This window comes from Sphingopyxis sp. GW821-FHT12C06, from assembly GCF_058807415.1.
This window is the reverse complement of the sequence record NZ_JBXAQR010000008.1, coordinates 57,672-115,342: the sequence shown is the minus strand read 5'-3', so window position 1 is coordinate 115,342 and position 57,671 is coordinate 57,672. Positions and strand designations below refer to the sequence as shown.

Sequence of the window (57,671 nt, the reverse complement as noted above, 5' to 3'; positions counted from 1 at the left end):
TATCCGCGACCGCGACGGTCACCCCGCGATCGTGACGCAGGACCGTTTCCAGAATAATTGCTACCTGGGGTCGGCGCGCCAATATTATTGCGGCGTCGTCAAGCGCTACGACGAAACGACGCTCGACCTGGAATCGCTGGGCGATACGGTCGGCCTGCGCCGCGACAGCTACCGTGCCTTCCTCAGCATGGTCTATGAAGCGGGTGATTTCACGATCACGTCGAACAGTGGCTATTTCAACACCAAGACCGAATTCGGCCATGACTCGACCTATCAGGGCGCGACGGCTTTCGGACGGACGACGGTTCCGAATGCTCCGGGCTTTGTGCGTCCGGTCGCCGACGGTGTGCGTTCGGGCAATGTGCTGCGCAACGAAGTCGGTACGCGTGAGGAATGGTCGTCGGAACTGCGCGTTCAGTCGCCGAAGTTCCTCGACACCTTCGACGTGATGGTTGGTGGTTTCTATTATCAGCGCCGCCGCGGGCTGGAAGAACGGCATTTCGACGTCACCGCACCGACGATCGATTCGGGGATCGACCGGACCGACAATATTGCATTCTTTGGTGCCTTGAATGCGTCGATCACCGATCGCTTGAGCGCGTCGTTCGAAGTGCGTTATGCTGAAGATCGCATCGGCAACTACAAGAGCGCTACCGGTGTGCTGGCTGAACGCAAGTTCAAGTCGACAACGCCGCGTTTCACGATGGACTATAAGCTGTCGGACAATTCGATGGTCTATGCGACGCTCGCCAAGGGCAACAAGCCGGGTGCGTTCAACTCCGATCCGCGTTTCCCCGTCGAGGTGCAGTTCGCCGAAGAAGAGACCAGCTGGAACTATGAAATCGGTTCGAAGAACCGTTTCCTTGACGGCGCGTTGCTGCTCAATGTCGCGGCCTTCTATGTCGACTGGAGCAAGCAGCAGCTGAGTTCTGCCTATATCTTCCCCGACGGCAGCAGCCGTTCGTACATCATCAATGCCGGTGAAACCGAAGTCAAAGGCGTCGAGATTGAAATGCAGGCGAAGCTGTCGCCGGAATTCAGCGCCGGCATCAGCTATTCGTTAAACGACGCGAAGTTTGTGAAGTTCGACGATGCGGAAGCCGGAAACCTGTTCGGCGATCCGTCGGTCGCGGGCAATCTGGTCCCGAACGTGTCGCGTAACCAGGTTTCGGCCTTTGCCGAATATGTGCGCCCGGTATCGAAAACGGTGGATTTCTCGCTGCGTGCTGACCTGTCTTTCAATGAAAGCAAGTTTGACCAGATCTACAATCTGGCGGAAACCGGCGACAAGATTCTGCTGAATCTGCGCGCCGGCCTTCAGGCCCGGAATTGGAAGTTCTCGGTGTTCGTCGACAATCTGACCAACAACCGGGCGCCCTCGACGGTCATCCGCTGGGTCGATCAGCTCAACCTGAACGTGCCGCAAGTTGTGAACCCCAATCCGGCACAGAACAATGTCCCCGGCACGACGAATCAGGAGCGCGGCTTCCAGTTCCCGCTCGCGCGCAAGCGTCAGGTCGGCATTACGCTCGGCTATAACTTCTGATCGAAGGGGCAATCGCATGAACGGTTCCGATGCTTTGAGGAATGCGCTTCGGGCGCTGGCGGTCGCAGGGGCTGTCACGCTGGGAGCTGGTGTTGGAACAGCGATGGAGGCCGTCCCGCAAGGGGCGGCCGCCGTTGCGGCGTGCGACGCCGTCGCCGCGCATCCCGACGATCCCGACAAGATCGGACCCGGCCATGTGAAGGCCCAGATCGACCTTCCGGCCGCGATCGGCCTGTGCCGCACCGCAGTTGCGGCCGATCCGGGCAATCTGCGCATTCGTTACCAGCTGGCGCGCATGCTGTTCTACAGCGGTGAGCGCGAGGAAAGCATCCGGGGCATGAAGAGCGCGGCCGATGACGGATATCGGCAGGCGCAATTCGTCTATGGCGTCTTCATCAACTATCAGCGCGACGGCGCGCCCAAAGATTTGTGTCTGGCCGAAGGCTATTGGCAGAAGTCCGCGCTGGCAGGCCGTCAGGCCGCGCGCATCAATTATGTACGCGAGCGGTTGAATGGGCGTTTCAGGGGCTGCCCGAACATGGCGTCGATCCCGCAGATGCAGCAGATTTTGACGGCCGCGGCTAGCGATGCCACCAACTATTATGAATCGCTCTTCATCAAGGATCTGACGGGGCGGCTGGAAGCGGGCGCATCGACCGATGCCGCCGCGAAGAAGCCGGGTAGCGAGCCCGTCTGGTAGTAGGATCGTGAAGGAAAGCGTGACATGATCGCGCTTTCCTTCCTTCGAGCTGGAACGGGCGATCGGCGCGCTCCCTGCTCCGCGAGGCGGGGCCAAAGAGGTGAATGGCATGAGCAAGGTTGAAGATCCAAAGGACGTCAAACTCCCCCGGGTCAGCAAGGGAAAGCGTCCGCAATTTTTCGACGACCCCGCGGTCGACCAGATGATGACCTTCTTCCTCGAACTGATGACCGAAGTGTCGGTGCTGCGCGAGCGGATGGATACGGTCGAACGTCTGCTCGACGCCAAGGGCACAGTGTCGCGCGCCGAGATCGAAGCATATCGCGCCGATGCAGCGGTCGAAGCCGAGCGGACGGAATGGCGTGACGCCTATTTCCAGCGCGTCATGCGCATGCACAATCCTGGCTGAGATGACGGCCTATCCCCATCTTTTTTCCCCCATCCGTATCGGACAGCGCGACCTTCGGAACCGGATCGTCCATGCGTCGATGTCGACGCACTATGCCGATAAGGGGCGCGTTACCGAGCGGCTGATCGATTATTATGTGAACCGCGCCATCGGCGGCGCGGCGATGCTGGTGACCGAGCCGATGGCGATGCTGCGCCGACAGAATGCGCCGACGCGCCCGGCGGTGCACAGCGATATCAACGCTGATGCGCTCGCGCGCTGGGCCGACGCCGTCGCGGCGGCGGGCGGGCTGATGCTCGGGCAGATTCAGGACAATGGCCGCGGCTTTCGCGCCGGTTTTCGTAACGATGCCGCCGTCGGCCCCTCGGCGCTTCCCGACGATCTGAGCTGGACGGTGCCGCATGCACTGTCGACCGATGATGTGCGGCGGATGATTGACGAATTCGCCGCCTCGGCGGCGCGGATCGCGACTGCGGGCTTCGCGGGCGTCGAGATTTCGGCCGGGCACGGCCATTTGTTCCATCAATTCCTCTCGCGCCGTTCGAACCGGCGCGAGGATGTCTATGGCGGCGACCTCGCCGGGCGGGCGCGGTTGCTGGTCGACTTGATCGCTGCGCTACGTGCGGAATGCGGCGCCGATTTCATCATCGGGCTGAAGCTGCCGGCCGAAGACGGGATGGCGGACGGCATCGATCTCGCCGAGGCCGAAGAGATTACGCGCCATCTCCATGCTGCGGGCGGCTTTGATTATCTCACCTATTGCTGGGGCTCGCACGGGACGACGCTGCACGAGCATCTGCCCGACCTGCACGGACCGCGCACGCCCTATCTCGACCGGATTGCGGCCCTCGGAAAGGCTGCGCCGGGAGTTCCGCTCGGCGCGCTTGGCCTGATCACCGATCCGAATGAGGGCGAGCGGATCGTGCGTGACGGGCTGGCCGATCTGGTGATGCTCGGCCGGCCGCTCGTCACCGATGCGGCTTGGGGTGTGAAGGCGCAGGAAGGGCGCGAGGCGCAGATCCGTTACTGCGTTTCGTGCAACACCTGCTGGCACATGATCACCACCGGTCGCGGGCTGCGCTGCGACAATAATCCACGCGTCGGCGAAAGCGACGAGGCCGACTGGCGTCCGGCGCCCGCCGCAACGTCCAGGCATGTCGTCGTGGTCGGTGCGGGCGTTGCGGGAATGGAGGCGGCGTGGGTCGCCGCCGCGCGCGGGCACCGCGTCACCCTGTTCGGCGCGTCGGACGAACCCGGCGGGAAGGCGCGGCTGCACGCGCTGTTGCCCGGCGGCGAAAATCTCAGCAGCATCTACGATTATCAGCGGCTCAGCGCCGAGCGCGCAGGCGTCGATTTCCGCTGGGGGCAGCACGCGGCGCTGGATGATATCGTGGCGCTCGCGCCCGATCATGTGGTGCTGGCGACCGGAGCGACCCCGGCCTGGCCCGACTATCTGCCCGAGGAATATCGCGGCGAGGGCTTCTTCCCCGATTTGCGCGAGGCGATGGGGCAGATGACCCGCCTGTCGGCGCGCCAGCCCGGCACCGCGGTGATCCACGATGCCGACGGCGGTGCTTTCACTTATGCCGCCGCCGAATTATTGTGCGACCGTTTCGAGCGCGTCGTCATATTGACCGAGCGCGAACGCATCGCGAGCGACGAGGCGGTGGTGACGCGGCAGGGCATTTACGCCCGACTCTATCGCAAGGGCATCGAGATCATCACATCGGTGCGGCCGCTGTCCTCGTCGCGGTTCGAGGAGGCCGAGGTTGCCTGCGCCAACATCTACAATGGTGCGGAGCAGGTCATCACCGACGTGGCCCTTTTTACCTATGCGACCGCGCGTATTCCCAATGATGCGCTCGCCGGGCCGCTGATGGCGGCGGGCATCGACGTCCACGCGATCGGCGACGCTTGGGCCCCGCGTAGCGTGCTGACCGCGACCGCCGAGGGCCATCGCACCGCCATGACATTCTGACAGGAGAAATTACGCATGTATCCCGATCTTGAAGGCAAGGTGGCCGTCGTCACCGGCGCCGGGCGTCATGGCGGACTGGGTGCGGGCATCGCGCGGAAGCTGGCCGAGGATGGCGTGCGCGTCGTGCTGCACGATCTGGGCGACGCTGCGGATGCGATGGCGCCCGATCATGGCGTCGGTCGAACCGCCGAACTGGAAGAAGTGGCCGAGGAGTTGCGGGCGATCCACCCCGATATTGCCACTTGCACCGCCGACATGCGCGTCGAAAGCGAGGTCGAAGCCCTGATCGGCAGCGCAGTCCAGCGCTTCGGAAAGCTCGACATATTGGTCAATAATGCGGGCGTCGGTTTCCTCTTCGGTCCCTTTGTCGATCAGACGCAGGAGATGTGGGACACCGTGCTCGACGTGAATCTGCGCGGCGCCTTCTTCGCGATGAAGCATGCGGTGCGGCAGATGCAGCGTCAGGACGAACAGCCGAAATGGGGGCGCGGACGGATCGTGTCGGTGGGCAGCCGCGGATCGAAATCGGGTTCGGCGCTGACCTCATCCTATATCGCGTCGAAACATGGTCTCGTCGGGCTGACGCGGTCGGTGGCGATCGAGATGGGGCCGCAGCAGATCACCGTCAACATGGTCTGCCCCAATCATGTCACCACGGGGCTGGGCGCGTGGCAGAACGATTATATGGCGAAGATGCGCGGGCAGAACGTCGAGGAATATCTGGACGCGATGCGCGGCCGGATTCCACTCGGCCGCGTTGGCGATGTCGAGGACACCGCCAACGCCTGCGCCTTCCTCTGTTCGGGGCAGGCGCGCTATATCACCGGTGAAGCGATGAACGTCTCGGGCGGCGAGGAAATGCACTAAGGCAGGGACACCCGCCCCTTTCCGATACGAAAAGGGGCGGGGACCATTCACGTGTCAGGCGGCAGTCAGGACGGCACGCCCTGCTTCGGCGACGGCCTCATCCTGCGCGGCGGACCCGCCCGAAATGCCGATCCCCCCGATGCACTGGCCACCGTGGACAATTGGCAAGCCGCCGGGCATCGGCAGATACTCGGTCAGCCGCAAAAGCTCGGGCTCATCCTTCAGGCGCGCAGTCAGCGCTCCGCTGGGTGCGCGCATCAGCGCTGCGGTGCGGGCCTTCGCCGCGGCAACGACCGGGGTCATCGCGCCGGTTCCGTCCATGCGGTAGAGCCGGAGCGCATGGCCGCCATCGTCGCAGAGCGACACCGTGGCGGCGAGGCCGAGTTCGGCGGCTTTTGCGAGCGCGGCCTCGACCATCGCGTCAAGCTCGATTGCGGTGAGGACAGCTTTGCTTTTCATGAAGAGTTTTCCTTCTTTGCTTTGAATATTTGTGGGATGATGGTCTAGCGCGGCCGTTACGCGTTCAAGACGATGTGAACGGGCGTGAAACAGGGGAGAAGTTTTTGAGCATGTCGGGTGACGACATTACGGCAGTGGATCGGCTGCAGGCGGTTCCGCTCTATCATCAGATATTCCTTCAGCTTCGTGAGGAAATCTCGAGCGGGGAACGCGCCTTCGGGTCGCGGATGCCGACCGAACAGGAGCTGGCCGAAAATTTTGGCGTGTCGCGCATCACCGCGCGCCGTGCGCTCGACGAACTCGCGCATACCGGGCTGGTCGAGCGTAAGCGGCGCGTCGGGACCCATGTCATTTTCAAATCGCCCGCGCGGCCGATCGAGGGCAGCATCGAACAGGCGCTGGAATCGCTGATCGCCTTTGGCCGCGATACGCAGGTGAAGATCCTCGAACTGGAAACCGTGCCGGCCCGGGCGCCGCTGACTGAAGCGCTGGAGATTGAGGCGGGTACCAAGGTGGTGCGCGTCGCTCGTGTCCGCTGGCTCGACGACCAGCCGCTGTCCTATGTGATCAGCTATATCCCGGTCGATCTGGGAGTCGAGCTGTCGCGCTCGTCGCTGCGCACGACCCCGATGCTGAGCCTGATCGAAAAGGCGGGCGTACGGATCGGTGCCGCGACGCAGACGATTTCCGCCTCGCTGGCCGATGCCACGCTGGCCAATGTTCTGGCCGTCGATATCGGGTCGCCGATCCTGCGGGTGAGCCGCACGGTGCTGGATGTCAACAAGCGCCCCGTGCAGCATGTGCTCGCCCAGTTCCGGCCCGATCGCTACCAGATTCGCCTCGATCTTCATTCCGCCAAACCCTGATTTTCCCGCTTTGGCGGGCCGGGGCTCGCGCTGCTTCGATTTGATATAGAATTATGAGTAATTAATGCTAGTCTCCGATCATGACGGAGGCGGCGCGATGAATGACTGGACCACGGAAAGCGACCCGCGCCTCACGCGGTTTCGCTTCGCGACGATCGGGGCGCCCGACCTTGGCGCGATTGAAGATCAATATGGCGAATGGCTGGGGTATCGCGTCCGCGAACGGGGCGAAATATCTGCGGATCTGGCGGCGAGCTGGGCTGCGGCGGCGATGGCGGGGCGGCCCTATATCGTCATGAGCACCGATGGCGCGCCCGACGATTATGTCCGGGCGGTGCAGATTACTGCGGTGCCTAGCTACAAGCCGCTGACGACTTTTGGCTGGGCGGCATTCGAGATCATCGTCGACGATGTCCACGCCGTCGATGCGCGACTGCGCCAGTCGGGCTTTCAGATCATTGCCGGCCCGACCCCGCTGCAATTCATGCCGTCGATCATCGCGATGCAGGCGGTCGGGCCGGCGGGCGAGTGCCTTTATTTCACGATGGAAAGCGGGGACCGCGCGGCGTCGATCCTGCCGCAGCCGCGCTCCTTCGTCGACCGGCCGTTCATTTTCGTGATCGCCGGACCCGATTTCGACGCGCTGCGCCTCTGGTATTGCGACCGCTTCGACCTGAGGCGGCGGCCGCTGCGGCAAAGCAGGATCCGGATCATTCAGGAGGCGCAGGGGCTGGGCCCCGATACCATCATGGATATGACGACCGCCGGGCTGCGCGAGCCGGGCTATCTGCTTGAGTTCGACGCCTATCCGACGGGACCGGGGCGTATCGCGGGGCCGCGCCCTTGTACCGCGGGGGAGTTGCCGCCGGGCTGTGCGATGGCGAGCTTTGGCATCCGCGATATTGACCTTGTCGCCGACGTCGCGATCATGCCCGCGATGGTGCGCGAGGGTACGGGTTATAACGGGCGCCGGACGGCGACGGCGATCGGGCCGGCTGGCGAACGTGTGGAATTTATCGAAGATTGAGTTGAAAGGAACCGGGTCATGAAGGTTCGTGATGTCCAGCATCCGATGTTGCCGGAAACGACAGCAGAAGAACAAAGCCGCCAGCGCGCCGTGGTGTCGCTGCGCAAGATATTGAACGCGCGCGTGCGGTCGGCGAATGTCCGCCGTTTCGAGGAAGAGGGCGCCCCCGCCTTCGCCGCGCGTCACGGGCGCCAGCCGCAATCGCCTGAAGATATCGAGCGCGCCCTTTTTGAATCGCCCGGATACCGGATGTGGAGCGCGGTGAACCGGTCGGTCCAGGAAATGATCTGGCTGTCGGTCGGCGAGCCGATTTTTCGCGACCGCGCACGGATGCAGGCCGCAGCAAGCGCATTGGCGGAATCTCCGGCCAGGCTCGGCGCGCTGAAGCTTGATCCCGCTTATGACCCGTCGCCTGAAATTGCCGACGTCGATGTCCATCTCCAGCCCGGCGGATATGCGCGCAACGACGGCCCACAGGATATCGTCGCGGGCGCCTTTTATGAAACCGGCGGCAATATCTATTCCTTCGGGCAGGGCGCCGGAAAGAGCGACAGCAAGGCGGGAGTGATCTTCAATCTGTTGCGGTCAGAATTTGCGGACTTCACGCCGACCCGCATCCTCGACCTTGGTTGTTCGGCTGGCGCGGCCTCGGCCGCCTATGCAGCGGAATTTCCCGAAGCCGACGTCCATGCGCTCGACATCGGCGCCGGGATGCTGCGCTACGCCCACGCGCGGGCCGAAGCGCTTGGAGTTCCGGTGACTTTTCATCAGATGGACGCTGCGGAGCTGAAATTCGCCGACGACAGCTTCGACCTGATCGTGTCGCACAATATGTTGCACGAGATCAGCGCCGAAAAGCGCCGGCAGGCGATGGCAGAGGCGCTGCGCGTCGTGCGTCCCGGCGGGCTGGTCATCTTTCAGGATGTCGACACGCGCTTCGCGCCGTCCGACGTCCATCGCGTCGAGAAAAATTGGGACACCGCCTTCAACGGCGAGATTTTCTGGAAAACCTATGGGGAGGCCGACCTGGTCGCGGATATGACCGCTGCGGGCTTTGCCTCTGCCGATATTGCGGAACATAATATGGAAGCCGTCAGCAACATCAATCGCTGGTACGTCATCAGCGGCCGCAAGCCCGTCGCTGGAGGCGCTGCATGACCGGTTCGGCCGATGCCATTGCCGCCGTCATCGAAAGCGGGCGCGGAACGCGGCCGTTCAGCCTGCGCAATCAGGAGGCCGAGCAGGTCCTCAACATCGCGCTGGCGCTGATGGTCGAACTCGCGGCGTCGAACGACCGTATCGACCGGCTTGAACGATTGCTCGCCGAAACGCGCGGCGAGCCGCTCGATGACTTGCGCAATGCGCTGCCCGATGGTGATGTCGCGGCCGAACGGCAGGCGGCACTCGAGGCCATGCAAATGCGCGTGATGCGCGTGCTCATCGACCCGCGCGAAGCCGTTGACGGGCATCCCGACGCGCGCTGAGCGCGCGCCGGGTTTGCCGCGTCAGGCGGCGGCGAAGCCGTCGACGATCTCGCCGGTCGTGGCAAACCACGTCTGCGGCTGATCGCCCAGCCATGCGAGCAGGCGCTCAAGCGCCTCGATACGAAAGGGCAGGCCCATCACATAGGGGGTCAGCTGGATCGTGAGCATTCGCCCGCCTTGCGTCGATTCCTCCGCGAACAGCGCAAAGGCATCCTGCATCTGCTCGGCGAAGCTGTCGGCCGACTGCTGCTGGACGGTGATGATCTGGCGGTCCGACAGCTCGTGATTGACCGGCACGTTGACGATGCCGCCCGCCGGGGTGATCATCCGGTAGGGCAGGTCGTCATTGACCCAGTCGCACATATAATCGACCCCGGCTTCGACCAGCAGACGCGGCGTGTTCCAGCTTTGCGAGCGGGCGATCGACTGCCAGCCGCGCGGACGCGTCCCCGACACTTTCTCAAGCATGTCGAACGACGCGCGGATCAGCGCGCGCTCGTCGGCCTCGTCCATCCCCGATGCGATCGTCCCGTTCATGTCGGTCGAATGGGCGACAATCTCATGCCCGCCGGCCACAATATCGGCGATGATTGAGGGGTAGCGTTCGGCAATCGCGGCATTGACCGCGATCGTCGCCTTCGCCCCGGCCTTCGCAAAGGCGTCGAGCATGCGGTAGAAACCGATGCGCGTGCCATATTCGCGGGCAGTATAATGGCGATAGTCGGGATAGGCCGTCTGCATATGGCCCGGCGCGCGAAACGGCGCGTCGCTTGGTGTGATCGGAAACCATTCGAGGTTGACGAACAACGCCACCGCCACGCCCTTGCCCGAAGGCCAGGCGATCGGCGCGCGGTCGCCCAGCTTCGACCAGGGATAGAGATCATGGTCCATGCCGCGGGCGCGGCGGGGATATCCGAGATAAGCGGGATCGAGGCTCATGCGCCCACCTCCGTCGGGGTCAGATAGTGATCGGCGATGTCGCCCGACCGGGTGATCCACGCACGGTCATCGGCGGCGATATGTTTCAGCACCTCCTCAAAGGCGCGGATGCGGTGCGGCTGCGCGATCAGATAGCTGTGAAGCGGAATGCACATCACCGTGCCCGATTCGGCGCCCTCGGCGGCGAGCCGCTCATATTGGCGGATCAGCGTGTCGGCATATTCGCGCGGGCTCATATTATAGACGAAGAAGCCATAATGGTCGTTCACCTCGATGCTGTAGGGCATCGAAATCAGCGTGCCTGACTGGACATGCACCGGCTGCGGCTGGTCGTCATGATAGAGATCGCAGGTATAGGTCAGCCCATATTCGGCGATCAGGTCGAGCGTGCGCGGGGTGTGGGTGAGGGCGGGGGCGAGCCAGCCCTTGATCGTCTGGCCGGTCGCATCGCGCACGGTGCGGATCGAATCCTCGATGATCGCGCGCTCCTGCGCCTCGTCCATCCCGTAGCTGTAGCGGGTGTTGTAAATGCCGTGGCTGAAGAATTCCCAGCCGAGCGCGTTGGCATTTTCGACGACGTCGGGAATATGATCGCACAGCGCCACCGACAGCGACACCGATCCTTTGAACCCGTGCTTCTCCATCGCCTCCGCCATGCGCCAGTGGCCGACTCGATTGGCATAGTCGCGGTGGCTGTATCCGACGACATCGGGGTGCGGCTTGGGCCAGCTTTTCCGGTGCGGATTGGTGGCGGGGTCGATCTCGTAATATTCGAGGTTGGGCGACACCCAAACCGCGACTGACTTGCCATCAGGCCATTCGATTTTCGGCCGGCACCGCCACGGGTTGAAATCATAGAGGCCGGGATCGGCGGCGCCTTCGTTCATGCGCGCGCCTCCAGCCAGTCGATCACCGCCTGAACCGGTTCGACATCGGCATATTTGAGCTGAAGGTCGGTCAGGTTCGCGAAGTGATAGCTTTCATGCTTGTCGGCGCAGGTCTCGATCGGAACGATGGTGCGATAGCCATGCGACAGCGCATCGACCGCGGTCGCGCGCACGCAGCCTGATGTCGATCCGCCGGTCACGATCACCGTGTCGACCTTGTGCCAGACGAGATAGCTGGCGAGCGGTGTTTCGAAAAATGCCGACGGCATGCGCTTGGCGTAAATGGCGTCGACGGCATGATCGATCTCGCAACGCGCGTCGAAATCATGGCGGGGACTCGGGATTTTGATGTTCTGCAAGCTGTCGGGGGTGTTGGTACGCGTGCCCCAAACCCCGGCGTCGGCACCATTGTCCATATAGCCGACATGCGTCCAGATGACGGGCATGCCGGCCTGACGCGCGAGGCGCGAGATGATGTTGGTATAGTCGATCTGGCGCGGATCGGTCTCGTAAGCGGTCTTGTAATCGTCGATGCAGGTGTAAGCATTCTGGAAATCGACGTTCACGATCGCCAGTTTCTCGCCGAACCCGAACTTCGCGCGCGCCGGATTGGCCATCACATCTTCGAATATCTGCTTCGCGGTCCGGCCGTCCGAGACCATCTTCGTTCCGAGGCTCATGCAAACTCCTTATTGGCAGCTTCGGGCACAAAGCCGAGCGGCAAGCCCGCGTCCGGCGTGAACCCGTATAATGTTTCGTCCGGCAGCGCGGCGTGGACGATGTCGCGGACCGCGAGCAGGGCATTGAGGTCGATGCCGGTGCGCAGTCCCATCGCCTGCAGCATGAAGGCGAGATCCTCGGTGACGATATTGCCGCTCGCGCCAGGTGCGAAGGGACAGCCGCCGATGCCGCCGAGCGAGCTGTCGATCGTGGTCAATCCCGCGTCGATCGCCGCCAGCACATTGGCGAGGCCGAGCCCGCGCGTGTTATGAAGGTGAATGCCGGTCAGCGCCGCGTCGCCGACGACGCCGCGCACCAGTGCGATCAGTCGTTTGACAGCAGCGGGGTCGGCATAGCCCGTGGTGTCGGACAGGCCTACCTCGTCGCAGCCCGCGTCCATCAGCGCGCCGGCAAGGCGTTCGATCTGGGCGTCGGGAATTGCGCCTTCCAGCGTGCAGCCGAAGACGGTCGACAGGCTGCCTTCGAAATGCGGGCGTTGGTCGGCGGGCAGGGCGCCGATCATCTCGGCGATACTACGCGCCTCGGCGATCACCTGATCATGGGTGCGCCGCAGGTTTGCAAGGCTGTGGGTTTCCGAAACCGACAGCGGCAGCGTTAATTTATGCGCGCCCGCCGCGATCGCGGCTTCGGCGCCGCGCGCGTTCGGAACCAGCACCGCGACCGCCAGTCCCGGGATGGTTCGGGCATGGGCGACGACCTCGGCGGTGTCGGCGAGCTGCGGTAGCAGCTTGGCGGGAACGAAGCTGCCGACCTCGATTTCGCGGACCCCGGCGGCGGCTTCCGCATCGATCCACGCTTTTTTTGCTTCCAGCGGCATAATGGCGGAAATGCTCTGCAATCCGTCCCTTGGGCCGACTTCACTGATCAAAATATCCACGTCCAAAGATCTGCTCCTGACGTTGTGGCGTTGCATTATTGTATTATTTCTATATCAAATGAGCCGAGCTTGTCGAGCATGGTTTGAGAATCAAAAATAAAGAGGAATGATGGATCAGGACGCATATCCGCTAGCCGGACTGAAGGTGATCGAATTCACGCATATGGTGATGGGGCCGTCGGTCGGAGTCATCCTGGGTGATCTTGGCGCCGATGTCGTGCGAATCGAGCCCGAGGGCGGCGATCCGACGCGCAAGCTGCTCGGGTCGGGCGCGGGCTATTTCCCGATGTTCAATCGCAACAAGCGTAGCCTGTGTCTGAATCTGAAGGACGCGAAGGATCTTGCCCGCGCGCGGGCGCTGGTCGACGGCGCCGACATATTGGTGGAAAATTTCCGCCCCGGCGCTCTCGAGCGGCTTGGCCTCGATTATGCGTCTTTTGCCGAGAGCAATCCCGGGCTGATCTATTGTTCGGCGAAGGGGTTCCTCAGCGGACCCTATCAGCATCGCACCGCGCTCGATGAAGTGACCCAGATGATGGGCGGGCTCGCCTATATGACCGGCCCGCCGGGGCGGCCTTTGCGCGCCGGCGCGTCGGTGATCGACGTGACGGGAGGGATGTTCGGGGTGATTGGCATTCTCGCCGCGCTCGAACGACGCCATCGCACCGGCCGCGGTGCTGAAGTGAAATGCTCGCTCTATGAAACGACGGCTTTTCTCGTCGGGCAGCATATGGCGCAGCAGGCAGTGACCGGACAGGCGGCGCAGCCGATGCCGGTGCGACTGTCGGCGTGGGCGATCTATGACGTGTTCGATACGCGCAATGCCGATGAGCAATTGTTCGTCGGCGTCGTCAGCGACAGCCAGTGGGCAGGATTCTGCAAGGCGTTCGAGCTGGCCGATCTGGCCGCCGACACCGCGCTGGCGCTTAACAATGAACGTGTTCTGGCGCGCGATCGCATCGTGCCGCGCATTCGCGAACTGTTCGCGGGCATGACGCGCGATGAACTGGTGGCGAAGCTCGACGGGATCGGCCTGCCGTTCGCACCGATCACGCGCCCCGACGAATTGTTCGACGACCCGCATCTCAATGCACAGGGCGGGCTTGTCGATATCCGGATCCCGGGCGGTAGCGCGACGCGCCTGCCAGCGCTTCCGCTCGAAATCGACGGCGAACGCATGGATGTGCGGCGCGATGTGCCCGCGGTCGATGCCGATCGCGCGTCGGTCTTTCGCGATTTCGGCCTGAGCTGAGCGCGCGTAGGGTAGGGACCGTGGGTAACAGCATTTTCGAAAAAATCTGGCGGGCGCATCGCATCGATGCGATCGACGCCGACACCGACCTGATTCTGGTCGACCGCGTACTGTTGCACGAACGGACGGGCGGGGTCGCATTGAAGAGTCTTGCCGAGGCGGGGCGCAGCATCCTTGCACCGCGTCAGACCTTCGTGACGATGGACCATGTCGTCGACACGCGTCCCGGCCGAACCGACGATACGATCATGCCGACGGGCAAGGCGTTTATCACGGCGACGCGTGAAGCGGCGCAGGCCGCGGGCCTGACCCTGTTCGATCTGGGTGATCCGGCGCAGGGGATCGTGCATGTGATCTCGCCCGAAATGGCGATCGTCCTCCCGGGCGCGACTTTGGTGTGCCCGGACAGTCATACCTGTTCGCAAGGCGCGCTCGGCGCGCTCGCGTGGGGGATCGGGTCGACGGCGGCCGAACATGCGCTCGCCAGCTCGACGCTGCGCGTGAAGCGGCCGAAGACGATGCGCATCATGATCAATGGCACGCTCGCCCCCGGGGTGACCGCCAAGGATCTGGCGCTTCACCTGATCGCCCGTTTCGGATCGTCCGGCGGGGCAGGGCATATCGTCGAATATGCAGGCGAAGCGGTGTCGGCGCTCGACGTCGAGGCGCGGTTGACGCTCTGCAACATGGCGACTGAATTTGCGGCCTTCACCGCGATCATCGCGCCTGACGATAAGGTTTTTGCCTATCTGAAGGGGCGGCGTTTCGCGCCCGCCGGTTCGGATTGGGAGCGCGCCGTTGCGGCCTGGGGCGATCTTTGCAGCGATGATGATGCGGTTTTCGATACAGAACATCAAGTCGATGCGGCGGGCGTCGCGCCAATGGTGACATGGGGCATCAGCCCACAGCAAGCGGTGTCGCTCGATGGCAGCGTGCCAACGTTCGACGCGGTCGCGGGGCGCGATCCGCGCGAGCTCTATGATCGCGCGCTCGCCTATATGGATCTTGTCCCCGGCATCTCGCTGGTCGGCCTGCCGATCGGTGCGGCCTTTATCGGATCCTGCACGAACAGCCGTCTTTCGGACCTGCGCCGCGCAGCGGCTATCCTGAAGGGGCGCAAGGTCGCGGCCAGCGTCAAGGCAATCTGCGTTCCGGGCTCGACGCGGGTCAAGGCGGCGGCCGAAGCCGAGGGGCTCGACAAAATCTTCACCGACGCCGGTTTCGAATGGCGTGAATCGGGCTGTTCGATGTGCTTTTTTTCGGGCGGCGAAAGCTTTGGCTATCGCCAGCGCGTGATCAGCTCGACCAACCGGAATTTCGAAAGCCGCCAGGGGCCCGAGACCCGCTCGCACCTCGCGTCGCCGGAGACGGTCGCCGCATCGGCGATCGCGGGCATGATTGCCGACCCAAGGACGTTTGCGTGATGGAAAAATTCGACCGTTTGACCGCCGTTGCGGCGCCGCTCCTCCGCGACAATATCGATACCGACGCGATCATTCCGTCGCGCGAGATGAAGTCGGTGTCGAAGCGCGGCCTTGCCGATGGCCTGTTCGCCGGATGGCGCTACCAGGCGATCGGCGGACGCGATCCCGCCGCTGATTTCATCCTGAACGATCCCGCTTATGCGCGGGCGCAAATATTGCTGACCGGTACCAATTTCGGTTGCGGGTCGAGCCGCGAGCATGCGGCGTGGGCGCTGGTCGAATATGGCTTCCGCGCGATTATCGCGCCGTCGTTCAACCCGATTTTTCGTAGCAATTGCGTCAACAACGGTATCGTCCCTGTCGAACTGGAGGCCGCCGCCATCGCCGCGCTGGCGGAAGAGGCCGGCAATGCGCCGGTGACGGTCGATCTCGAACAATGTCTCGTGACGTCGCCCGCCGGTTCGTGGTCGTTCATGATTGACGGCGAGGCGCGGCAGATGTTGCTGAACGGCATGGACGCGATCGAGCTGACGCTGTCGCGCAAGGGTGCGATCGAGGCGTTCCGCACGGCGGACGCCAGCGCGCGCCCCTGGATTTATCTGTAAAGCTGGTTCAGCCGTTGCCGGTCTGTGACGGCGAAGCGCCCAACGCGCGCGATGCTTCGGCCGCCGCAGCACGAACATGCGACACCAACGTCGCGCAATATTCGTCATTATAGCGGCTGAGCGGCACGGTCAGGCCCATCGACGCGATGATCTGGTCGTCGGGGCCCCACACCGGTGCCGCAACGCCGCCGACGCTGGTTTCCCATTCGCCGCGATTGATCGCGACGCCGGTGATGCGCACTTCGTCGACCTCGGCCGCCAGGGCGTCGGGCTGGATGATCGTCAGCGGCGTATAATGGCGTAGCGGACCGGCCAGTGTGTCGCGCATCGCGGTAGGGTGAAACGCCAGGAATATCTTGCCGGCCGCCGAGCAATGCGCCGGCGCGCGTTCGCCGATTTCGGAGAAGGCGCGCACCGAATGGGCGCCCTCGGCCTTGTCGATATAGATGACTTCGGGTCCCTCGGAAATCGCGAGATGGACCGTCTCGCGCGTTTCGCGGGCGAGCTGGTCCATGATCGGGCGGATCGTTCGGCGCAAGTCGAGCCGTTCGATCACCCGCATACCCTGCTGCCAGATCTTCAGTGTCGGGGCGTAGCGGCCGTTGTTCGCGCTGATATAGCCCAGCGCGGCAAAGGTCTGGAGATAGCGGTGGACGTTGCTCTTGGTGAGGTCGAGCTGGCGCGCGAGCTCCGATACGCCGACCGGTTCGCGCGCTATGATCACCGCCTCCAGCAACCCCATTCCCTTGACGATGGTCTTGTCCATGAACCTTGTCCTATCAGCCCTTTAGGGCCTGTTCCAGATCATCGACCGCCGCGCGGTAATGGCGCAGGCCAAGGCACAGCAGGATGATCGCCGGAATGCCGACGATGAGCACATAGGCCGACAGTACGACACCGATCGACTTGGGGTCGCCCGATGCGTCGATCGCCCGGCCAATCAGCGGCAGGCCGAGCAAGGGGCCGACCAGCGCAATGACCGTGCTAAAGATCGCCATCGACTGGCTGCGGATCTCGCCTGGCGTGATCTGCATCATCGAGGACGGGCCGCCCGCGGTCGCGACCGACTTGCCGATAAAGGTGATGAACATCAGAACCATCGCGAGTTCCGCCGTCGGCATGATCGGGTAGAGCGCACTCGTTGGAATGACGATGAGGAGGCCCAGCAGCAGCAGCCGCATCGAGGCGTCCTTATACTTCGTCTCAAACCGCTTTTGCGCCCACACGGCAAGCGCGGTTCCCAGCGGGCCGGCGGTGAAATAGAAGAGCCCGGTCACGGCGCCGACCTCGGCGATGTTCCAGCCATAGACGCGCTGGAACAGCGGGACCGTCCATAGGGTCGTCGCGATCATCGCGAAGTTGCAGCTCGAACCTACGAACAGCGCGCCGAACCCGCGCCAGCGTTTCAGGATATATTTGAACGCGACGCTTATGCCCTGGGCCGAGCCCGTTCGCTCCTGGCGTTCGGGTTCGCGTACCGTCAACATCATCAGCGCGAACAGGAAACCTGGAATGCCGACAAAGATGAAAGCGGCCTGCCATGGCGCGCGCTCGCCGATCAGCGGCCAGTCGACATGGCCGAGCGATTCGAGGTGGCTGACGATAAAACCGCCGACGAGAAAGGCTAGGCCTGCTCCCAGATAGGGGCCCGCCATATAGATGCTGATCGCGCGGCCCCGCTCGGTGCGGTTGAAATAGTCGCTGATGATCGAGATTGACGCCGGGGTGACGACCGCTTCGCCAAGGCCAAGGCCGAGGCGCAGCAGGAACAGCGCGAGGAACGTGGTGACGAAGCCGTTACCGGTCGTCATTGCGCACCAGATGAGGATGCCGCCGATCAACAGATATTTGCGGTTGGTTCGGTCGGCATACCAGCCGAGCGGAATGCCGACGATCACATGGAACAGCGAAAAAGCCGGACCGAGCAACAGGCCGACCTGAAAGTCGGTGAGGTCGATCGACTTCTTCAACGGTTCGATCAGCAGGCTGAGGATATACCTGTCGAAATAGGACAGGATGAAGATAGCCAGCAGCAGTACGACGACATACCAGCGATAGCCGTTGCCATTCCTGTCCAGGATCACATGTTCGCTCCCACGAAGACTCCGACGGGAGCCAATTGCAAAAAAATCAAAGGGGTTTCCGGCTGCCGAAGACGTACCAGCCGCCGCGTCCGTGCCGCGGACGGCCTGGTTCATCCCAGTCAAAGGCCCTGGCGCGGTCGGGATAGGCGCCGATGTCGGGCAGGATATGCGCAAAGCTCGCATCGCGATCGAAACCGGCGTTCACGCACAGCGCGATCGGGTCCTGATCGCGAAAGGCGGTATAGGACGGCTCGTTGTTGTTGCGCGTGTCCCAGTTCCAGAAATAATTTTCCCACGCATCGACTAGGTCGTGCGCGGGCAGCTCCTGATGCACCATCAGGCCGCCGGGTTTCAGCAGGCGGTGGCATTCGGCCAGTACCTTCTTCGTCGCCCAGACCGGAATCTCGTGAAAGAAAAAGCTCGAGACGATGAGATCGAAGCTGCTGTCGGCGAAATCGGTTTTTTCGGCATTTTGCTGGCTGAAATGGACGGGAATGCCCTCATGCCCCGCGATCGCGTGGCCATAGCGCAGCAACGGCGCGCCGACGTCGATGCCATGCGCTTCGACGCCCGGAAACGCTTCGACATAGGGAAGAAGATTCTTGCCCGACGAGGTTCCGATGTCGAGCATGCGCGCCGGTTCCAAATCGGGGTAGGCGGCCTTGATCCAGCGGCTGACGACCCGCGCGACGCCGCCCCATGACCGGTGGCTCTGCTGCGCGGTGAAGACGCGGGCGCCGAGGCTGACCACCGCGCCCTGCGCGACATCGTCCTCGGTATATTCGCTATGAAAACAGCCCGGCGTCAGGTGGACGTCGATGGCACTGACATAGGGCGGGACTTCGAAGTCGGGGTCGGTCCGCAGCGATCCATTCGCCGGATTGCGCTCGACCGCGTCCCGCGCGACGGCGATGAGTTCGGGCAGGGCGCGCTCGACCGGTTCCTGCACCGACAGAAAGCACATCTCCTGCGCATTGTAACGCAGCGTGCTGTAGAAACGATAGGCGCTCTCCCCACGCATCGCGGTGTCGATGTCGCGCCACGTCTCGGGCCGGTTGCCCGCAGCGGTCAGGCGCGGTTCGACGCGGGTGCGGTAATCATCCTCCAGCGACGCAGCAAAGTCCTGGATCGCGTGGCGGCGCAACGTGCTGCAGAAACGCTGCCGGGCATATTCGTCATGCGTGGCATGCGGAATCGTCTCGATATTCTCGATGGACGAATTCGCTCGCTCGGTCGCTACCATTTTGCCTGGCTCCCTATCATTCCAAAATACAGAACGATGTTCCGAATCAAACCCTAGCATTGAACGGATAGCGCTGACAACGGGCTATCCGGCTGGGCTTTTCATCATTCCTGTCTTGCCACAGATCCCCTGCTGTCGCTACATAACTATTAAAAGTAGTACAATTAAAATGCGCATCATGCGGGGGCTTTGGAAGGACGTTATGGCGGTTATGGAGCATCGGATTATCATCGTTGGCGCCGGACCAGTCGGGCTGACGGCCGCCTTTTTGCTGGGCGAACGCGGCATTCCCTTTCTGTTGATCGCGTCCGAAGCGGTCCTCGAAACCGACCTGCGCGCGTCGACCTTTCACCCGCCGACGCTCGACTTTCTGGACGAATATGGCCTTGCCGAATCGCTGATCGAACAGGGTCTGCGTACCCCGACGTGGCAAATTCGCATGCACGGCACCGGCGAACGGGCTGAGTTCGATCTTGCGGCGATCGCGGGCGATACGCGACACCCCTTCCGCTTGCAGTGCGAGCAGTCGAAGCTCTGCCGCCTGTTGCTCGACCGTTTGCAGCGCGAGGGCAAAGGGGAAATCCGCCTTGGCCTGCGCGTCGATGCGGTCGCGCAGGATGATGACGGCGTGACCGTCACCGCGCGCCCGCTCGGCAGTCCCGACGATGCCGAACCCGAATATTTCGCCGGGCGTTTCGTGATCGGGGCCGATGGCGCGCGCAGCGCCGTGCGGCGGTCGCTCGACATGAAGTTCGAGGGCAAGACCTATCCCGAAACGACCATCCTCGTGACGACCCATTTTCCCTTCCACGATCATCTGGAGGGGCTGTCGAACGTCAATTATGTCTGGAAGGCTGGCGGTACCTTCAGCCTGCTGCGCCTGCCGAACCTGTGGCGGTGCAGCCTTTATCCCGACGAAGGCGAAACGATCGAGGATGCGCTGCTTCCTGAAAGCATAGCGCGCAAACTCGAAGTCATCGCGCCGGGCGCATCGGAGCAGGGCTTTCTCGAAGTGCGCCCCTATCGCATCCATATGCGCCTCGTTGACGAGTACCGGGTCGGCCGCGTCGCGCTCGCGGGCGATGCCGCGCATATCAATTCGCCGTCGGGCGGGATGGGGATGAACGGCGGGGTCCATGACGCCTTCGAACTGGTCGCGACGCTGAACGAGATCTGGCACGGCGCCCCGCTGACGCTGCTCGATCGCTACACGCGCCGCCGCCGGCCGATCGCCGAGCGCGAAGTGCTGGCGCAGTCGGATCGTAACCGCGCGCGGATGCAGGAACGCGACGATGCGCGGCGCTGCGAAATGCTCGCCGAGTTGCAGGCGCTCGCCGCCGATCCGGTGCGGGCGCGCGAACATCTGTTGCGGACATCGATGATCGCCGGCCTGCGCGCCGCCGCGGAGGTCGCATGACGGCGCGCTATGATTATGGCCGCGCCGGCCGGGTTGGTATCGGGACGCCGCAAGCGAATCCGACCGTCGAAACCGAATTCTCGATTCTGATCCCGCCGCGCGCGGCGCTGTCGGTCACGCGGCTGACCAGTTCGGCCGCGGCGCCTGTCGATCGTCTGCGCGACTATTTGCTGCGGTTAGAGGATTCGCTGGCGGCCTTCGATACGCTCAAAATGGATGTCTTCGGTTTCGGCTGCACCGCATCTTCCTATCTGGTCGATCGCGATCAGGAAGCGGCGGTTTATGCCGCGTGCGAAGCGCGCTTTGGCTATCCTGTGCTGGGTGCAGCCGATGCCATCGCCTGGGCGCTCGACCGGCTGGGCGCGCGCCGTATCGCGCTGCTCTCGCCCTATCCCGCCGACCTCGCCGGGCCTGCCCACGCCTATTGGCAGGCGCGTGGTTATGTGCTGGCCGAAACCGGCCGCGCGGGGGCGCTCGCGCCCGGCGCCGATACGCGGGGCATTTATGACCTCGGCAGTATCGATGCCGCGGAGGCACTGGCTGCGGTTGATGTCTCGGGCGTCGATGCGGTGGTGTTCAGCGGGACGGGCATGCCGTCGCTGCCGGTGATCGCCGAAACCAGCACCGGCGTACCGCTTCTTTCCTCCAACCTGTGCCTCGCAGCGCGGATCGCTGACCGGCTCGGGCTTGGCGACCTGCTCGATCCGGCGTCCGCGGCGGCACTCGGCTGGCGCACCCGCTGCCATGCCGCCATTTCCTGACCTTCATGGGAGAGTTTCAATGACCATCATTACCGCTATCGTCGACGGCGAAATCGTCGAAACCGGCACCGCGCCGATCGCCATCATCAACCCCGCCGACGACGAACTGGTCGTCGAACTGCCGGAGGCCGACGATGACACCGTCGACCGTGCCGTGGCCGCGGCGCGGCGCAGCTTTGACGAAGGCGTCTGGCGCAACAAGCCGGTCGAGGAGCGGCAGGCTGTGCTGCGCCGCTGCGGCGATGCGATCGAGGCGGCGGCGGATCAGCTCGCCGACATCGAATGCAGCAATACCGGCATTCCGCTGTCGCAGATCCGCAGCCGGCAGGTGCTGCGCGCGGCCGATAATTTCCGCTTCTTCGCCGATTATATCGGGCAGAGCGTCGGCCAGCTGTACGAACAAAATCCCGATTATCTGACCCTCGTTCGCCGCGAGCCCGTGGGCGTCGCGGCGCTGATCTCGCCGTGGAACTCGCCGCTCGCGCTGGGATCGATGAAGATCGCTTCGTCGATCGCTTTCGGCAATTCCTGCGTCCTCAAGCCGTCGGAACAGGCGCCGCTCGGGATCAGCCTGCTCGCGTCGCTTCTGCGCAACGCAGGGCTGCCTGACGGGGTCGTCAATCTGGTCAATGGCCGGGGCGCCACCACCGGCGACCGGTTGATCCGGCATCCCGATGTCAATGTCGTCACCTTCACCGGCGGCACCGAAACCGGACGCATCATCATGCGGACGGCGGGCGAGCATCTGAAGCCCGCGACGGTGGAACTGGGCGGCAAGTCGGCCAACATCATTTTCGAAGACGCCGATTTTGAACAGGCGCTCGACGGCGCGCTGCTCGGCATCTTCACCAACAATGGCCAGCAATGCCTCGCCGGTTCGCGCATCCTCGTCCAGCGCAGCATCGCGAAGCGCTTCGTCGAGGCCTTTGTCGCGCGCGCCGAGGCGATCCGCGTCGGGGATCCGCGCGATCCCGCGACCGAACTCGGCCCGCTCGTTTCGCGTCGGCATATGCAGCATGTGCTCAGCTTCGTTCCGGAAGCAGGCAGCTCTGACCGGATCCTGACCGGCGGTGGCCGTGTCGCGGGGCTCGACAAGGGCTGTTATGTCGCGCCGACGCTGGTCGAAACGACCAACGACAGCCGCATCGCGCAGGAAGAAATCTTCGGCCCGTTCGGCGCCTTCATCGTCTTCGACACTGACGAGGAGGCCTATCAGATCGCCAACCGCAGCCGCTTCGGTCTGGTGTCCTATGTCTGGTCGCAGAATATCGCCCGGATCATGGAAGCGCAGGAACGCATCCAGGCGGGTATCGTCTGGTGCAACACGCCGATGATGCGCGAACTGCGCGCGCCCTTTGGCGGGTACAAGGAATCGGGGGTCGGTGCCGACGGAGGCAGCGCCTGCGAGGCTTTCTACACCCGTCAGAAGACGGTGAGCATTCCGCGCCGCCCGCTGACGTTGCGGCAGCTGGGAAACAGCTGAGTATCGACAAAAGGTAACAGGACGGGATCGCGACGTCGCGGGTCGGGTTTCCCTCGGGGCAAAAGAACAGGTCGGGCATTCAGTGGGTCATATTCCTCCGCGGCGGGGACCCGCGCTTGCTCCGGCATCGAGCCTGGGCGGTGCTTCGACCGGAAAAGCGCGAAAGCATCTCCCGCCGCATTTGCATGGCGTTGTTTAAGGGAGCCGGTTTGTACGGTCGCGGCGGCGATCGGACCGGAGGGGGAGGACGCAGCGCCGGGCCTGAAAACGATCGCTCCGGATACGTCGGTGTATCCGCTGGATTGAGCATGATGCTAACTCGGCGACGGCAGGGCAGCTCCCGCTATCTCGATCGGAAGCCGCAAGGCGAAGATGGTGCCTTGTGGTCCCGATGTCAGTTCGATCGCACCGCCGATTGCGTCGGCGCGCCGCGCTTGGTTGCCGAGGCCGCGGCCCTGTGTCGTGCCCGCCGCATCGAAACCACTGCCGTTGTCGATGATTTCGACGCGGGCATGCGCATTGCTCATCCCGGTCTTCAAGATGATCTCGGTGGCGCCGGCGTGTTTGATCACATTGGTGAAGGCCTCTTGCAGGATGCGCAGGATATGGAGCGAATGACGCTGGTCGAGCCAGACCAGCGGGGGCAGGTCGACGACCTCCCAGCGCAACCGGATGCCGGTCGCTTCGAGCCGCGGCTGGAGGCGGAAGCGGAGCGTGCCGAGCAGCAGCAGGAGGTCGGTTTCCACTGGCTCCATCGAATCGATGGTGAGTTTCAGATCGTCGATGCAGCTCTTCAGCAACTGCGCGATCCCGGCTTCGTCGATACGGCCATGTTCTACGACGCGCAGGGCACTGACCAGTGACGAGCCGAGGCCGTCGTGCATGTCCTGCATCAGCCGCTGACGCTCCTGAAACAGTACCTCGCGCCGCTCGATCTCGCGCAGCCGGCGATGGCTGGCGGTGAGTTCCGCCTCGCGCGCTGCAAGGCGGTCGGCCAGCACGACATTGGCCTGTTCGATATCGCCCATCGCCTTGGTGTAGCGGCTGAGCATGATCTGGCAGAAGGCGACGATCATTCCAACCTGCGCATAGAAGGTGAGGAACAGTCCCTCGATGTCCACCAGATTGGCCTGCAGCAGCATATCATAACCGCCGAGCAGAACGGCGAGGATGCCGCAGCCGGCGAGTATGGAGCCCTCGGTCGAGCCCGCTCTACCGCTCCGGATCAGGGCGAAACCAAAGGCGACGCCGCCCAATATCGCCACGGTAAGATAGATCAGCGGAGCGGCGATGGTGGCATCGAACGTCCCCGCGAAAACCGGTAGCGTCATCAGCGCGAACAGCGCGCAAACGAGACTCAGTGCCGCGGTGAGAAGCGGCATGCGATGATGCAGAAGGCGGGTCAGGAACAGATGGACGATCAAGACCATCCAGCCCATCGAATTGACCGTGATCCAACCGAACCAGGCGTCCGAAACGGGGAGCCGGTCAAGGCCCATATAGGCATGCATCAACCGCAGGAAGGTCGCGACGGTCATCGCCGCGAACAACAGGTACAGCGTTTCGCGCCGCCGCCGCAGCCAGACGAGGAACGCGAAGACGCCCGTCGCCAGAAACATCCCCGAGCTGATATAGGGCAGCTCGGTCTGGAAAAAGCTGCGCACCAGATAGCTTGCGCCGAGCTGGTCATAAGTGCCGACCCACATGGTCGACAGCGCGCCGCCGATGCCGCGGACATGGCGCATGCGGATCAGGATTTCGCGCGGTGGTTTGGTCTCCGCGGTGTTTTCAAGCGCAAGCCAGAGCGGGCGGTTCGATCCGTTCCACTGCAAATTGGCGTGCGACTGGTAGAAGAGGCGGCCATCGACATAGATCGCAATTTCGCCATCGGTCTTCCAGCGCGGGATATAGAGATAGGCGCCGCGCCGCACCGGGTGTGCGGGATCGAGGCGGACATGATACCAGGTGGTCTGGGTCGGGAGGCGGGCGGCATCGCCGGCCCCCGGCAGGACGTCGGGCCGCGGGGCATAGGGGAGCGTCACGGCCCGCCACGGGCCCGGGAGCGCACGCCTGTCGACGGCGCGCGAGGGGGGCGGATAGCCTTCGCTGGCCTGCATGAGAACCTCTGCCCGGGTGAGATGCAGTCCGGCGGGCCGGCTGATCCAGTAGAGCCCGGCCAGAACCAGCGCGGCCGCGCCCAGATAGAGCAGGAAGGCGTGCAGTCGGCGGTCCAGCTGCATCCCTACAGGATGCCGTGGTTACGGGCCTCGTAGATGGCCTCGGCCTTCGAGCGCACCTCGAGCTTTTGATAGATGCGCCGCATGAAGGTCATCACGGTGTTGCGCGACACCTGCATCAGTTCGGCAATCTCGTCATAGCTGAACCCCTTGGTGGTCAGTTCGAGCGCTTCGCGTTCGCGCGGCGACAAGGGCGAGGCGAGCGGCGGCAGTTCGGGCTGTTGCGGTTCGGGCGGGCGAAAGCGCAGCAAGATCTGGCGCGCGATTCGCGGGCTGATCGGGCTGCCGCCGCCGTGCAGCGTCCGGATTTCGTCGGCCATCCGTTCCGGCGAGCTGTCCTTGAGCAGATAGCCCGCCGCGCCCGCCTCGATCGAGGCGATGACATGCTTCTCGTCGGCGAAGGTGGTGCTGACCATGATTCCGCATTCGGGCCAGGCTGCGCGCGCAGCGCGGATCACCTCGATCCCCGATCCGTCTGGCAGGCCCAGATCGACAACCAGTATGTCGAGTGGGGGACCTTCGAGCAGGTGTGCCGCCTGCGCGACGCTGTATGCCATGCCGATGAGCATCATGTCGTCGGCACTGCCCACAGCTGCGGCGAAGCTGTTCTGAAAGGCGACGTCATCCTCTACCAGCGCGACCTTGAGAAGCGATGGTGAAAAATCGGGCATCGCAATATCCTGGCGCAGCCGGCGCTTCGCGGCGCGGCGGTCGGTTGAGCGTCCGGCGACGCTGGCATCTCGCACCTTTACCATATGGCTTTGCGGGACGCTGTCGCTACTTATAGCGACATATACAGGATTTACTTTGCGTTACAATTTCGTGCGGTCGCTGTTAAACTTGCGGCGCCGACCCGGCAGACGATGAGTGGCATCATGGCATTTCCCGAACCGATCTCGCCGATGCTGGTCGCCGAACTGGTGGGCGACATTTATGAAGCCGCGGTCGACGCGTCGCTGTGGCGACCGTTCGTCGAGAAGATCAATGCCATCTATCCTGACGCGCGCATCACTCTCTTTGGTCATGACAGGGCGGCAGGGCCGGTGACCGATCTCAACATCCGGACCAACTTCCCCGACGCAGCGTATCGCGATTATGCCGCGCATCATGTGTCCAGCAGTCCCTATGTGCATTTCGTTCAGCACAACCAGATCGGCCTGCCAACGCGATCGGAGACGATCATCGGCGATCATGCGCTGTTCCGGACCGAACATTATAACGACTATCTGCGGCCGCACGGGCTGGGCCATTATGGCGTGGGCATGGTGCTGGAGCGCGAGGCCCACGGCTGGACCGCGTTGACGCTGGCCGATCGCTGCGACGACGAAGTGCGGCGCGACCACCAGATGGCATTGCTCGGCCTGCTCGCGCCGCATCTGCGCCGCGCGCTGGGGCTCAGGCGGACGCTGTCCGAGGCGCGATCGGCCGCGCAGGTGCCGCAGGCGCTGTTCGACGGATGGACGCATGCCGCCTTTGTGCTCGATCGGACGGGGCGGGTGGTAACGATGAACCGCCGCGCCGAGGCGCTGGTCGCGTGCGACAGCGGCGTCGCGCTCGGCCGGTTGGGCCGGCCCTATAGCTTCGACGCCAGAAGCAGCCGCGCGCTTGACGCCGCGATCGCTGCATGCGGCATGCTTTCGGGCGGGGGTGCACGGGAGGGCGAGGGCCCCGGAGGCCTCTTGCTGCCGCGCCGGGGCGGCGGCTCGCCGTTCCACGCGGCGCTGTGGCCAGTCGCTTCGCTCGCCGGGTTCGGGCTGACCACCGTGTCCGGGCGGATATTGCTCGTGGTGTCCGACCCCGACAGTACGCCGCCCGATGCCGTCCGATGGATCGCGCGGCGCTTTGGCCTTTCTCCGGCGGAAGCGCGTTTGGCTGGCACGGTGATAGACGGGATGCCGCTCGCCGACGCGGCTGAGCAACTGGGTATCCGCCTGTCCACGGCGCGGACGCGGCTGAAGACCATTCAGGCCAAGACCGGATGCCGTCGCCAGCTCGATCTCGTCCGGCTGGCCATGTCGGTGCCTTCGATCCGGCGCGACTGAATTCCGCACAAGCCGACGCGCCGCCCCTCCCATATGGGAGCTATTTGTCGCGTCCCCCACTGCTTACCCATCCCGCCGCAAGCTGGACGCCGGGTCCGGCGTCGCGGGGGACGGGAGCGATGAAAGCGCGGATTGTCGGCAGAAACATGCTGTCCATACTCTTGGATTTGCGCATTAAGATATTGGGAATAAATGATTTTCCTGATGTTGGAGCCTTGGTGTCGCTATTAGTAGCGACAGACGTCCCACCCCGTTTCCGGTACGATTTGCACATGAGGGCGCCAGTCGGCGTTTTGGAGGCGGGGGCCTGCCTGACATGATTTCTCTCGAAGCAAACCAGCCGATGACCTGTGCTGCGCGGCCCGGTGATGTAGTCCGGGGCAAGCCCATAGTCATGGCCGCGGCGCTACTGTTGGCGGGCACGGTGCTTGCTCTGCCGGCGCAGGCGCAGCAACAAACCCTGCCGTCGCGGCAGGAGCTCAATCCTGCGCGCCAGTCGCCAATCCCCGCCGCGCCGCGCGGCGAGCTGTTCCGCGATATGGAAGCCGGGCCATGCCCCTTCGCCGAAAGCAACCTCAAATTCACGCTGGCTGGCGTCGATTTTCGCGGCGCCAGCGGCGCGCTTGCGCTCGATGGCGAGCGGCTGGCGCTGGCCTATGACGATCTGGTCGGTCGCGAGCTGCCACTGACGGCGATCTGTGCGATCCGGGATCGTGTTGCGGCGCTCTATCTGCGCCGCGGTGTGCTGGCGGCGGTCACGATTCCCGAACAGCGCATCGCTGACGGGCGCGTGGTGATCGAGGTCACCGAAGCGCATGTGGCGTCGGTCAGTTATCATGGCGATGTCGGTCCCGCGCAGCGGCAGGTCGCGCGCTATCTCGACAAGCTCAAGGGCCTGACCCCCTTCGATCTCAACACCGCACAGCGCTATCTGCTGCTCGCCTCGGATATTCCGGGTGTCGAGGTGCAGGCGTCGCTCAAACAGGCGGCGGGCGGCAATGGCGCGGTCGATCTCGACATCGCGGTCAGTCGCGCCGCGATGACGGGCAGCGTCAGCGTCAACGACTATGGTTCGAACTCGATCGGGCGCGGCCTTGCAACCTTGCGCGCCGATTTCAACAGCTTCACCTCGCTTGGCGAGCGTACGTCAATCGTCGGTTATGGCACGATCGACAGCGACGAGCAGCGCGTGTTCCAGATCACCGAAAGCATCAAGCTCGGTGGCGAGGGGCTGTCGCTCGACCTCTCGGGCTCTCTTGCGCGGACGAAGCCGGGCGGGGCGGTCTCCGCACTCGATCTGGTCGGGAACAGTTTCGCCGGCAATGCGCGGATCAGCTATCCTGTGCTGCGCCACCGCCGCCACAATCTCAACCTTTCGGCCGGTTTTGAATGGATCGATCAGAAGGTCGAGTTCGGCGGCGGGATTGCGACGCTGACCGACGACAAGCTGCGCGTCTTCTCTGCCCGGCTGGACGGCCATCTGGCGCCGCGCGAACTGGCCGATCATTCGGTGGCGGCGACGGGATCGCTCGAAATCCGTCGCGGGGTGAGCGGTCTGGGGGCGAGCCGTTTCGGCAACCGGAACGCGTCGCGATTCGGCGGGCGTCCCGATGCGACGGTGGTGCGCGCCGAGCTTTCTGTTGGCGGCCGCGTCGCTGGCCCGCTGGTGGCGACGGCCTCGACCAGCTGGCAATATACCGACACGCCGCTGCTCTCTTATGAGGAATTTTCCGCCGGTAATATGTCGGTCGGCCGCGGCTATGACCCGTCGGCCGCCTCGGGCGACAGGGCGCTCACCTATGGCGTCGAACTGTCGAGCGTGCCGATCGCGCTTGGCAAGAACATGGCCTTCCGCCCCTATGCTTTCGTCGACGCGGTCCGGCTGACCAATATCGGACCGGGAGCGGGGAAAGACCGGTTGCGCTCGGCCGGCGTGGGTGTTCGCGCGCGGCTTGGGCCCTTGCTTGCGCTCGACGCCGCATGGGCGCGCCCGCTCGATCGCCTCGCACCGGGGACACCCAGACCCACCGACCGTTTTCTCGTCAGCCTTACCGCTTCGATCTTCTGAGGAAGACCATCATGCCCGTCCGCTCTTCGCTATCCGGTCTTCGTCGCAGCCGCCTCTTCACGACATCGGCCTTCGGCGCGCTCGCGCTGGCCGCGGTGCTGTCCGCTCCCGCGTACGCGCAGCTCAATCAGGGCGTTACGCCTGCACAGAGCAACGGTTCGGCGCCGACGATCGACCAGTCGGTTCCCAACACCACGACGGTGACGCTGGGCGGATCGCGCACGGTGATCGACTGGGACAAGTTCGACATCAACAGCGGCGAGCGCGCGGACTTCATCTTCGCCGATCGCAGCGATATCGTACTCAACCGCGTCGGCGGCGCGGGCAGCACGATCAACGGCGATCTCAACGGCCTGATCGGGGCGGGCGGTCCGGCGGGCGGCAACATCTGGATCTATAACGCCAATGGCGTCGTGATCGGCGCCAATGCGCGGATCAACACCGGCGGCCTGCTCGTCACGACCGCCGCGATCGACCGCGCCGACGATGCCACGCCCGGCGGCTTCCTCGACGGCAGTTCGACCGGTTTCGGTTTCACCGGTGCGGCGGCGGGCAGCGGTATCACCGTCCGGAACGGAGCGCAGGTCAACAGCCATGGCGGCGCGATCGCGCTGGTCTCCACCACCGTGACGGCCGAGGCGGGATCCAGCATCTCGGCGCAGGACGGCGGCAATGTGCTGATCGGCTCGGCGGCGAAGTACAAGATCCGTTTCCGGCCGACGAGCACCGACGATCTCGACCTGCTCAGCTTCGAAGTGGCGAGCGCCGCCGACGGCACGAATTCGAACAACGGCACCGAGCTGGCGGGCTCGATCAGCGGCAACCGCGTCTTCGTCGCGACCATCGCCAAGACCGGACTGACCAACCAGATCATCAACACCGGCGCGATCACCGCGACCGACGCGGCGCTCGACGAGACCGGCGCGATCGTGCTCAGCACCGGCCACAACATCGTGAACGGTGCGGCGAGTAGCGCGACCTTCATCACCGATGCGGGCTATGGCGACCTGGTGACCGGCACGGGCGCCAGCGGCTCGCTCACCGGGTCCAAGATCTCGCTGCTCGCGTCGAACACGCTCTACGCCAACGGCACGATCAACGCAGGCGCCGGCACGGTCGATCTCGTCTCGCACTATGGGGGGATCAGCAACGGCTTTGGCGCCAACAACGGCATTACCGCCGGCATGCTCACCGCCGACGCCAATTATGGCATCACGCTTCAGGCCACCAATCACATCGCCAAGCTGGGCGATCTCACCGTCCACGATACCGGCAGCCTGTTCATTGACGAGATCTACGTCCAGAATCAGGGCAATCTGGAGATATCCGGCGACATCCGCACCGCCGCCGGGGTCACGCTCTATTCGCCCACCGGCGCGTTCAGCGGCACCGGCCGCGTTTATGCCGGCAAGGTCAGCGTCATGGGGCGCGGCCTGGTCAATGTGGATTCGGCAACGCGGCTTGCCTATGCCGACTCCTATGGCGATCTTGAGGTCCGCAGCAATGGCGACCTGACCGTCGGGCTCGATGGTTCGAGCAGCCAGAACAACATCGTGCGGCTGACTGCGAACAGCGGCGCGATCACCCAGACAGGCGGCGCCGGGCTGACCGGCACCGTGATCGCCAATGCGCTGGGCGATATCAAGCTGAATGCCAGCAACAGCTTCAGCAACGTCAACGCGACCTCTGCCAATGCCGGCGCGATTACCCTCAACGCGACGGGCAATCTCGATTTCAAGGTGGACACCGGCATGGCGGTGCAGGTCACCACCGGCGGCGACGCTACCGCGTCGGGCACGAACGCGATCAGTGCCGGCCAGTTGAGCATCGCCGCGGGTGGCCGGATCGCCATCGACACCAACGGCGACGCGGGCGCCGTGCTCGGTGGCCTCGGCGCGGGCGGCTCGATCACGATTGCGATGGACCGCAACCTGAGTCTTGCCGACGACGTCAACGTGGGCCCGGGCGAAGTCATATCCCTCACCTCGCGGAACGGCTCGATCAGCCAGGCCGCGGGCACGATCAATGCCGACTGGATCAAGCTGAATGCCGGCACCACGATCAGCCAAGGCACCGGCACCACGCTCCATAGCACGGCGCTCTCGCTGACCAGCGGCGGCAACGTCACGCTCGCCGGTGCCAACGATTTCGGTTCGCTCTACGATCTCTCGGTCGGGGGCGACCTGACGCTGCGCAACTCCGGCAGCATCAATCTCGATCCGACGAACAGCGGCGGCTATACTTCCGACGGCGCGCTGACGCTGACCTCGGACACCGGCAACATCACAGCCGGCAACATCGTTACCACCTCGAAGCTCACCGCATCGGCGGTGAACGGCGACATCCTGCTCGGCGGCAGCCTCCAGCAGATCGCCTCGCTCGGCGCAATGACCGCGGGTGGCGATATCCAGATCGGCACCTCGCGCACCGGCTTCAGCCTGACCGGCGACATCACCGCCACGAATCTGACTCTGCTCGCGCAGAATGGCGGGATCACCCAGAACGCCGGCACCACGATCTCGGCCGGCACGCTCAACGCCACCGCCAATGGCGACATCATGCTCGACCAAGCGAATGCAGTCACCACGGTGAGCGGCCTCAACGCCAGTCTGTTCACCACTGGCCACAACATCAGCTTCCGCAACGCCGGCGACGTCACGCTCGGCGGCGTCGTCGATGCCACGGGCGGCACGCTCCGGCTGACCTCGAACACCGGCGGCATCAGCCAGAACAGCGGCGCCAGCGTCTATATCCGCGCGGACCAGCTCTTCCTGAGCGGCGCCAGCGACTTGCTGCTCAACAGCGCCAACAACAACATCGCCACGCTTGGCGGCGCATCCAGCACCAATGGCGGCATCCTCTATCGCGACGCCAATGGCTTCGACATCGCGGGCAATATCACTTCGACCAGCGGCGGGGCTTCGCTGCGCACGGCCAGCGCGGGTTCGATCACCCAGAGCGGCGGCATCATCGACGTCGACTATCTTGGTGTGATCACCGCCGGCAGCGGCAACTCGGTCACGCTCAATCAGGCGAACCGCATCCGCAGGCTCATCGCCACCTCGGGCAACGGCACGCTTTCGATCAACAGCACCACCGGTCTCCTGATCGACCAGTCCGTCTATTTCGACACGATCTCGCTGCGTTCGGGCGGGGCGATCACCCAGAGCAATACGGGGTCGTTCGCGGCGGGCACCGCCAATCTGAGCGCCGTCACCGGCATCAACCTGCCGGGCGCATCTTTTATCGGCAATAACAGCATCCAGAATCTCGGCACGATTACGAACACGGCCAGCGGCGGCATCAACATCGTCAGCTATAGTGGCGGGCACACCAGCCTCACGGGCAACATCAGCGCGGCGGGCCAGACGGTGTCGATCTCCGACGTTGCGGGCTACATCCTCCAGACCGGCGGCGTGATCACCGCCGACACGCTGAACCTGTCGGCGACTGGCGGGATCAATGTCGGGGGCGCCAATCAGGTCAGCAATCTCGGCGCGATGAGCGGGGCGGGGCTGAGCTTCGCCAATGCCGGCAGCTTCAACGTCACCCGGTCGATCGACATGACCGGTGTGCACCTGAACCTGACGTCGAATAGCGGCGCGATCACCCAGAATGCGGGCACGACGCTCACGGCCGATACCATCGCGCTCCGCGCCGGTACGACGATCAGCCAGGGCAGCGGCGCCACGCTGCACAGCACCAATCTGTCGCTGATCAGCGGCGTCCATGCGACGCTGGGTGAGGCCAATAGCTTCACCACCCTCACCGATCTCGCGGTGGGCGGCGACCTGACGCTGCGCAACCTCGGCAACATCAACCTCAGCCCGATCCTTGGCGGGACCGGCGGCTATCGGTCGGGTGGCGCGCTCACCCTTGTCTCGGATACCGGGAACATCCTCACCACCAACTCCGGTATCGACACCTCGCGCCTGACCGTGAGCGCGGCGGGTTCCATCAGCCTTGACGGGACGATCGCGTCGCTCGGCACCATCACCGCCGGCCAGAGCATCCTGCTGACCACCTATAACGGCAGCTTGGAGCTGACCGGCAATGTCACCGGCCGGAGCGTCAGCCTTTACGGCGAGACCGGGCTCAACCAGACCGGCGGCATCATCGATGCCGATCGGCTCAACGTCATCACCAACGGCGCCATCTCGCTGACCGGGGCGAACCAGATCGACGTGGTCGGCCGGCTCGACACCGATCGCTATGACTTCGGCACCGGCCACGACATCACGCTGCGCAATGTCGGCGCCATCGTGCTCGACTATCAGATCGAGGCGCCGGACGGCACGGTCACGCTGACCTCGGACACCGGCGGGATCAGCCAGACCAGCTTCAGCGACCGCTTCATCGCCGGTACGCTCAATGCCACGGCCCAGGGCGTCATCATGCTCGACCAGTCAGCGAACAATGTCGCGCATCTGGGCAATGTGCGCAGCAGCGGCGGCGCCGTCGTCTATGCTGATGCCGACGGTTTCGACCTGACGGGTCAGGTCCGTGCCGCTGGAACGCTCTCGCTCATGTCGGGCGGCGCGATCTCCACCAACGGCGGGCTGGTCGTCGCGGGCGGTCTGCTCCACGTGTCCGCTACCAGCGCCAATCTGGTCGCTGGCGGCAACATCCTGCTCGGTACGATCAACACCAGCGGCAATTTCGCGATCGACACCGATCAGGACCTGACAGTCGGTGGCACGATCAACACCAATGGCAACAGTACGACGCTGACCGCCGCCTCCGGCGCTATCCATCGGGGCAGCGGCGGCAGGATCATGAGCGGCGCCATTGTCGCGAACGCGCAGGGCGGCATCGATCTGGGCGGCGACAATCGCTTCACGAACTTCACGGGTGCCTCGACCGGCGGCGGCAACATCACCCTCAACAGCGGCGATTCGGCGACGATTTTCGTGGGGCTCAGCACCACCGGCAGCGCCACCGTGACCGCGGCGGGCAACTTCGCCTCGGGCGGGATCACCGTCGACGGCCTGTCGGTGGACGCCGGGCACATCGACCTGACCAACAGCGTCGATGTGAACAGCTTCACGCGACTTGTGGCCGCTTATGGCGACGTCCTCGTCACCAATGCCGGCAGCTTCACCGTCGACGGGGATGTCACGACGAACAGGCCGGGTCTCCGCACGATCGACCTGTGGGCGAACGGCGGTGGGATCACCCAGACTGCGGGTTCGATTTCGGGCCATTATGTCAGCCTGCGTGGCGCAGGCGATCTGATCCAGAGCGGCACCGCCCGCATCGATGCCAACGCGGCTTATTTCAGCGGCGCCAACCTGCTGCTGGGCGGCGCGAACAACCTTGTCAGCAACGACACCCGCATCGTCGCCACGGGCGGCCTGACGTTGCGCAACGCCGGTTCGATCGATCTGACCGTGATGGGTGGCTACACCGCCGGCGGCGCGCTGTCGCTGACATCGGATAGCGGTTCGATCACTGCGGCCAGCGCGGTGACCGCTTCGGCGCTGACCGCGCTGGCCGCGAACGGCGCGGTCTCGTTCAGCCACAGCGACAACCTCATTCCGGAGATCCGCGGACTGAGCGCGGGCACCAATGCCACCATGCGGTCGCGCAATGGCGGCTTCACGCTGACCGGGGATATCGATGTCGGCGGGACGCTGTCCTTGCAGGCCGGCACCGGGATCAACCAGACCGGCGGCCGGATCAGGGCGACCACGCTCGATGCCCAGCTCTACCAGAGCATGACCACCGGCTCGGTCCTGCTCGGCGGGGCGAACGACGTCGACAATCTCTACGTCCTCGCGACGTCGGGCGGGGGCGATGTTCTTTTTCGCGACACCGACGGCTTCCGCGTCACCTATGCGGCGATCGGCAACCGCGTCACGTTGACGAGCGACGCCGGTGCGATCACTCAGGCAAGCGGCTATATGGATGGCGTCCAGGCGAGCCAGCTCACCGTCTCGGCCGTCGACGGCATTGCGCTCAACAACGAGTGGAACGGTATTCGCACGATCCTTGGCCTCACCAACACCGGTTCCGGCGGGATCGATGTCGGCGGCCGCGGGGTCAACATGGTCGTCGGCGGCAACGTCAGCGCGGCCGGGCAGGCGGTCTCGCTCACGGCGCGGAACGCAAGCATCACCCAGACCAGCGGCGGGATCGCCGCCGGTTCGCTGAGCGCCTCGGCTGCCAGCGGCATCGCGCTCACCAGCGCAAGCAACAATGTCGCGGCCATTGCCGGGCTCAGCAACACGACCAGCGGCGGCATCGCCTATACCGATGCCGATGGCTTCAACATCACTGGAGACATCAACGCCGCGGGACAGGCGCTGTCGCTTCGGATGATGGGCGCCAGCGCCGATGTCACCCAGAACAGCACCAGCCGCATTACGGCCGGGCGGATCAATCTGACCGGCGGCGCCGCCTTTGGCCTGAAGGGCAACGGCGGCACCAACAACCAGATCGCCGCGATCGGCGACATCGGCAGCGCGGCCCAGATCTACACGACCGGCAATGTCGACCTGACCGGCACGATCAACTCGCCCTACTTCGAGCTATGGGCGCAAGGCGGCGACGTCACCCAGAGCGGCGGCCATATCGACAACAGTGCGCCGGGCAATTACCTGGAGGTTCGCGCCAATAATATCGCGCTGACGAGCGCCGCCAATCGGCTTGGTAACGTGGGCGGGCTTCTCACCTGGGGGTCGACCCCGGGCAACATCAGCGCCGTTTCCACCGGAAACACCAATTTCCAGTATCTCTCCGGCGGCGCCGTCTCGCTGACCGTCACCGGCGGCAATCTCGCCAGCAATAGCGGCGCTCTCGACGTCGATTCGCTGGCGGCCGATGCCTCGGGCACCATCGCGCTTGACGGCCGGATCGGCACGCTTGGCAATATCACTGCCGGCGGAGATGCCGCGTTCGGCTCGACCTCGAACCTCGATGCGACGGGCACGATCAACGTCGGCGGCCGCCTGACGTTCAGCTCGGGCGGCACCTTCACCAGACTGTCCGGTTCGATCGCAGCGGGGGGGCTCCAAGTAAACGCAGCGGGCGCGATCACAATCTACGGCAGCAACGGTGTCGGGACGATCTATGGCCTGACCACCCAGAATGGCAGCATCTTCTACTCGACCAACAGCGGCTTCGCCCTGGAGGGCGATATCACCGCCGGTGGCGGCAACGCGGTCGCACTCAACTCGAGCCTCGGCTCGATCACGCAGACCGCCGGCATCATCACCGCGGCCCGGCTGGACGCCAGCGCGCGCAACCAGATCTCGCTGACGCGGGCGAACCAGGTCGGGCAACTGGGCAATCTGGCGGCGAGCGGCGCGGTCAGTTTCACCGCGCGCGACGACTATGCGCTGGTCAGCAACATCTCGGGCGGCTCGGTCACGCTCATCTCCACCGACGGCGCGATCGACCAGACCGGCGGTTCGATCTCAACCGCCAACCTTTCGGCCTCGGCGAGCACCGGGCTCGACCTCTTCCGGGCCAATAGCATCGGCGTCCTGAGCGGGCTGGGCACGACCACCGGCGACCTGCGCTTCCGCAATACCGGCAACATCGACCTGCCGAATGTCAGCGCGGGTGGCAAGGTCACGCTGCAGTCGGACGGCGGCACGATTACGCAGTCGGGCGGCATCGTCACCGCCGCCGCGCTCGACGTTTCGGCGGCGCAGGACATCGTGCTGGGTGAAGCGAACAGGGTCGACGCCTTCACCGGCACGAGCACGAACGGGGACATAATCTTCCGCAACACGGGGAGCGTCAGCCTCGGTTCCGTCTCGCTGTCGGGGGCCTTCACCCTGACCTCCGATGCGGGCGCGGTAACCCAGACCGGCGATCTGACCGCGGGCGGGCTGACGGTTACGGCGCGCGACGGAATTTCGCTGACCCGCAGCGGCAACGCAGCCGGGGTGCTGGTGAACCTGACGAACCTCGGCACCGGTGGGGTCGCCTATACCGACAGCGGTAGCATCCTGATCGGTGCGATCAGCGCGGCGGGGCAGGCCGTCACGCTGAGCGCGGGCGGCGATATCGACGAGGTGACGGGGATCGAAGCCGCCACCCTCAATCTGACCGCGCCCACCGGCGACGTCACCTTGTCCCACGCTTCGGGCAATCTGATCGGCGCACTCGGCACGGTCGATGTACGCCGGTTGACGCTGGCCACCGCGGGCGATCTCGATCTGGCGGGCGCCATCGCGGCAAGCGATGCACTGTCACTGACGGCAGGTGGCCGGCTCACGCAGAGCGCGGGCCACGTCACCACCCCGTCGCTCTCGCTGCTGGCGAGCGGCGGGATCGATCTGGGCGAAACCAATCAGGTCGATGCGCTGACCGCGACCAACAGCGGTGGATCGGGCGATATCCGTTTCGTCAACGGCCGGTCGCTAACGCTCGGCGATCTCGTCTCGGATCATGGCGACGCCATCCTCCGCCTGACCGCCGGGCAACTCACGCTGGGCGCGGATATCTTTAGCTTGGGCAATATAGATATCGACGCCGCGGGCGGCATCGGCGGCACCGGCGCCCTCAATGCGCGCCAGAGCGTGCGGGTGGTCAGCAATGGTTCGATCGATCTGGCGTTGGTGAGCGGACGCGATGATATCCTGATCGACGCGGGCGGCGACGCGGCGGTGCGGCAACTCGTGCACCTGTCCGGCGTACCCGACGCTGCGGGTAACGGCTACAAGATCGATATCCTCGGCAACAACGTCACGCTGGGGGCGAATAACCCGAACGCGATCACTGCCGCCAACCGGCTCTACGTCGAAACGAGCCCGGTCGTGCGGCTTGGCGCGCGTGCGGGCAACGCGACGCTCAACCTCCTGACGATGAATCAGGGCGTGTCGATTGCGGCGACCGGCGATGTCCTTGCCCATGCGGTTTCCGACTTGAGCCTCGTCGATGTTGTGGGCGCGAATGTCAGCCTGACTTCGGCAGCAGGAGGCATCAGCGCCAGCCGCATCGATGTCTCGGGCGATTATTCGCTCACGGGCCGTTCCTTTGATAGCGGCGCGCTGCAACCGCTTGGCGCGCGCTCTGGTACGTGGACGCTAACGGGCCGCGCGGGCCTCGACGCATTGGGCCAGGCGCTCGAATATGTCGGCAACATCGACTTCACCGTCGACGGCGCGTTCGAGAATGGCAGCGTCCGCTCGCTGGCCGGCGGCGTGACGATCTCGGCGGATGCCGTGGACCTCCATCAGATCTCCGCCGCGACCGGGATCGACGCGCGGGCCACTATCGGCAATCTTGAGCTGTTCTCCGCCGATACGGCGGCGGGCAATCTCGATTTGAAGGCCACCGCGGTCCGCGTCTCGGGTTCGCTGGAGGCCGGCGCGGATATCGCCGTTACCGCCGCGACAGGCGACGCCGTCATCGGTTATGCTACCGCCGGGCGGAACATCGGCATCTCGGCGGCCGGCGACGCGACGGTGCGGCAGGCGAACCTTGCGGGCGCGACCGGCGACCTGACGATTGGCGCAGGCGGCAATGCCGTGCTGGGCGATGACGATGCGCTGTCGGGCATCGGCACCGACCGCTGGTTCGAACGTGCGGCCGGATCGACCGGAACGGCGACGATCACCGGTGGAAACGGCGCTTTCGTCAATCTCGATCATTCGGCAACGCTCGACAGTCTCACCGCCGCGCTGGTCGCGATCAACCTGGCGAGCGGCAATCTTGCGATCGGTCAGCTCACTGCGACCACCCACGGCGCCTCGGTCGATGTCGCGAATGGCTCGCTCATTGTGGGCAATGCGAGCGCCGCCAACGGCACGCTCGACCTGATCGCCAACGACGACCTGACCTTATCCGGCGGGGCGAGCGCGCTCGAAATCTATCTGACCGCGGGCGACCTGCTCGACACCAGCGCGGCCCCCGTCAACGGAACCGATTATGTCGAACTGACCGGCGGCGCGATCCGCGCGGGCACGATCGCATCGGGCGGCGACATCGACGCTTTCAGCACCGCCGGGGCGATCACCGCCGACAGCGTCCATTCGACCGGCGGCAACGCCATCTTCAACGCTTTCACCGACCTTGGCCTCGGCAACGTCATCGCCAATGGCGGACAGCTTCAGGCGGGCGGCAACGCGGCGGTGCGTGCAATCACCGCACCCGACGGCTTCGCGCTGGTTGCGCTCGGCAATGTCACGCTCGGCGCCGACACCGCCGATCTGGTCGCCGGCGGCAATCTTCTCGTGACAGGTGGCAGCGGCTCGGGCGGCGCGACGCTGATCTCGCTGGGCGGCGATGTCCGCGTCAATCTTCAGTCGGCGACGGGGCGCTTCGCCACCATCGCATCGGCCGTCGACGGCGACGCCAGCGTCCATGTCGCGACCGGGAACCTCGAAATCGGCGATCTTGCAGGCCATAATATCGCTGTCACGCTGCCCGGCGGAACGCTGACCGTGATGAATCCGGTGAGCAGCGGAGGCAATTACACGCTGACGGCGCGTGACTTTGGCGGCAATGCCTTGCTGCCTGCCTTTGGCGGCGGCGCGACCAAGCTGAACAATGTCTCGATCACCGACACCGACGGCGACCTTGGTGCAGGCGGCGCGTTGCTCGCGGCAGGCGACATCCGGGTCACTTCGGTAGGCAACATCACCGGCACGCTCTCCTTGCTCGCTGACGGCGACGTCGAGGTGGCCGCGAATGCCATCCGGCTCGGTGATGTGACCGGTCGCGACGTTGTGTTCAGTGCGTCGGTGGCAGGCGTCGATGTGGTCGGCGCCGTAACGATCGGACGAAACTATACGCTGACGGGCACCGATTTCTCCGCAAACGCACTGGCCGCCGGCGGCGCGCGGCTGGGCGAGCTGTTCGTGACCGATACGGCGGGCGACTTCGCCTATGGCGCGCTCGACCTCGGTTTCGGCGGGACGGCGACGATCCGGGCGAATAGCGGCGCGATCCGCGGCGGGGATATCGCCACGCTGGGCAATCTCAGCCTCTCGGCGACGGGCGTCGAGGCCGGCATCCTCCGGTCGGATCAGGGCGGCGTCGATGTCGATAGTCGCGCGGGTGTCGATCTCGCAGGTGTTCGGGCGAGCAACGCGATCTCTGTGAATGCAGACGGCAACGTCCGGCTCGGCCATGCCGAACTGACCGGCACCGGGGTCAACTCCTTCACGCTTGCCGCGGGCGGCGACCTGTTGTTCGGCGCGGCCGACGCCGCTTCGATCGGCAGCGGCCATGCCTTCACCAGCGCGGGCAGCGCGATGACGGGCGGCGGCTTGCGTGCCGACGGCGCGATATCGGTCAACCTCGACCGTTCCGCCAGACTCACGGGTATCGATGGCGGCATCCTCGAACTGGCGGTCCGGAACGGCGATCTTGCAATCGGCGACATTCGCACGGTCGGGGCGATGTTCGTCAACGGGCCAAGCGGCGCGCTCACGATCGGCGATGCCGAAACCAGCGCGGGCCACATCGGGATTGCAGGGCAGGGCGATGTCACGACCGGCGCCGTCGGCGGACGGTTCGTCGTCGATATCGGCTCGAGCGCGGGCAGTGTCGCGTTCCGCAAGGTCACCGGCGGCGATGTGACACTCGCGGCATCTGGCGGGATCGCCGCAGCCGGCCCCGACGCCGGCGTCTTTGCCGATTCGCTGACCCTTTCGGCGGGCGGCGACGTCGATCTCGCGACCGGCGGCACCGGCTCGCGGATCGGCAGCCTGCGCGCGGTCACCGTCGCCAATGGCAATTTCGCGCTCCACAACTTGCAGGACCTCGCTCTCGATGGAGCGATCGACGTTCGGGGCGGGACGCTCGACCTGCAGGTGGCCGGCGCGCTGAGCCAGAATAGCGGCGCGATCCGCGCGCAGCGCCTCATCGGCAGCGTGTCGGGCCATGCCCGGCTCGATGGCGCCAACAACATCGCCTCGCTGGGCGATTTTAACTCCGATGGCCTGCTGCTCAACAACATGACGGCACTCGGTATCGACGGCGTCGTCGACGGCGGTGCGGGCAGCGTGACGATCCGCGCGCGCGGCGGCATGACCATCGCCGCCACAGGGGCGGTGCGTTCGGCCTCGGCTGGCGATGCGATCATCCTCGCTTCGGACGGCCGGTTCCGCAATCTCGCGGGCGAAGCGGCGCTGGGCGCTGCGAACGGGCGCTGGCTCGTCTATTCGCAGGCCCTTGGCAATCCGGGTGCGGCGGATCCGGCGAACGAGTTCGGCGGCCTCGGCGGTCGAAGCTTCTACGGCGCGGCCTATGACTTCGCGACCGGCGGCTTCGCCGCCGCGCCGACCGCGGGCAATCGGTTCGTCTATGGCTATCGCCCGGTGCTGACCGTGCGGCCGAATGACGTCCGGGTCACTTATGATGGCCAGATTCCCGTTCCCGGCGCGAGCATTGGCGGCCTGATCAATGGCGACAGCGCAGCGGATGCCTGGTCGGGCGCCGCAGGCTTCTCGGGCGCGGGCCGCAATGCAGGAATATACACGGTCGCGGCGAACCTCGGTTCGCTCGTTTCGGACATGAACTATGACTTCGCTTTCGGCACCGGTACGCTCCGGATCGATTCGCGAGCGATCACCGCGACGCTGGCCGTGAATGGCAAGATCTATGACGGAACCACGGGCGCCACCGGCGCGCTCGTGCTTGGCGAGGTAGTCGCGGGCGACGATGTAACAGCCTTGGGCGCCCTTGCCTTTGCGAACAAAAATGCCGGTATCGGAAAGGCGGTCACTGCAACCGGCATCACGCTCTCAGGCGTGGATGCAGGCAATTATATCGTGGACGCCACCGCAATCGGTTTTGCCGACATCGCCCGGCGGTCGATCACCGCAACGCTGGCCGCAAACGGCAAGACCTATGACGGCACCATTGCCGCTACCGGTACGCTGTCGCTTGGCAGCGTGCTTGCGGGCGATCAGGTCGGCGTAACCGGCGGCGTAGCATTCGATAGCCGCAATGCCGGTACGCGCACCGCGACGGCCAGCGGCCTGACCCTCAACGGCGCGGACGCGGGCAACTATATCGTGAACGACACCGCCACCGATGTCGCCACGATTGCGCGGCTCGGGATCACTGGCACCGCCACCGCCGACAGCCGTGTCTATGACGGCACCGTCACGACGACCGGCCGGATCGCGCTCAACGGCGTGCTCGCGGGAGACGCCGTTTCGGCTGGCGCCGACTACGCCTTCGCCGACCCGAATGCGGGCAGGGGCCGGGCTGTCTCGGTCAGCGGGCTGGCGCTCACCGGCGCGGATGCGGGCAATTATACGGTCACGCTGAGCGGTGTCCCGCTCCTTGCCGATATTCTGCTCCGGCCGATGACCGTGGCCGCCGACGACCTCGTCAAACTCTTCGGCCAGCGTGATCCGGCACTCACCTGGCGTATCGTCAGTGGATCGCTGGTCGGGGGCGACGCCTTCACAGGCGGGTTGGAGCGGGCTCCCGGCGAACAGGCGGGAACTTATGCGATCGGCCGGGGCAGCCTTGCGCTGTCGCCGAACTATGCGCTGACCGTCGTTCCCGGCAGTCTTGCCATCCGTCTCACCCAGTCGGGCGCAGATGCGAGTGACGCGCTCAAGTGGCTGCACCCGTCCAGCGCGTTTGCGCTCGATGCAAATCCCTCGGCCAACCTCAAGGGCGACGCGGACGAGGAGGCGGGGAGGAAACAGGCAGGTTTCTGATTTTTTTCGTTCCGGTCTGACCGCGCGGATCTTCTGAAACGGATCGGGCTCCGTAATTGGCGCAAAAGCTGACCCACAATCTGTTGACGAAGATGCCCGTCTTTTCGGGATACCCTCTGAAACCGGGTAGCTCGCACCCGACCATGCCCAGTCAGCAAGTTCGGGCAGTCGCAGTGATCGCGTCGATTTCATTCGCGAGCCGCACGTCTCGTTCCGATATGTCACCCGCGTCATGGGTTGTCAGCCAGATATCGAGTCGATTGTAGACGTTGCACCATTCGGGGTGATGGTCTTGCCTGTCGGCGACGAGCGCAATGCGCATCATCGTGCCGATCGTTTCGGAAAAACTCTCGAACGTAAGGCTGCGATGAAGTGCGCGGCGGCCTGGATCATAAATCCAGAGCTGCAATCGTTCGGCCGCTTCGACGCGCTCGTTTTCGGACAGGGGTTTGATCATGTTTGTCTTGCCTTTGAGCGTGGCAGGCTGTCATGCCGACCGGGGGAATGCGAGGTGGCGGGGTGGAACGACGATGGCGCGGCATTCGCCGAAGCCAATCGGGACAAAATTCCCTGATGCGGCCGTTGCGCGCATGATGATCTCGTCGCCATCCTCAAGGAAGCGCCGCTGTTCGCCATTCGCAAGGAGAAGTGGCTCGGTTCCCCCGGTGGAAAGTTCGAGCAGGCTACCAAAGCCGCTGCGATCCGGTGCGGAGATGGTGCCTGTCCCCAGCAAATCGCCGGGACGCATGTTGCAACCGTTCGATGCGTGATGCGCGACCATCTGGGCGATGGTCCAGTACATGCTGGTCGCTGGTCCATAGCTCAGGCGAAAGGGGTGCTCACCCGCCTCGCGCATCTTCGCTGTCACCAGAAAAGTCTCAAGAGTCAGTTCGAGCGCGCCGTGCGCCTGATCGTCGGCATCCCAAAGATAAGGCAGCGGCAAAGGGTCGCCGGACGGCCGGGGGGGCTGTGCAACGCGGAAAGGGGCCATCGCCTCTGTCGTGATCACCCACGGCGCAATGGTCGAATGGAAACTCTTGGAGAGGAACGGGCCGAGCGGCTGATACTCCCATGCCTGGAAATCGCGCGCGGACCAGTCGTTGAACAGCGAAATGCCGGCGATATGATCCGCCGCCTGGCCGATCGCGATCGGTGTGCCGAGAGCGTTGCCCGGGCCGATCCAGACGCCGAGCTCGAGTTCATAATCGAGCCGCTGCGTCGGTTCGAAGACGGGCTCACCCGTGTCGACGGGCTTGCGCTGTCCACCCGGACGGATGACCGGTTCACCCGAGGGCCGCACCGAGGATGCCCGGCCGTGATAGCCGATCGGCACATGCTTGTAGTTGGGGAGCAGGGGATTGTCGGGTCGGAACTGCCGGCCGACATTCTGTGCGTGATGGATGCCGGCGTAGAAGTCGGTGTAGTCGCCGATCCGTGCGGGAAGATGCATCGTGCAGGCCGCCGCCTCGTGAAGCATCGGCGTGAATTTTCGTTCCGCAAGCGGATCGGAAAGCATCTTGCTGAGCTGCGATCGCAGCGCCCGGCGATCGGCGGACGGCAGTGCCATCAGCCTGTTGAGGGTGGCGGCGCGGCAGGCTTCGGCAAATCGTTCCGGAAGCAGGCCGGCATCGGCGCAGGCGCGAAGGTCGAGGATGGCGTCGCCAATTGCCACCCCGGGACGCGGTGGGGCGCCCGCGAACGAAAAGATGCCATAGGGAAGATTCTGGACCGGGAAGTCGCTGTGCCCGTTCGCCGAAGTGACCCAGCTGGTCAGGTCGGGGGCATGGGTTTCGTCGGTGTGCCACCACATCATCATCGTCTTTCGTCAATCGGGAAGGGATGCGGCCAAAGGGGGCCGGGTCGCCCCTCCGGCCCCGGATGTGCCGCACGCAAGAAGGCCTCCTTCCGCGACACGGGGCGACACATATTCTCAGTCGAGATGGGGCAAGAGGGCTCGCGCGAAGACGGGAACCGTCTCGGCGCGAAGCCCGGCGATGTTGATACGGCCGTTGCCGGCCATATAGATGGCGTGATCGTCGCGCAACGCCGCGACCCCGGCCGGCGAGACGGGTAGCATCGCAAACATTCCCCGCTGCCCCGCAATGGCGGAAAGACAAGGATGTGCTTCAGAAATCCGGCGCCGAAGATCGTTCAGCCGCGCGCGCATGGCGCCAAGTTCGGCCTCCCAGTCGGCGCGCAGCGCGTCTTGTTCGAGGATCGTGCGGACGATAGCCGCGCCATGATCGGGCGGCATCGACCAGAGGCTGCGTGCCAGCGACAGCATATTCATCCGAACGCGTTCGGCGATCGCGCTGTTTGCCGATTGCACCCAGAGCGCGCCGACGCGCTCGCGATAGAGCCCGAAATTCTTGTCGCAGCTATATGCGATGACCGCGGTCGGGAGGCGCGCAAAGATGGCGCGCGTCGCGGCGGCATCTTCGGCCAGGCCGTCGCCGAGCCCTTGATAGGCAAGGTCGATGAACGGAATGAGGCCCCGCGTCTCGCACAGATCGGCGATCACCTCCCATTGGTCGATGCTCAGCGATGCGCCGGTGGGGTTGTGGCAGCAGCCGTGAAGCAAAACCGCGTTACCGGCGCGCGCATGGCGCAGATCGTGAAGCATCGCGGCAAAATCGATGCCCGCCGACGCGGGGTCATAGAAGCGATGGTTCCGGGTCTCCAACCCCGCCTCGGCAAAAATCGGAGCATGGTTCGGCCAGGTCGGTGAGCCGAGCCACAGCTGCGCGTCGGGATGCGCGCGTGCGAGCAACTCGGCTCCCAGGCGAAGCGCACCGGTTCCGCCCGGGGTTTGTACGCCGCTTATGCGCGCGTCCGGCATCTGGTCGCCGAACACGATCCGGGCCAGCAAGTCGGTGTAGAGCACGTCGCCCTCGGCGCCGAGATAGGATTTGGTTGTCTGCGTCTCGAAGAGCAGCGCTTCTGCCGCCTTCACTGCACGCATGACAGGTGTTTGACCGTCCTCATCGCGGAACACGCCGACGCCGAGGTCGATCTTGTCCGGCCGCTTGTCGGCGCGATAAAGTGCGATGAGGCCGAGCAAGGCATCGGCCGGCTGCGCTGCGAGCCGATCGAACGGCAACGATATTTCGACGGTGGGGGCGAGCACATCGCTCATACGGCAACCTCCCTGGCGCGGGCATAGTCCTGCGATCCGCGATGGCAGACCTGATCATCGGGCAGAATGGCATCGACATCGATGTCGTCACTGCCTTCGAGTGCGGCGTAAAGTGGCGCGAAGTCGGTTTCGACCGTCTGTCGCAACAGGTCTTCGAAACTGTCGATAACGAAATAGCTCTGCTGATAATCGTCGATGCGATATTTCGTCCGCATCAGGCGCTTCAGATTGAAGCCGATACGGTTGGGCGACTCGTCGTCGAGCGCGAAGACCGACTCGCCATAGGAAGACACGATTCCCGCGCCATAAAGCTTCAGCCCGTCGTCCTGGCGGATAAGGCCGAATTCGACCGTATACCAGTAGAGGCGCGCAAGCCGGTCGATCGCACCCATGCCGTCGGCACGCAGACCACCCTCGCCATAGGCCTGCATATAGTCGGCGAAGACGGGGTGGGCGAGAAGTGGCACATGGCCGAAGACATCATGGAAGATGTCGGGTTCCTGCAGATAGTCGATCTGTCCGGGCGTGCGGATGAAGCGACCGGCGACGAAGCGGCGGTTGGCGAGGTGCTCGAAGAATACGCGGTCGGGCACAAGGCCGGGAACCGCGACGACCTGCCATCCCGTTGCCTTCATTAGCCGCTCGGACAGTTCATCGAAATCGGGGATGCCGGGCTTCGTCATCCGCAGCATGTCGAGGCCGGCCATGAATTCGGGAACGACGCGGCCTGGTAACATCGCGGCCTGGCGCGCGAAGAGATGGTCCCACATATCGTGCTCGGCCGCGCTGTAGCGCGCCCAATCCTGTGGGATTGTCCAGTCTTCGGCGGTGCCCTCGGGGCGGTCTGGAAGATGATTTGCCATTGATATGAAATCGCATGTTATCGTTGGAATTGCGTTTCATATTCAACCGGATATAGCGATATATCGAAACATTCTCTCTAAAATGAAGGGCTGTATGAAAGAATTATTTCAGATGGAGCCTCTCGATCGTCGAATCATCGAAGTGCTCCAGGTCGATGCCTCGTTGAGCAACCAGGATATCGCCGAGCGGGTGGGGTCGTCGGCGGCTTCTTGCTGGCGGCGGATCAAGGCGCTCGAGGCCGCCGGCATCATCCTGGGGACGGTCCGGCTCGTTGATCCCGCGCGGGTCGGGCGGGGCGTAACCGTGATCTGCAACATTCGCGTTCGCAGCCATGCGCGCGATGTCAGGACGGCCTTTGAGGCGTTTGTGCACGCGCGGGCCGAGATCATCGAATGTTTTTCGATGTCGGGTGACTGGGATTATTTGCTTCGTATCGTGGTTGCCGATGTCAGCGATTATGAGCGCTTCCTGATGCGCGCGCTGCTCGAGCATCCGTCGGTGGGCGGCGCTTCGTCCCATTTCGCGCTGTCGACGACGAAATATACGACCGCGCTTCCCATTTGATATCGCGGCCTGGCAATGTCCGGGCTCGCTGCGCCCGCTCACCGGCCGTTTCTTCGCAAGGGCAGGCAATACAGGCGTCGGCAATCGAAACGGGCGATCGGCTGCCCGTTCGGAAATGGTCGATATGCCCTTCATGCCCGACCCGTCCCTGCACGAAGATCTTCGAGCGACGGTTGCGAATAATCCTTCACCACCGTCCGTTCAGACGGCCTCTCACGGTCGATGGGACGGCCTGGGCGGGACTTCCCTGACAGTCGGCCTTATCTGGAAATGGCGCCTTCGTCGTGATGGCCGAGCAGCGAGCCCAGCAAGTCTTCATCAGCACTGGAGCAGACGCCGAGGACGATGGCTTCGTCACAGTCTTCGGCAGCCATATAGGCATGGCCCATGCTGGAATCGAGATAGATCGACTGTCCTTCTTCCAGGAGAACGGGATCATAATGTTCCGTGTGCACGATCACGCGGCCGCGGAGCACATAGGTAAACTCTTCGCCTTGATGGCGCGCAAGGCCGTCGAATTGTTCCAGCGTTTTGGCGCGGATATGAATGATGATCGGGATCATTCGCTTCCGGCGTAACTCGGTGCAGAGATAATGGTAATCGTAGTTGCCGGTGTTCACGCGAATTGCGCTGTCGAGACGGCCGACGCTGCGGCGCGCGGTAAGTGAGGACGGAGCCTCGCCGTCCTGCTCGCCTTCGGCGAAAAGTTCGGACATGCGGATCTGGAGGCAATGGCTCAACTTCTGGAGCTTGTCATAGCCGAGAGTGAGCCGCCCGGCCTCGACCTTGGAGAGCGTAGAAAACGGAATGCCGCTTCTGTGGCTCATCTCCTTGACCGTCCAGCCCTTGCGCTTGCGTTGCCCGCGCAGAAGAGCGCCGAGCCGCGATTCGTCCGATTTCATCTTTCACCCCGTTGTCGCAATGGTCTTTATCAGCCGCGACCTCTTTCGCAATTCGGCCGTTTTAGGAAGAATAATCCTGATTAGGATATTTATTGTTCCAATTGGGACAATGATAGCCTAAAATGACACGACTCATGCAAAAGCGCATCAAGCGCGAGGATCGGGGAGAGAGGCATACCGGCGCGCTTTGGTTCGCGCATCGAGCAACCGAATGCGCCCGGCCGGAGCAGCAGTCACAGACTTCGAACACAACGCCATAGGCCTGCCACGCCTGCCAGAGCCGGTATTCGCCCGGTGCAGGTCCGGCGTGGGGCAACGGCATACTGCTGCCCCGCAAGGATTGCGAAGGAACCCTTGCGTCCCGGGCCGAGGGCATTCGAACATCAAGGTTCGGCGCCCGGGACCCTCCGGGATGAGGGAAAACGAACAAGAACCAACTTTTTGAAAATAAAAACAAATATATAACTGGGAGAATGGGGATGGTTATTCGTCAGAAGATCGTTTTGTTGTCGGGGGCTGCGCTGCTTGGCTTGGCAACGCCCGCAATGGCTCAGGTTGAGGCAAGCACAGTGCGTGCCGACGATGAGGCAGAAAAAGAAATCACCGTCACAGCGACGCGCATCAAAGACGCCAATTTCGAGGCCCCGACGCCCATGCTCGCCATTGGCGCGGATCTGGTCGATCAGCGCGGCTCGACGAATATCGCCAACATCATCAACGAACTTCCTGCCGTCACCGGTACGATCACGCCCAGTTCCTCCAACCTCAATAGCCGCCAGAATGGCGTCAACGCGATCGATCTGCGGGGGCTGGGGACCAACCGCAATCTTGTTCTCATCAACGGGCGACGCGGCACACCTTTCGACGAATTCGAAAATATCGACCTCAACGCGGTGCCGTCGCTGGCGATCGACCGCGTTGAAGTGGTCACCGGGGGGGCTTCCGCTGCATGGGGCTCCGATGCCATTTCGGGTGTCGTCAATCTCGTCTTCAACGACAAGATCGAGGGAGTGAAGTTCAACGCGCAATATGGCCAGTCGGGTCGGGGCGATGCGGAAAACCTCAGGCTATCGGGAGTCTTTGGGAGCAAGTTCGGCGGGGGCAGGGGCCATGTGCTGCTGGCGGCCGATTATGATCGCAACAAAGGCATTCCCGAAGGGCGCGCACGCGCATGGCAGCGCCGCAGCCCGGCATTGCTCAGCAATCCCGCCGACGTCAACGGCACGGACGGCATTCCGCAATATGTGATCCGCGACAATGCGGTGCTGTTTCTCGGTTCCCCGAACGGGGTGACGCTGCCCGGAGCTGGTCAGACGGGCAATCTCGAATTCTTTCCCGATGGCACGGTGCGGCCGCGCGTACTGGGTGAAAACATCGGCGGCAGCCACATGGTCGGGGGCAGCGGCTCGCGCCTTGCCGATCGCGTCGCGCTGTTGATTCCCACCGAGCGTTTCAGCATCCTGGGCGCCGCGCGCTACGAAATTGCGGACGACATCACGCTGTTCGGCGAGGCAAGTTTCGCCAGATCGAAATCGCGTGGTGCACTGGTCGATGCGTTCAGCTTTGGCAGCGTCGTTATCCGGCCTGACAATCCCTTCCTGCCCGCCAGCATCGCCGCGCTGAACGAGCCATTTGCGCTGTTCCGGACCTTCGAGGAATTTCCTGCGATCACGTCGGTTTCGGTCAACGAAACCATGCGGTTCGTCGGCGGGGTCAAGGGCTCGCTCGGATCATCCTGGTCGTGGGATGTTTCGCTGCAGCATGGCCGTACGGATTTTTCGAACGATCAGCCTTTTAATCTGCTGCCCGCAAAGCTGCTGCTCGCTGCCGATGCGGTTCGCGATCCTTCGACCAGCCAGATCGTGTGCCGCGCCAACCTCGGCGGCGCCAATGGCGCGCCGGGCTGCGTTCCGGTCAACCTTTTTGGCAAGGGCTCACCGAGCCAGGCCGCGATCTCCTATTTCACCGGCACGGGCACGTCGGACACGAAGATCCGGCAAACCGTTGCGGCGGCGAATCTGAGTGGTGAGCTTTTTCAGGGCTGGGCAGGGCCGATCCAGACGTCCTTCGGTATCGAGCACCGCAGGGAGTCGCTCGATCGCAGGGTCAATGCACCGAATGACAATGAGGAATTCCTCATCGTCAACGCGCAGCCGCTCCGCGGCAAATATAACGTCACCGAAGGATATGCGGAGGTCGCGGTCCCGATTATCGCGGGCGCCCGGAAGCTCGACTTCAACGGAGCGGTGCGCCTGACCGATTATAGCACGGTTGGCCGGGTCGTGACCTGGAAGGCCGGGCTGGTCTTCGCGCCGATCGAGGAACTTCGTTTTCGAGGCACCATATCGCGAGACATTCGCGCGCCCAGCATCGGCGAGACTTTCGTCGAATCGGTCCTGCTGTTCGAGAATGTGGCGAACCCGTTCAACGGCAATATCGACTTCGTCCAGGTTCCGCTGTCGGGAAACCCCAATCTGAGCGAAGAGCGGGCGTTGACCAAGACGGCCGGCGTCGTCCTGACCACCGGGCGCTTCAAGGCGTCGCTCGACTGGTATGATATCAACCTCAAGGACGCGATCGGCGCGCTCGGCGCACAGGACATCGCCGACCGTTGCTTCAAGGGCGAACAGGATCTGTGCTCGCTTATCCGTTTCGGTGCCAATGAAACGATCCTCTCGGTCAAGAACCAGAATCTCAACCTCGGTAGCTTCCGCGTACAGGGCCTCGATTTCGATGCGCGCTATGCGCTGCCGGTGGGAAGCGGCAATCTTTCGCTGGGCTTTGTCGCAAGCTATCTGATCGACAAGAAGATCGCGCCTACGGGCGGCGCGCCGACCGATGTCGCAGGCGAAGTCGGGCCGACATCGACAGGTTTCGGCTCGCCCGATTTCAAGGCGACCTTCAGCGCCAATCTTGATGTCGGTCCCTGGGGTTTCTTCGGCCAGCTGCGCTATATCGGCAGCGGCGTCTACGATGCGACTTTTGGTCCGGAGCAACTCTCGGCGAAGGATAATCATATCGGCGCCGTCGCCTATGTGGATCTTTCGGTGAAATATGACCTCGACGAACTGATCGGCAGCGAGGCGCAGATCTACGCAGGCATGGACAATGTGTTCGACAGGGACCCTCCCGTCGCGCCGCTCAACTTCATCTCGAACACCGCCACCAACGCCGCGCATTACGACGTTGTCGGTCGCAAATTCTATGTCGGGGTTCGGGCGAAGTTCTAGGCACAGCGGGGCGTGCGCGATGAACGGATCGCCACGCCCCGGTCTCCGGTCCTGTATTTCAGTATGGCGAATGCCGTGGAGTGTAATCAATGAGCAAGCAGGGCATTTCACGCGGGCATCGAGTCATCACGGCATTGCTATGGTCAACGGCCGCTCTCGCCATCAATCCGGCAGCGGCAGCTCCCGGCGATGCTTCGGCCTACGACATCGTCATAAGAAATGGCACTATCATCGACGGTAGCGGGCTTGCGGGATATCGCGGCGATGTCGCGATCGCAGACGGTCACATCGCTGCTGTCGGGGATGTGGGGTCTGGCAAGGCGGCACGGACTATCGACGCCACCGGCCTGGTCGTTGCGCCGGGTTTCATCAATATCCACAGCCATGCCGAACCCGAAGCAGTGTCGACGGCGGTGAACATGCTCACCCAGGGCGTCACGACCGAGATCATCAACGCCGACGGCAGCGGCACCGTCGACATCGCAACAGAGCTTGCGAGCTATGCCGCCAATGGTCTTGCCGAGAACATCGGCGCCTATATCGGTTTCAACGCCATATGGTCCGACGCTATGGGCGAGCGCGATCTGCGGCCAACCGCGGCCCAGATTTCCGGAATGCGTACAGTCCTTGAAAAGAACCTCGCCGCGGGCGCCTGGGGCGTTGCATCGGGGCTCGACTATCGCCCCGCCTATTATGCAAAGCCCGGGGAAGTGGTCGCAATCCTGTCCGCTGCAGCGTCGTGGCGAACCAACTTCCCCAATCACGACCGGTTGCGGCCCGAAGACAATCTTAGTTCCTTCAAGGGCATGGAGGAGACGATAGCGGTTGGGGAACAAGCGGGTCTCACCCCCGTCATCACACACATCAAAAGCGCCGGCAGGGAGCGCGGGCAGGCGCCAAAGGTGCTGGAGATGGTCGCGGCCGCCAGTGCGCGCGGCGTCTGGACGGCCATCGACATCTATCCCTATCTCGCCGGCCAGACCGCGCTACAGGCCTTTCTGGTTCCTGGCTGGGCAGCTGACGGCGGCAGCGACGCGATGCTGGCGCGCTTCAAGGATCCCAAGATCCGTCCGCAACTGGTCGAGGCGGCGGAATATGCGATGGCGACGCGCCTCGGGGGTGCGGAGGGCATTGCGCTGCCATCGTTGGGTAAACGGCTGACCGACATCATGGCCGCTGAGAACATCCGCGCTGGCGAAGCCGTGCTGCGCACGCTCGAGCGCGATCCGATGATCTATGCGAACATGACGTTCGGCGCTGAATCCGACGTCGTCGCATTCTTGAAATATCCCGATACGGCGGTTGCCTGCGATTGCGGCGCGACGATCGAGAATCGTGGACATCCGCGTTATTATGGCAGCTTTCCCAAGGTGCTTGGCCACTATGCGCGCGATACAGGTGCGATCACGCTTGAGGATGCCGTGCGCAAGATGACGGCGCTGCCCGCCGCGATCATCGGGATGGTCGACCGCGGGCGCATCGCACCGGGCATGCGCGCGGATCTGACGGTGTTCGATGCAGGGACGGTTGGCGATCACGCCACATTCGACGCCCCGACGCTGCAATCCGACGGGGTCCGGCATGTCATTGTGAACGGTGTTGCCGCCCTCGCTGACGGCAGGGTGACCAATGCAAAGGCCGGCGCCATCCTCCTGCGCGACGCGCATATGCCCAGCCGGCGGATGACCGCCGCCACGACGACGCGCAGTTTCAACGCGAACGCCCGCCTGCCCGGGCTTGTTGTGACCATCAAGGCCGGGCAGCGCGCCGGCGCGCGCTATGCCACTGGCTCGGTGACGCTGACCGATGCACGGTCCGGTACCGTGTGGGCGGCTGATCGGCTCGGCGTGCTTCAAACCGCCAAGGGCTGGGCCAGCCTGACCGCGACGCTGAAGGATCGGGCAGGCAACCGGAAGGCTGCGACCCTGACGCTTGACGATGCGGATGGCGACGGGCGGAAAATTGTCGTTTCCGTCACGCTCGGCGACGGGACTCCGTTCGTGGGGCCGGGGGAAGGAAACGTAAAGGCCGATTGATTCCGAACCTCGTTTGCAAAAGCCCGCCGGGCAGCCGCCCTGGCGGACTTTCGCGCCTTCTCCTGCAAGCGAGGCCGGCCGAAAGCATTCCGCTTGCACCGGGACGGTCAGCCTGGGGTCAAAGCCAGTCCGCTCCCAGCCTGCTCTCCGCCCGCCGAAGAATCTCCGGACGCATGATCAATAGTCTTTGCGATCCGGCTGCGCCAGTTCGGCTTCCGACGGCCAATGCCCCTGCGGGTTCTCCCGAACGATTTGCGCGAACAGCGCCTTCGCGCCCTTTTCGTCTCCGGCGAAGCGGCGCTCCATCGCGATGGCGAATTTGATCGTGCTGTCGCGCGTGTCCTTGAAACCGGCTGGATCGAGCCGCCCCTGCATGATCTGGACCGCCTGATAATAGGTGAAATTCTCGATCAGCTTCAGCCCCGGTTCGATCGCGTTGATCGCCGCGCGTGCCTTGTCGTGCTGGCCCATCTTGCGCCAGGCGAGATAGGTCCAGTACGCCGTTGGAACGCGCATGTCGTCGCGCGCGAAATCGGCGGAGAGCTTCAGCGATTCCGCCATGCCGGCGACCACAGTCGGATAGTCTCCGGTCGCGAAGCTCGTCTGGGCGTGGTAATAGACGATGTTCCCGCGATAGGTGCTGATGGTTAGCCCGATCGGGTTGGGCATGCCGTCGGGCTCGAACGTGTCGGGCGTGTCGCCCATCAGTTCCAGTGCCTTTTTATAATCGGCTAGTGCCTCATTGAACCGGCGCGCACGCGTCAGGTCGCGCGCGCGAAAGCGATAGAGCTTGTAGCTGTCCGGAAACTGCTTCAGCCCGGCGCTGAAGGCATCGACCGCGTCGCAGATTCTGCCCGCATAGTCGAGGCGCCGGCCATACCAGATATGCATATCCTCGCGGTCGGGCGCGATCCGCAACGCCGCCTCGGCAATGGCGATATCCTCATCGAGCATCTTCTGCGTATTCGCCGAAAACTTCGGCACCGTCAGTGCCGTACCGATCAGGCTGGTGGCGCAATTCCCCGCGTCGGCGCCAGGGACAGTCGCCGACGCGGGGGCTGCCATCAGCAGCAAGGCAAGAGCAAGGCTGGAACGGCCAGCAGCGGTGCGCGGGCTCATCCGATCACCTCCTGATAGATGCGGCGGACATTGGTCCCCATGATCTTTTCGACGGTGCTTTCGGGATAGCCGAGCTTGCGAACGCCATCCCATACCACCTCCATGCGGCGCGGACCGTTGAGCTCGTTAATGAAGAGCGGCCAGTCGGGTTCGTGGAAATTGGCGCCCTCTTCGGCCTTCAGTTCGGCGATATAGGCGTCGGTCATCTCGACGACGCGGTGGTCACGATCGCTGCCGATCGCGACATGGTCGGCGCCCATCACTTTGACGGCATGGTCGATATGGCGGAAATATTCAGGCAGTGCGTCGCTGCCGCGCCTGGTCGTCAGGAACGGCCGCATCTGGCAAATCCCCGCGACCCCGCCCTTGTCGGCCAGCAGCCGCAGATTGGCATCGGTCGTGTTGCGGATATTGCTGTGCACCGCCATGCACGCGGTGTGCGAGACGATGACGGGCATCTTCGACGCCGCGATCGTGTCGGCCATCGTCTGCATATTGGCGTGCGACATGTCGATCAGCATCCCGCGCGCGTTCATCCGTCCGACCAGCTCGTGGCCGAAACGGGTAAGACCGTTCGCGCCGAGTTCCTTGCACCCCGCGCCGGCCCAGTTCTGGTCATTGTAGGTGATCTGCGCCGATCGCACGCCCAGCTTGTGGAACAGATCGACATTGTCGAGATCGCGCCCGAACTGGGTGCTGTTCTGGAACAGGTAGAAGAGCGCGATCTGGCCGTTTTTGCGTGCAATGTCGATGTCGCTCGCGCGCGTCGCTTTCAGGAACAGGTCGGGATGCGCCGCGATATGCGTGTCATGGTCGAGGACGGCTTGCACCGCCTCCTCATAGGCCCGGCCTTCATAGCTCTTGGGATCGCAGAGTGTGACGGTGATCGCGTCGAGCCCGCTCGCGCGCATCTGCCCGATCAGCGCGGCGTCATATTCGAAACGGACCTCGCCCATCGCATCGAAGGTGAGGGGGCGAGCCGCCACTCGCGCTGCAACGCCGGGCGCAAACGCGACAGCGGTCGACAGCGCCGCCCCCGACAGGATGAATTTCCGTCTATCCATAGCTACACCCTCTCCAATTTTTCTATTGGAAATAAATTAGCCTATAGGAAAATTATTGCAAGCCCATAGATTGAGCAAGGCAGTCCGCGCAATCAGGCAGTGTTGACCCACAATACGACGGCATCTTCCTCGCTCGTCGAATAGCAGGCATGCTCCATGTTGCTGTTGATGTAGATGCTGTCACCGACCCCGAGGATCGCCGGCTCATAATGCTCGGTCTGGAAACAGACTTCGCCTTCGAGCACATAGAGGAATTCCTCCCCGCTGTGCTGAGACCAGACCTTGAAATCCTCAAGGCTGCGCGCCTTGATCGTGGTGACGAACGGCAGGATTTTCTTGTTCTTGAGCTCGGCTGCGATCAGCCGGTGACGATAAACGGCGGTTTCCATGAGGCGGCCCGCGCCGTCCATCGTAACACTGCGGCGCCCTGCGGCATCCTGTCCCGAATTGCTCGCGAAAAGTTCGGTAATGTCGATGTCAAAGCCCGTCGCCAGCTTCTGCACGACGTCGAACGTCGGCGACATCTGGTCGTTTTCGATCTTGGACAGCGTCGACGCCGCGAGCGCCGTCAAGCGTCCTGCATCCTCCAGTGTCATCCCGCGCTCACGGCGCAGCTGGCGCAATCTTTCGCCCAGATGAAAGCCTTCGGACCGGGGCCGTTTTGCCTTGCGCACGGCTCCTAATACTTCCGGCTCGTCTCCATTTCTGGGCGGCATAAGTCTCCAATCCTTAACTTGCTCGAGATCATACGGCATGGGCGATTGGGGACGGCTGGGAGAGAGGTCCGGCCAATCAGCCGCGGCAATCTATAAAGCAGAAATTTCCGATAGGCTACGGCATTGGCATATCCGCAATGCCTCTTCCGCGTACGCCCATCGGAAATATATGCTGATCCCGAACAGACGAGATCAGAATTTATACTTGGCATTCAGATAATAAAAGCCACCGGCGACGCCAAATACGCTGTGGTTGTCATAGATCAGGCCCGAACGCGCGCGTGCCGCGCCGCGACCCGGCGGGTAGATATTGAACAGGTTGCGCGCGCCGATGCTGAGGTCGACGCCTTCGATGCCGGAATAGGTCACTTCGGCATCGAACAGCGTCACCGCTTTGCGCGGCAGGAAGCTGGCGCCATCCAGACGGCGCCACGCACCATAATGGTTGGCGCGCGCCATGAAGCCGAAATCGCCAACCTTCGTCGTCGCCGAGAAATTGCCGCGCCAGCGCGGCGTGCCGCGTTCGAATTCGGTGACGATCGCCGAGGTGAAGCCCACCGGCGGCGCACCGCGCAGCTGCTGTTCATTATAGTTCACAGCAAGGCTGAAGTCGGTCGAGGCATTGTCCGACCAGCTATGGCGGTAGGTGCTGACCAGATCGAAACCGCGAACGCGGGTGTTCATTTCATTCTGGAAATAGCGCACATCTTCAATGTCCGCGCCATTGGGGAAGTTCAGGGCGGCCAGCGCCGCGCGTTCCGCCGCTGTGGTTTTGCGCGAAGGCGTCAGCAACAGGCGATCGTCGACCTTGATCTGATAAAAGTCGAGCGTGGCCAGGAAGCCGTCGAGGCCGGTGAAGACGACGCCTGCCGACATATTGAACGAGGTTTCCGGCTTCAGCGAGTTCGAACCGAAGACCTTTGCCGCGGGCGAGCCCGGGACCAGCACGGCGTCAAGAATGAAGCCGCCGAGGCCATCGAGCTGCGAGGTGAGGCTGGTGCCGAACA

General features: G+C 63.9%; 40 protein-coding genes (2 of these 40 cut by a window edge). 21 read left to right on the top strand and 19 right to left on the bottom strand.

Going from position 1 to position 57,671, the window contains the following annotated elements; genetic code table 11:
- From AC1RRJ_RS21195 to AC1RRJ_RS21175, 5 genes are all read left to right on the top strand, one after another.
- A protein-coding gene (locus AC1RRJ_RS21195) for a TonB-dependent receptor (RefSeq protein WP_493126440.1) crosses the window boundary here: on the top strand, positions 1-1,546 show its 3' portion. Its footprint begins 761 nt before the window's first position; the window shows 1,546 of its 2,307 coding nt (coding positions 762-2,307); its start codon lies beyond the left edge, outside the window; its stop codon occupies positions 1,544-1,546.
- Positions 1,547-1,562: 16 nt separating this feature from the next.
- Positions 1,563-2,246, top strand: coding sequence for a hypothetical protein (locus AC1RRJ_RS21190; protein ID WP_493126438.1), 684 nt, complete (start codon positions 1,563-1,565; stop codon positions 2,244-2,246).
- 109 nt (positions 2,247-2,355) lie between these two features.
- The gene (locus AC1RRJ_RS21185) at positions 2,356-2,655 is read left to right on the top strand and encodes a hypothetical protein (protein ID WP_493126436.1); all 300 of its coding nucleotides are present in this window, start codon (positions 2,356-2,358) and stop codon (positions 2,653-2,655) included.
- Position 2,656: 1 nt separating this feature from the next.
- On the top strand, positions 2,657-4,633 hold the full coding sequence (locus AC1RRJ_RS21180; protein ID WP_493126434.1) for an oxidoreductase: 1,977 nt from the start codon (positions 2,657-2,659) through the stop codon (positions 4,631-4,633).
- A gap of 15 nt (positions 4,634-4,648) precedes the next feature.
- A complete protein-coding gene (locus tag AC1RRJ_RS21175) occupies positions 4,649-5,500 on the top strand; it encodes an SDR family NAD(P)-dependent oxidoreductase (RefSeq protein ID WP_493126432.1) in 852 nt (283 codons plus the stop codon).
- Positions 5,501-5,554: 54 nt separating this feature from the next.
- On the opposite strand, the gene AC1RRJ_RS21170 is transcribed toward AC1RRJ_RS21175, so the two are convergent.
- Positions 5,555-5,959, bottom strand: coding sequence for a heme-binding protein (locus tag AC1RRJ_RS21170; RefSeq protein WP_493126430.1), 405 nt, complete (start codon positions 5,957-5,959; stop codon positions 5,555-5,557).
- Between the two features lie 110 nt (positions 5,960-6,069).
- Between AC1RRJ_RS21170 and AC1RRJ_RS21165 the strand changes: the two genes are divergently transcribed.
- The 4 genes from AC1RRJ_RS21165 to AC1RRJ_RS21150 all read left to right on the top strand — a co-directional run bounded on the left by AC1RRJ_RS21165 (position 6,070) and on the right by AC1RRJ_RS21150 (position 9,336).
- Entirely contained in the window at positions 6,070-6,825 is a 756-nt protein-coding gene (locus tag AC1RRJ_RS21165; RefSeq protein ID WP_493126428.1) for a GntR family transcriptional regulator, read from the top strand.
- A gap of 97 nt (positions 6,826-6,922) precedes the next feature.
- Positions 6,923-7,852 (top strand): hypothetical protein, encoded by a 930-nt coding sequence (locus AC1RRJ_RS21160; RefSeq protein WP_493126426.1) that lies wholly within the window; start codon positions 6,923-6,925, stop codon positions 7,850-7,852.
- An 18-nt stretch (positions 7,853-7,870) separates the two neighbouring features.
- Positions 7,871-9,010 (top strand): class I SAM-dependent methyltransferase, encoded by a 1,140-nt coding sequence (locus AC1RRJ_RS21155; protein ID WP_493126424.1) that lies wholly within the window; start codon positions 7,871-7,873, stop codon positions 9,008-9,010.
- Complete coding sequence (locus AC1RRJ_RS21150) at positions 9,007-9,336, top strand: hypothetical protein (protein WP_493126422.1); 330 nt, start codon at positions 9,007-9,009, stop codon at positions 9,334-9,336. The genes AC1RRJ_RS21155 and AC1RRJ_RS21150 overlap by 4 nt, the downstream gene beginning before the upstream one ends.
- A gap of 21 nt (positions 9,337-9,357) precedes the next feature.
- On the opposite strand, the gene AC1RRJ_RS21145 is transcribed toward AC1RRJ_RS21150, so the two are convergent.
- Genes AC1RRJ_RS21145 through AC1RRJ_RS21130 form a run of 4 tightly spaced genes read right to left on the bottom strand, consistent with a single transcriptional unit; the run spans position 9,358 to position 12,816 of the window.
- Positions 9,358-10,275: a polysaccharide deacetylase family protein gene (locus tag AC1RRJ_RS21145; RefSeq protein WP_493126420.1), complete on the bottom strand. Its 918-nt coding sequence runs from the start codon at positions 10,273-10,275 to the stop codon at positions 9,358-9,360.
- Positions 10,272-11,162, bottom strand: coding sequence for a polysaccharide deacetylase family protein (locus AC1RRJ_RS21140; RefSeq protein WP_493126418.1), 891 nt, complete (start codon positions 11,160-11,162; stop codon positions 10,272-10,274). The genes AC1RRJ_RS21145 and AC1RRJ_RS21140 overlap by 4 nt, the downstream gene beginning before the upstream one ends.
- Positions 11,159-11,842, bottom strand: coding sequence for an isochorismatase family protein (locus AC1RRJ_RS21135; RefSeq protein ID WP_493126416.1), 684 nt, complete (start codon positions 11,840-11,842; stop codon positions 11,159-11,161). The genes AC1RRJ_RS21140 and AC1RRJ_RS21135 overlap by 4 nt, the downstream gene beginning before the upstream one ends.
- Entirely contained in the window at positions 11,839-12,816 is a 978-nt protein-coding gene (locus AC1RRJ_RS21130) for a hydroxymethylglutaryl-CoA lyase (protein ID WP_493126414.1), read from the bottom strand. The genes AC1RRJ_RS21135 and AC1RRJ_RS21130 overlap by 4 nt, the downstream gene beginning before the upstream one ends.
- Positions 12,817-12,886: 70 nt before the next feature.
- On the opposite strand from AC1RRJ_RS21130, the gene AC1RRJ_RS21125 reads away from it, so the two are divergent.
- The 3 genes from AC1RRJ_RS21125 to leuD are packed head-to-tail and all read left to right on the top strand — an operon-like array spanning position 12,887 to position 16,061.
- Positions 12,887-14,032, top strand: coding sequence for a CaiB/BaiF CoA transferase family protein (locus AC1RRJ_RS21125; protein ID WP_493126412.1), 1,146 nt, complete (start codon positions 12,887-12,889; stop codon positions 14,030-14,032).
- 20 nt (positions 14,033-14,052) lie between these two features.
- On the top strand, positions 14,053-15,456 hold the full coding sequence (locus AC1RRJ_RS21120) for a 3-isopropylmalate dehydratase large subunit (protein ID WP_493126410.1): 1,404 nt from the start codon (positions 14,053-14,055) through the stop codon (positions 15,454-15,456).
- Positions 15,456-16,061 carry a 3-isopropylmalate dehydratase small subunit gene (gene leuD / locus AC1RRJ_RS21115; protein ID WP_493126408.1) on the top strand — a complete coding sequence of 202 codons (606 nt, stop codon included), beginning with the start codon at positions 15,456-15,458 and terminating at the stop codon, positions 16,059-16,061. The genes AC1RRJ_RS21120 and leuD overlap by 1 nt, the downstream gene beginning before the upstream one ends.
- A 7-nt stretch (positions 16,062-16,068) precedes the next feature.
- On the opposite strand, the gene AC1RRJ_RS21110 is transcribed toward leuD, so the two are convergent.
- Genes AC1RRJ_RS21110 through AC1RRJ_RS21100 form a run of 3 tightly spaced genes read right to left on the bottom strand, consistent with a single transcriptional unit; the run spans position 16,069 to position 19,388 of the window.
- Positions 16,069-16,827, bottom strand: coding sequence for an IclR family transcriptional regulator (locus AC1RRJ_RS21110; RefSeq protein ID WP_493126406.1), 759 nt, complete (start codon positions 16,825-16,827; stop codon positions 16,069-16,071).
- Positions 16,828-16,840: 13 nt separating this feature from the next.
- Positions 16,841-18,145, bottom strand: a complete 1,305-nt coding sequence (locus tag AC1RRJ_RS21105; protein ID WP_493126404.1) for an MFS transporter — start codon at positions 18,143-18,145, stop codon at positions 16,841-16,843.
- Between the two features lie 46 nt (positions 18,146-18,191).
- Complete coding sequence (locus tag AC1RRJ_RS21100) at positions 18,192-19,388, bottom strand: methyltransferase domain-containing protein (protein ID WP_493126403.1); 1,197 nt, start codon at positions 19,386-19,388, stop codon at positions 18,192-18,194.
- Between the two features lie 211 nt (positions 19,389-19,599).
- On the opposite strand from AC1RRJ_RS21100, the gene AC1RRJ_RS21095 reads away from it, so the two are divergent.
- From AC1RRJ_RS21095 to AC1RRJ_RS21085, 3 genes are read left to right on the top strand one after another with little or no spacing between them, the layout of a single operon-like run.
- The gene (locus tag AC1RRJ_RS21095) at positions 19,600-20,805 is read left to right on the top strand and encodes an FAD-dependent oxidoreductase (protein WP_493126401.1); all 1,206 of its coding nucleotides are present in this window, start codon (positions 19,600-19,602) and stop codon (positions 20,803-20,805) included.
- Positions 20,802-21,566: a maleate cis-trans isomerase family protein gene (locus AC1RRJ_RS21090; RefSeq protein WP_493126399.1), complete on the top strand. Its 765-nt coding sequence runs from the start codon at positions 20,802-20,804 to the stop codon at positions 21,564-21,566. The genes AC1RRJ_RS21095 and AC1RRJ_RS21090 overlap by 4 nt, the downstream gene beginning before the upstream one ends.
- 19 nt (positions 21,567-21,585) lie before the next feature.
- Entirely contained in the window at positions 21,586-23,049 is a 1,464-nt protein-coding gene (locus tag AC1RRJ_RS21085; RefSeq protein WP_493126398.1) for an aldehyde dehydrogenase, read from the top strand.
- 314 nt (positions 23,050-23,363) lie between these two features.
- Here AC1RRJ_RS21085 and AC1RRJ_RS21080 read toward each other — a convergent pair whose 3' ends face one another.
- Together AC1RRJ_RS21080 and AC1RRJ_RS21075 are read right to left on the bottom strand one after the other, a co-directional pair.
- Positions 23,364-25,289 (bottom strand): sensor histidine kinase, encoded by a 1,926-nt coding sequence (locus AC1RRJ_RS21080; protein WP_493126396.1) that lies wholly within the window; start codon positions 25,287-25,289, stop codon positions 23,364-23,366.
- 2 nt (positions 25,290-25,291) lie between these two features.
- Positions 25,292-26,041: a response regulator gene (locus AC1RRJ_RS21075; RefSeq protein ID WP_493126395.1), complete on the bottom strand. Its 750-nt coding sequence runs from the start codon at positions 26,039-26,041 to the stop codon at positions 25,292-25,294.
- Positions 26,042-26,161: 120 nt separating this feature from the next.
- Here AC1RRJ_RS21075 and AC1RRJ_RS21070 point away from each other — a divergent pair, with 120 nt between their 5' ends.
- From AC1RRJ_RS21070 to AC1RRJ_RS21060, 3 genes are all read left to right on the top strand, one after another.
- Complete coding sequence (locus AC1RRJ_RS21070; RefSeq protein ID WP_493126393.1) at positions 26,162-27,328, top strand: helix-turn-helix transcriptional regulator; 1,167 nt, start codon at positions 26,162-26,164, stop codon at positions 27,326-27,328.
- A 394-nt stretch (positions 27,329-27,722) separates the two neighbouring features.
- A complete protein-coding gene (locus AC1RRJ_RS21065) occupies positions 27,723-29,396 on the top strand; it encodes a ShlB/FhaC/HecB family hemolysin secretion/activation protein (protein WP_493126391.1) in 1,674 nt (557 codons plus the stop codon).
- Between the two features lie 11 nt (positions 29,397-29,407).
- Positions 29,408-43,033, top strand: coding sequence for a YDG domain-containing protein (locus tag AC1RRJ_RS21060; protein WP_493126389.1), 13,626 nt, complete (start codon positions 29,408-29,410; stop codon positions 43,031-43,033).
- A gap of 151 nt (positions 43,034-43,184) precedes the next feature.
- On the opposite strand, the gene AC1RRJ_RS21055 is transcribed toward AC1RRJ_RS21060, so the two are convergent.
- The 4 genes from AC1RRJ_RS21055 to phhA form a co-directional block, all read right to left on the bottom strand.
- A complete protein-coding gene (locus tag AC1RRJ_RS21055) occupies positions 43,185-43,490 on the bottom strand; it encodes a 4a-hydroxytetrahydrobiopterin dehydratase (protein ID WP_493126387.1) in 306 nt (101 codons plus the stop codon).
- Positions 43,491-43,520: 30 nt separating this feature from the next.
- Entirely contained in the window at positions 43,521-44,846 is a 1,326-nt protein-coding gene (gene fahA, locus AC1RRJ_RS21050) for a fumarylacetoacetase (RefSeq protein WP_493126566.1), read from the bottom strand.
- A 117-nt stretch (positions 44,847-44,963) separates the two neighbouring features.
- Positions 44,964-46,169, bottom strand: a complete 1,206-nt coding sequence (locus AC1RRJ_RS21045) for an amino acid aminotransferase (protein ID WP_493126385.1) — start codon at positions 46,167-46,169, stop codon at positions 44,964-44,966.
- Entirely contained in the window at positions 46,166-47,032 is an 867-nt protein-coding gene (gene phhA / locus AC1RRJ_RS21040; RefSeq protein WP_493126383.1) for a phenylalanine 4-monooxygenase, read from the bottom strand. The genes AC1RRJ_RS21045 and phhA overlap by 4 nt, the downstream gene beginning before the upstream one ends.
- 94 nt (positions 47,033-47,126) lie before the next feature.
- Between phhA and AC1RRJ_RS21035 the strand changes: the two genes are divergently transcribed.
- Positions 47,127-47,597, top strand: a complete 471-nt coding sequence (locus AC1RRJ_RS21035; RefSeq protein ID WP_493126381.1) for an Lrp/AsnC family transcriptional regulator — start codon at positions 47,127-47,129, stop codon at positions 47,595-47,597.
- Between the two features lie 260 nt (positions 47,598-47,857).
- Here AC1RRJ_RS21035 and AC1RRJ_RS21030 read toward each other — a convergent pair whose 3' ends face one another.
- Entirely contained in the window at positions 47,858-48,499 is a 642-nt protein-coding gene (locus AC1RRJ_RS21030) for a helix-turn-helix domain-containing protein (protein ID WP_493126379.1), read from the bottom strand.
- A 479-nt stretch (positions 48,500-48,978) separates the two neighbouring features.
- Between AC1RRJ_RS21030 and AC1RRJ_RS21025 the strand changes: the two genes are divergently transcribed.
- Both AC1RRJ_RS21025 and AC1RRJ_RS21020 read left to right on the top strand, forming a co-directional pair.
- The gene (locus AC1RRJ_RS21025) at positions 48,979-51,729 is read left to right on the top strand and encodes a TonB-dependent receptor plug domain-containing protein (RefSeq protein WP_493126377.1); all 2,751 of its coding nucleotides are present in this window, start codon (positions 48,979-48,981) and stop codon (positions 51,727-51,729) included.
- Positions 51,730-51,818: 89 nt separating this feature from the next.
- On the top strand, positions 51,819-53,765 hold the full coding sequence (locus AC1RRJ_RS21020; protein WP_493126375.1) for an N-acyl-D-amino-acid deacylase family protein: 1,947 nt from the start codon (positions 51,819-51,821) through the stop codon (positions 53,763-53,765).
- Positions 53,766-53,942: 177 nt separating this feature from the next.
- On the opposite strand, the gene AC1RRJ_RS21015 is transcribed toward AC1RRJ_RS21020, so the two are convergent.
- The 4 genes from AC1RRJ_RS21015 to AC1RRJ_RS21000 form a co-directional block, all read right to left on the bottom strand.
- Positions 53,943-54,884 (bottom strand): tetratricopeptide repeat protein, encoded by a 942-nt coding sequence (locus AC1RRJ_RS21015; protein ID WP_493126373.1) that lies wholly within the window; start codon positions 54,882-54,884, stop codon positions 53,943-53,945.
- Entirely contained in the window at positions 54,881-55,948 is a 1,068-nt protein-coding gene (locus tag AC1RRJ_RS21010; protein WP_493126371.1) for a dipeptidase, read from the bottom strand. Before AC1RRJ_RS21010 ends, AC1RRJ_RS21015 begins: the two co-directional genes overlap by 4 nt.
- 92 nt (positions 55,949-56,040) lie before the next feature.
- The gene (locus AC1RRJ_RS21005; protein ID WP_493126369.1) at positions 56,041-56,664 is read right to left on the bottom strand and encodes a helix-turn-helix domain-containing protein; all 624 of its coding nucleotides are present in this window, start codon (positions 56,662-56,664) and stop codon (positions 56,041-56,043) included.
- A 192-nt stretch (positions 56,665-56,856) separates the two neighbouring features.
- Positions 56,857-57,671: the 3' portion of a TonB-dependent receptor plug domain-containing protein gene (locus AC1RRJ_RS21000; protein WP_493126367.1), read on the bottom strand. The gene runs 1,627 nt beyond the window's last position; 815 of the gene's 2,442 nt are visible here — the last part of the coding sequence; its start codon lies off the right edge, out of view — the gene reads right to left on this strand; its stop codon occupies positions 56,857-56,859.

What these genes read in the sequence shown, in the direction of transcription:
- AC1RRJ_RS21190 (WP_493126438.1), top strand. Translation starts at nt 1,563, where the DNA reads ATGAACGGTTCCGATGCTTTGAGGAATGCGCTTCGGGCGCTGGCGGTC.
- AC1RRJ_RS21185 (WP_493126436.1), top strand. Translation starts at nt 2,356, where the DNA reads ATGAGCAAGGTTGAAGATCCAAAGGACGTCAAACTCCCCCGGGTCAGC.
- AC1RRJ_RS21180 (WP_493126434.1), top strand. Translation starts at nt 2,657, where the DNA reads ATGACGGCCTATCCCCATCTTTTTTCCCCCATCCGTATCGGACAGCGC.
- AC1RRJ_RS21175 (WP_493126432.1), top strand. Translation starts at nt 4,649, where the DNA reads ATGTATCCCGATCTTGAAGGCAAGGTGGCCGTCGTCACCGGCGCCGGG.
- AC1RRJ_RS21170 (WP_493126430.1), bottom strand. Translation starts at nt 5,959, where the DNA reads ATGAAAAGCAAAGCTGTCCTCACCGCAATCGAGCTTGACGCGATGGTC.
- AC1RRJ_RS21165 (WP_493126428.1), top strand. Translation starts at nt 6,070, where the DNA reads ATGTCGGGTGACGACATTACGGCAGTGGATCGGCTGCAGGCGGTTCCG.
- AC1RRJ_RS21160 (WP_493126426.1), top strand. Translation starts at nt 6,923, where the DNA reads ATGAATGACTGGACCACGGAAAGCGACCCGCGCCTCACGCGGTTTCGC.
- AC1RRJ_RS21155 (WP_493126424.1), top strand. Translation starts at nt 7,871, where the DNA reads ATGAAGGTTCGTGATGTCCAGCATCCGATGTTGCCGGAAACGACAGCA.
- AC1RRJ_RS21150 (WP_493126422.1), top strand. Translation starts at nt 9,007, where the DNA reads ATGACCGGTTCGGCCGATGCCATTGCCGCCGTCATCGAAAGCGGGCGC.
- AC1RRJ_RS21145 (WP_493126420.1), bottom strand. Translation starts at nt 10,275, where the DNA reads ATGAGCCTCGATCCCGCTTATCTCGGATATCCCCGCCGCGCCCGCGGC.
- AC1RRJ_RS21140 (WP_493126418.1), bottom strand. Translation starts at nt 11,162, where the DNA reads ATGAACGAAGGCGCCGCCGATCCCGGCCTCTATGATTTCAACCCGTGG.
- AC1RRJ_RS21135 (WP_493126416.1), bottom strand. Translation starts at nt 11,842, where the DNA reads ATGAGCCTCGGAACGAAGATGGTCTCGGACGGCCGGACCGCGAAGCAG.
- AC1RRJ_RS21130 (WP_493126414.1), bottom strand. Translation starts at nt 12,816, where the DNA reads ATGCAACGCCACAACGTCAGGAGCAGATCTTTGGACGTGGATATTTTG.
- AC1RRJ_RS21125 (WP_493126412.1), top strand. Translation starts at nt 12,887, where the DNA reads ATGATGGATCAGGACGCATATCCGCTAGCCGGACTGAAGGTGATCGAA.
- leuD (WP_493126408.1), top strand. Translation starts at nt 15,456, where the DNA reads ATGGAAAAATTCGACCGTTTGACCGCCGTTGCGGCGCCGCTCCTCCGC.
- AC1RRJ_RS21110 (WP_493126406.1), bottom strand. Translation starts at nt 16,827, where the DNA reads ATGGACAAGACCATCGTCAAGGGAATGGGGTTGCTGGAGGCGGTGATC.
- AC1RRJ_RS21100 (WP_493126403.1), bottom strand. Translation starts at nt 19,388, where the DNA reads ATGGTAGCGACCGAGCGAGCGAATTCGTCCATCGAGAATATCGAGACG.
- AC1RRJ_RS21095 (WP_493126401.1), top strand. Translation starts at nt 19,600, where the DNA reads ATGGAGCATCGGATTATCATCGTTGGCGCCGGACCAGTCGGGCTGACG.
- AC1RRJ_RS21090 (WP_493126399.1), top strand. Translation starts at nt 20,802, where the DNA reads ATGACGGCGCGCTATGATTATGGCCGCGCCGGCCGGGTTGGTATCGGG.
- AC1RRJ_RS21085 (WP_493126398.1), top strand. Translation starts at nt 21,586, where the DNA reads ATGACCATCATTACCGCTATCGTCGACGGCGAAATCGTCGAAACCGGC.
- AC1RRJ_RS21080 (WP_493126396.1), bottom strand. Translation starts at nt 25,289, where the DNA reads ATGCAGCTGGACCGCCGACTGCACGCCTTCCTGCTCTATCTGGGCGCG.
- AC1RRJ_RS21075 (WP_493126395.1), bottom strand. Translation starts at nt 26,041, where the DNA reads ATGGTAAAGGTGCGAGATGCCAGCGTCGCCGGACGCTCAACCGACCGC.
- AC1RRJ_RS21070 (WP_493126393.1), top strand. Translation starts at nt 26,162, where the DNA reads ATGGCATTTCCCGAACCGATCTCGCCGATGCTGGTCGCCGAACTGGTG.
- AC1RRJ_RS21065 (WP_493126391.1), top strand. Translation starts at nt 27,723, where the DNA reads ATGGCCGCGGCGCTACTGTTGGCGGGCACGGTGCTTGCTCTGCCGGCG.
- AC1RRJ_RS21060 (WP_493126389.1), top strand. Translation starts at nt 29,408, where the DNA reads ATGCCCGTCCGCTCTTCGCTATCCGGTCTTCGTCGCAGCCGCCTCTTC.
- AC1RRJ_RS21055 (WP_493126387.1), bottom strand. Translation starts at nt 43,490, where the DNA reads ATGATCAAACCCCTGTCCGAAAACGAGCGCGTCGAAGCGGCCGAACGA.
- fahA (WP_493126566.1), bottom strand. Translation starts at nt 44,846, where the DNA reads ATGATGTGGTGGCACACCGACGAAACCCATGCCCCCGACCTGACCAGC.
- AC1RRJ_RS21045 (WP_493126385.1), bottom strand. Translation starts at nt 46,169, where the DNA reads ATGAGCGATGTGCTCGCCCCCACCGTCGAAATATCGTTGCCGTTCGAT.
- phhA (WP_493126383.1), bottom strand. Translation starts at nt 47,032, where the DNA reads ATGGCAAATCATCTTCCAGACCGCCCCGAGGGCACCGCCGAAGACTGG.
- AC1RRJ_RS21035 (WP_493126381.1), top strand. Translation starts at nt 47,127, where the DNA reads ATGAAAGAATTATTTCAGATGGAGCCTCTCGATCGTCGAATCATCGAA.
- AC1RRJ_RS21030 (WP_493126379.1), bottom strand. Translation starts at nt 48,499, where the DNA reads ATGAAATCGGACGAATCGCGGCTCGGCGCTCTTCTGCGCGGGCAACGC.
- AC1RRJ_RS21025 (WP_493126377.1), top strand. Translation starts at nt 48,979, where the DNA reads ATGGTTATTCGTCAGAAGATCGTTTTGTTGTCGGGGGCTGCGCTGCTT.
- AC1RRJ_RS21020 (WP_493126375.1), top strand. Translation starts at nt 51,819, where the DNA reads ATGAGCAAGCAGGGCATTTCACGCGGGCATCGAGTCATCACGGCATTG.
- AC1RRJ_RS21015 (WP_493126373.1), bottom strand. Translation starts at nt 54,884, where the DNA reads ATGAGCCCGCGCACCGCTGCTGGCCGTTCCAGCCTTGCTCTTGCCTTG.
- AC1RRJ_RS21010 (WP_493126371.1), bottom strand. Translation starts at nt 55,948, where the DNA reads ATGGATAGACGGAAATTCATCCTGTCGGGGGCGGCGCTGTCGACCGCT.
- AC1RRJ_RS21005 (WP_493126369.1), bottom strand. Translation starts at nt 56,664, where the DNA reads ATGCCGCCCAGAAATGGAGACGAGCCGGAAGTATTAGGAGCCGTGCGC.